Below are 48,882 nucleotides of genomic sequence, written 5' to 3'. Positions count from 1 at the left end.
AATTATTCAAGTGTTGACGGTGCGTTGCTCAACAAGGAAAAAACATCAATTGTTTTGTATCCTAAGAGCAAATCGGGGGAATTTGCAGTTCCCGACACGGTTACAAGTATTGCTAATTATGCGTTTGACAATTCTCCAAACATTACAAAAGTAACAATCGGAGAAAATGTTAAATCTATTGGTACAGGTGCATTCAGAAACTGTAAATCACTTGAAACGGTTGTTTTTGAGGACAGTGATACCGTACAAAAAGCAATCGGTGCTTATGCATTCAACAATTGTCCTGCATTAACAGAGGTTAACTTTGGTAATGCGGTAAAATCAATCGGAGATGAAGCTTTTACGGCATGTAAATCACTTGAAAGTTTAGAATTTCCTGACAGTCTTGAAAGTATCGGTGAAGGTGCTTTTTCGCGCCTGAGTAACGGAACATCTGGTTCGTATATAGAAAGTATTCTCAAGAGAGTTAAATTTGGATCAGGATTAGAGACAATTGGCGATTATGCATTTTATGGGCACGGAATGCTTAAAACCATTGAATTTACGGGTGACAATCTGAAATCAATTGGAAGTAAGGCTTTCTATAATTGCTTTGCAATTACTGAACTCAATATAACGGGTAACGGTCTTGTTATTGATTCCTATGCGTTTTATTGTATTTATGCCCTCAAATCGGTAACACTTGGTACAGGTGTCAAAACAATTAACAGCTATGCTTTTCAGCAGTCCGCCTTTGAAACTGTAAATATCGGAAACGATGTTGAAACTATTGGACGTTATGCTTTCTATAATAATAACAAACTTAAACAATTAGTACTCGGTAAAGGTTTAAAGAGTATTAATGTATCAGCTTTCACAGGTTACAGCAACCTCACCGTATATTGCTACGAAGACACATACGGTCATGAGTATGCTAAGGGTATGAGCAATGTTGACATCAAGTTTATTCATGACAATTATTATGTTGTTGACCTCAAGGCGTCGGCTGTTTCAAGCAACAGCGTTACAATGTCATGGAAAAAGCCGAACGGTTATGACGCTATTGATCACTACATAATCTATAAAAACGGTGCAAAGTATGATGAAACGACAGATCAGACCTACACCGACATCAACCTTAAGAGCGGTGAAGAGTATGTTTACGGTGTTGTTGCCGTTGACAAAGAGGGCGTCATCTCAGAGGAAAAAACTGTCAGCGTAACCCCTGCCTGCACTTCCGTAAAGAGCATTACCCTCCCGAACAATAAAACCGATATCGGCGGTCTTAACAAAATTAAGCTTACCGCAACAATGGAAAGCAACCTTTCAAAAACAGGCGGTAAGGGCGAATTTCAGTTCAGCCGTGACGGCAAGGAGTGGAAGTCTGCTTGCAATGCAAATGTTCAGTCAAACGGTGTTGACTATGTAGGCTATTGGTCGCTTAGAAATGTTGTAACGGGCGAATATTCTCTCCGTTTCGTGTTCACAGACAAGGACGGCGGTCAAAGCTACAAAGACATCAAGGTGAATGTTGACAGAACTCACCCCGCACCTATTGACGAGGTTACCATAACTCCTATGGAAACCTACATCTCGCTTTCGTGGCAGATTTCCGTTGAGTATGACACTCAGATTTACAGAATCTACAAGCGAGCAGAAAACGAAACAGATTTTGAACTTTTAAGCGAAATCAGAAATCGTGACACAACAAGCTATAATGATAAAAAAGTTAAAGAAAATGTAACTTATTATTACTATATCGTAGGTACGGACGCTTACGGTCAGGAAAGTCTTAGATATGACATCGTTTCGGCAGGATTGATTAATGATACAATCCCTCCGCAGTTTATCAAGATGACTCCTGCATCAAACAACTATATCTACGGCAAACAGCCGTTCTCGGTAGTCGGCAACGATAATGTGGGCGTTGCAAAAACAGCGCTTTACTACTCAACCGATCCCGAAGCTCCTCTTGAAAGCTGGACTCTTATTGACGAGCATAACGGCAGTTCTTACTCGCAGAACATCGACACGACAGTAATGCCGAACGGCGTTGTGTATGTTGTTGCAAAAATTTATGACGCTGTCGGAAACTTCACCTATTCTCCAAAACAGAGATATATGTGCGACAATCAAGGTCCCGAACAGGTCAAGAATGTCAAGTGTATTGCAGTTGACGGCACAACGGCAACACTTTCTTGGAGCGATGTTTCGGACGATGATATTTCATACTTCGTTGTTGAATGCAAACAATCTGATGGAGTATGGAAGAGCATTTCAAGAACAAGCACAAACCTCGGTGTAAACCTCAGCGGTCTTACTCCCGAACACGATTATGTTTACCGTGTAATCGGCTATGACAAGCGTTCAAACCGAGGCACTCCTTCGGAAGAAATTACAGTTACAACTTTGAAGGATACAATTTGTCCAAAGGTAACAAAAATTACTCCCGATCCGGGTTATTTCAAATCCGAAATCAACCTCAGATTCACAGCAGAAGATGATTACAGAGTAAAATCAATCGAAATCCAGACTTCAACAGACAAGGAAAGCTGGAAAACGGTTTCCGAAATAAAGGCAACAGGCGAGTCTGCAAAATGCACATTCGACTGCAAACTTGACCTCAAAAACTATGAGGAAGGTTCTGTTTTTGTAAGGGCAAAGGTTTATGACAGCTACTGCAATGTGACCGAGGATAAAGACCTTACCTGCTACGAATATGTTGTTGACAGAACAGCTCCGATTCAGCCCACAGGTGTTACGGCATCATCGGGTGAAACAGAGGGAGGTTCGTCATTCGTAAACATTTCGTGGAATGCAATTACAGACGACAACAGCTTTGCTTATTACAGAGTGTACAAGAGCAACAGCGCTGACGGTGAATTTACCCTTTTGAAAAACAATGTAAAGACTGTCAATACATATGATGAAAATGTAGATTTCAGTGCTACCTACTACTATAAGGTTGAGGCTGTTGACCTTGCGGGCAATGTCGGCAAACAGTCGGAGGTTGTATCATGCAAAGTCAAGGACGATACCGAAAAGCCTGTTATCTATGATCTCTCACCTGTTGACGGCGCAAGAATAGGTAATAACAACAACTCCGTCACGGTTGCCGCATCGGATAATGCAAAACTCAGCAACCTGAAAATTGAGTATAAAACAAACGGACTTTTCAGTTCATATCAGACAATCAAAGAAATTGCAGGTAACTCAAAGAATAACTGTACCGCAACGGTTGCTCTCCCTCTTGATGAGCTTAACAGCGGCACAGAGGTTACAATCAAGGTTACGGCAAGCGATTCATCGGGCAATCAGGCTGATGAAAAAATCGCAACCTACACAATTGACAAGGATGCTCCCGAAATTAAGGATGTAAAGCTTGTTGAAAAAGACGATAATATCTTCAACCTTACATGGTCTTGTGATGCAGATGATCTTTCTCACTTCTATATATATAGAAAGCGTGCAAATGACAAGTCATATGTGCTTTACGATTCCGTAATGGCTGAAAGCGGAAAGAATTCATACACCTACAACGATAATGAAATTGCCGTTTCCGACAAGAGCGTAATCTACAAGATTGAGACTTTTGACAAGGCTAAAAACTCATCAAGTGCCGAAAGCAAACTTGTTAAGGTGTCGGGCATAATTGCTCCCGTTCCCGTACTCGATTGTCAGTCAACAGTTGTAGTGGGCAGTGAGTATATGTTTGACGCAACAGGCTCAACAGATGATACCGAAATTGTAAGCTACAGCTTTGACTTTGGTGACGGCACAGCCGTTGTAAAGAACGAAAGGGGCAAAACACTCCATATTTTCGATAAGACAGGCAAGTACAAAGTTACTGTCAGCGTAACTGACAGTGACGGCAACACAGCCAAGCTGACAAAGGAAATTACAGTTACAAGCAGAGAGCTTGTCGGCACAGTCAATGTATTGCTTAAAGACGAAAAGGGCAATGTTCTTCCAAACACAGACGCTTATATCGATCTCGGTGAGGAAGAACAGCAGCACGCATTTACCGATTCAAACGGTCTTGCCGTGTTTGAAGCTCCGATTGGTACTCACATTGTATCTTCATACAAAAAAGATTACCTCCCCGTTAAGCAGAATATTTCTGTTACAGGCAAGGAAACTTGTGTAACACTCGTTCTTGTCAACGAACCGATTGTTACGGGTGAATTTGAAATTCACAAAATGACATTTGATGAAATTGTTGCGGCAGGCATCGACATCAATGCCGCCGAAAACAGAAATGTTGTAAAAATCAATGTAACTCTCGTTTATGAGCGTGAACCGATTCATTCGGTAATCTATTGGAACGGTAAAACCGCAAAATCGGATCCGATTTATGTGAAAACATCATCAGGCACAAGAAAACTTACTCCTTGTGTAATCAGCGGTTCAGGCGGAAGTTCAGGTTCGGGTTCAGGTTCGGGTTCATCAAGTCTTGAAGATCCGACAATCGTTTATATTGATGTTCCTGTTGAGTTCTCATATCTCAAAGAATTCTTCAGCGTATCACTTCACATTATCAATCATGCGTCAAGTGATTTCAGCTTGCTTGACAACACGGTTACACTTAATGTTCCTGACGGCCTCAGCGTTGTAAAGACAAATTCGTCAGAACCAAAGGCTTCTGTCTATATTGATGAAATCAAGGGACAGACTCAGAAAACAATCAAGTGGATTCTCAGAGGTGACAAGGCTGGTACATATGATGTCTCAGCCGACTTCCTCGGAATGCTCTCATATTTCAACGAACCGATTTCCGCAAAATTCGTAGCCGATAATCCGATTGAGGTTCACGATGCGTCAACAATTGATGTTGACATTGAGGCAGCAAATCATAACTACGGCGGTAAAGTGTTCTACAATATCATTGTTGAAAACAAGGGTGACTTTGCTCTTGAGGGCTTTAAGTGGGAAAAACTCAACGAGTCCTACTGCGATGAATATGTTGATGCAAACGGCACTTCATATGAAATGGACAAGCAGAGAACAACACTTAATCCGAATGAAAAGTTTGTTTACCATTGCTATGCAAAGCTTGGCGGTTCGTACAAGTACATTGACAACATAATTGACGATGTTTCGTCAATGGGTGCAAACGCAAAGGTTTCGCTTCACGATGTAGATTACTTCCTCGAAAAGTATTTTGAAAAGTTTCCCGAGGAGGGCGGAGCGTATGTATTCTATGTTCAGGACAAGGACGGCAACCCGATATCGGGTGCAACCGTCGAACTTAACTCCGACCTTATATATAAAACCGACGGCGAAGGAAGAGTTATCATCAAGGAAGAGGACAGAAAAGACCTCGACTCGGCTTACTTAAAAGTTACTGCTGACGGCTACTACTCATATACGGATATGTACTTTGAGGGAGTTCAGTTCGGCAGTCACACAAATGTTAAGCTTTACCGTGTTGGTGAATTTGCCGTAGTCAATGTCAATGTTGACGGCAAAGACGCTCTGAATTCAAAGGCAACAATCAGAACAAATGCTAAGAATAAAGACGGCAGTGTCGCAAATATAACATTCTCATCAAAAATCTACGGCGAGGTTTCCAAAATTGATATTGTTCAGAATGACAAAGCATTAACTGCAAACAGCAGAAAAGTAAATTCATCTGAATATATCTATACAAATACTTATACAGCCTCGGACTTCACAGATGGCGACTCTGTATATATGTATGTAACATTAAAATCAGGCAAAGTTGAAAAGACCAAACTCAATATCAATTCCTTAAGAGTGTTTACTGACGATATCTCGGTAAAACTTCCCGAAAAGGGTTCACTGTTCTTCAGCGATTCTTCTTTTGATTGGCTCAACGGTGTATCGTTCGATTTTGAGTTCACAGATAAACTCGGACTTTCTTATGAATATAACAGATCTGAGAGTACAGTTACCGTTGGTGTCAACTTTGACATTGAAAAGGAACTTGAAAACGGAAATATCAAAAAGAAAGATCCGACCAAAAAGAATGACTCAAGCGATAATACGGACTATGAGAGCCTTAAAGGACACACAGCATTCACCGAAGTAGTCGAAAAATGCAGAAGTGAGTACAAAGACCTTCTCGCAAGTAAGGCTAAGGGAATTAAGTTCGATAAGAACCCGTCCTTTGATTTCTCACTTATGGGTGCTCTTGAATTTAATGTAAGAGATGACGGCGGATTAGAGCTTGCAAAGAGTAAGCTGTTTATCGGTGTGTCTGTTGCATGTGAATATGAAAGTCAATTCTTTATAGCTTGGATTCCTGTCAATATGAAAGTAGGATTTAGCCTTGGTGTAGGTGCAGAGGCATCTTTTGCATATAACAACGAGGACAACACCTATGGCTTTGACTACTTGGATTTAAAAATCGACCTCGGAGTTGATTTGGAGGCAGGCATTGGTGTCAACTGCCTTTCAGCCGGAATTTACGGTAGTGCGGAATTAGGCTTTAGCATTGACATCTGGAAAACATTTGAAATGAGAACCGTTGAATTGAGCGGTGAAGTTGGTTTGTATGTCAAGCTGTTGTTCTATTCCGAAAAATTCCCTATTGTGTCGGGTAGCACGACTATTTACGACCGAGATGCAAATAAAAAAGCCAAAGCATATTCCGAGCTTGTTGCAGCGGCATATGATGCCGACAAATACAACATAAATGATAAATTGCTGTCCTACAATTCGGGTTGGAATGACGAGATAGAGTCCGGCAACGGCAATACGGCATTGCTTGACAATGCATACTCCGCATCAAAGCCACAGATTGCAGCCTGCGGTGACAAGGCGGTAATGGTTTACCAGAGTGTTGACGAAAATGCAACAAATTCGGCAAATGCACTCGCACTTTACTACAGCGTTTACGATTCAACAACTGGCAAGTGGTCAAAAGCATCAAAGCTTGATGACAACAAAAATGCCGATATGTCGTACTCACTTGCAGTAAGTGGAGATCAGATTTATCTTGTTTATGCCCAGAGTAACACAGAGCTTTCGGAAGATTCTTCAATTACCGATACAGTAAAGAACATTGATGTATATTCTGCAAAGTTCAGTTTTTGGTCTAACAAGTTTGAAAACTTTACACGCATTTCAAACAACAGTACATACGATGCAAACCCTGTTCTTAAAGACATCAACGGTGTTCCCACAGCAATTTGGATGAACAGTTCTTCAAACAATCCGTTCTTTAATGACAGCTCCAACTCAATTATGATGAGCAGTCTTGCTAACGGAACGTGGTCACAGCCACAGGCTGTTGCACAGAATGTTGACACGGTAATCAACTGTGATATTATCGAAAGCTCAAAGTCAAAATATGTTGTTTACACCTGTGACAAAGACGGTGACCTTTCGACAACAGACGATAAGACAATCTGTGTCTGCAACACAGCCACAGGCGAAACAAACGTAATTGCAGAAAATGTTGAAACTGCAATCTCAACAGGCGAAGTTCTTAACAAATCCGTTGTAGTTTGGTACGAAAACGGAACTCTCATGCAGTATGATGTTCAGTCTCAGGCAAAAACGGAGATTTGCAACATATTAGGTTCGGCTGCAAACGGTGTTGAAATAGTAAACGATGAAAACGGCAACTGTGCAATCGTTTACACAGAGAGCAAGAACAAAATCAATGCCCTCTATCTTGACACGGCAAGCGGTACATGGTCAAATCCCGTAACACTTGTTTCATCCGACAACTACATTGAAAATGTTGAGCCGGAGTACATTAACGGCAAGCTTACATTCACATATTATGATTCGAAGGTAATTGATGACGATATGAACACAGAGTCAAAGCTTGTTACAACAATTGCCGACTCTGTTTCAAAACCTGTAATTACAGATGCAAGCGTTGACTACAGCGAAATCAACGCAGGCAAGGAAGCCAAAGCAGATGTATCTGTAACAAACAACAGCTTTGAACCGACAGGCAACCTCACCTTTACGGTAAAGAACTATGACGGTACTGTACTCGGTACATATACAACAACAGATAAATCACTCTCTGCAGGTGCAAGCGAGAAGTTCAGCGTTCCGTTCACAGCACCCGAACAGATTGTAAACCGTTGTATAACAATTACCGTAACAGACAGCAAGGCAAAGTACACTTCATCATATGATATCCCCCTCGGTTATACCGATATGGCGGTCAGTGCAGAACAGTATATTGACGGCGACGAAAACTTCATCAAGGCTGTTGTGTACAACAGATTCAGCTATGACTCTCCTGCAACTCTTGAGGTTTATAACAGAAACACAAACGAGGTTTACTTCACACAGAACATTCCTTTTGTTTCAAAGAATACCCCCGTTACGATAACTGTTCCGCTTGATAAGTCATATGTTGATGACACAGGCTTTGTTTCAGTCAGGGTAATCTCAAAGGCAAACGATTACAACGACTTCAACAATACTTATATGTTCGAGTATTACAACACGGATATACCCGATAATATGATTCTTATGGGTGATACAACCCTTGACAGAAGAATAGATGTCAGCGATGCAACATTCGTTCAAAAGCATATCGTAAAGCTTGAAAATCTTACAAACAATGCCCTCATTGCGGCAGATGTTGACAGGGATAACACAATCTCAATCAAGGACGCAACCCTGATTCAATGCTATGTTGCAAAGTTTGAAAATTGCGGTTACTGCGGTACATATGTTGATCCGAGTCAGTTGCCGACAGTCCCCGCAACCGAACCAACAACGGAAACTCCTGCAACAGAGCCTGTTACGGAACCGTCAACAGAGGTCACAACAGCTCCCGTAACAGAACCGACAGTACCTACAACACAGCCCACAATGGTTGCTCCCACAACCGAACCGACAACAGTCGGCAAGTCATATGTTTATGCAAAGGGCTATACCCATGCATACTTCTGGAACAGTGATGCAACCGATATGGCAGGTAAATGGCCTGGAAAAGCAATGGAAAGTGTCGGTGACGGTGTCTACCGTATAGCCGTGCCGACAGGTGCAACAAATGTTGTGTTCAGTAATAAGGGCGAAAACCAAACTGCTGATCTCACGGTGAATGTCGGCAAGATTTATTCAAACGGTAACTGGACAAATTACAGCGTTGAACCGACAACAGCTCACACAACTGTTTATGTCTACGCAAAAGGCTACACCTATGCATACTTCTGGAACAGTACCGCAACCGATATGGCAGGTAAATGGCCTGGAAAAGCAATGGAAAGTGTCGGTGACGGTGTCTACCGTATAGCCGTGCCGACAGGTGCAACAAATGTGATTTTCAGCAACAATGGTGCAAATCAAACTGCTGATCTCACGGTGAGTGTCGGCAAGATTTACTCAAACGGTAACTGGTCAGCCTACAATCCGTAACCTTTACAAAACGACTTTTGCTGATGAATTGACATTTATGGCTCAATGTCAATAGTTGGGTGGCAACCCGTAAAAACAGAATAAAGAGTAATAACAAGCGAGAGTAATAACAAGCGACAGAAATTAAACTGTCGCTTGTTTTGTTGCAGTAATACTCGCTGTGTGTATTTAATATCTGTGATTCAGATATTTTTATCAACTTAAAATATATACCGAACAATAACATTTTTGACCTTTCAAATTACCTAAATGTGTTTGTCAATAGGCATAAATTCCTCGACGCCTCCAATTAAAATGTCTTGCATTTCCAAGAGCCTTTTCGTAAAATATCCGCAGAGCGTATTTTGTACCCTGTTTCGGATTTAAACCAATTCTATTTTAACGGATTTTGGTAGAATATGCTCTAATTTCCCACAGTGAAAAAATTGTCAAATTCGGTAATTTTGCCTATAACAAAATTATGCAAAAAGTGGTATAATAGTACTGTAAGAACTCAGTGTTTATCTGAAATTTAAGATGATGCGATTATACGGATGGTGAAAGTATGTACAGTATTGGCGAGATTGTTCTTTACGGCTCAAACGGAGTTTGTGAGATTACCGAAATTACAACGAAAAAAATCGGAAAGGATTCTATTGAATACTATGTTTTAAAACCTGTTTGCTCGGATTCTTCAACGCTTTTTGTTCCGACTCAGAATGAAATGCTTGTGTCAAGAATGCGTGTTGTCCTTTCTTCGGATGAAATTAAAGATATTTTGTCACAGAAAACCGATAATGAAATATGGATTGACAATAAAGCAGAAAGATGTGAAAAGATCAAGGAGATTATTTCGGGCGGCGATTGTATGAAGCTTGTTGAGCTTATCAGGAGAATGCACTTCCACAGTAAGCTCCAGCTCAAAAAGGGCAGACGACTTCACATTACTGACGAGCGTTTTCTCAAAGAAGCTGAAAAAATGGTTTGTGACGAGGTTTCGGTTGTTCTTCACATTGACCGTAACGATGTTCTTCCGCTTGTGCTTGCAGGCTGATTTTTTAAAAAATATATAAAGGATACAGAGGATTAACCGGAGCATTCTTTGAATTGCTTTCAATGTTGTTCCTCTGTTTTTTTATTTTTGGTAATTCTAGGTTGTTTGCCTATTTACAAAATGTTGCATTTTGTAGTAAAATATAGGAATAATGATTTATGGGAGCTATTTAATGAGAAATTTCAAAAAAACTTTATCATTTTTACTTTCAACGGTAATAATAGTTTCATCAGTTGTAGGTGTCGGTACAACCGTTTTTGCCGCAACCGATGAACGCACATACAAAAACTTTAAATACAGAATCCTTGACGATAACACAGCCGAAATTTGCGGTTATACGGGCAAGAATGCAGTCGTTACTGTTCCCGACAGCATTGATTCAAAGCCTGTAACCTCAATCGGCAGGACGGCTTTTTATTCAGGCAAAATCAAGGAAGTGACAATTCCAAACACAGTAAAAAATATCAAATGGTGGGCTTTTTACGGTTGTGAAAGCCTTGAAAAAATCAACCTGAATTTTGGTTTGAAAACTGTAGGCTACGGTGCGTTTATGAATTGTAAAAGTCTTAAATCCGTGAGCATTCCAATGTCCGTAACGCAGATTTGCGATGATTCGTTTGCGGTAAGCTGTTCAACCAAAAAGGGTGTTTTTGACACCTACAGTAAGCAGACAATAAGCACTCAGCAGTATTCAACCGATTCATTATTCACTCTTGAAGGCTATTCGGGGACTGTCGCAGAAAAATATTGCAATGATAATTCGCTAAACTTTGTTTCGTCGGGCAATGTGATTTACGGCGATGTTAATAACAACGGAACTGTTGAGGCAGCTGATGCAAAGCTTGCCAAAAGCCTTATCGACACTGTTCCGACCGAGGAAGAACTGACGGCTGCCGATGTTGACGATGACGGCAAAATCACAGAAAATGATGTTAATCTTATTTTGCAGGCTGTCGGCAACGAATTTTACGCACAGCTTTTTCCGTGTGCAAAGGCTATGTATTCTGCTCCCGACTACCTTTCGGGCAGAACTATGTATTGTGACGGCGACAGCGTTGCCTACGGTTCGGGTACGAACACAATGGGAAATTCAACATATTCTTTCTGCAATTATGTTGCCGAAAAATATAATATGACAATGACCAACAAGGCCACTCCCGGCACAACTCTTGCAATAAGAAAGAATTTTATCGGCACAGACCACAGAAGTATCCTTGAGCGTGTCCGTGAAATGAAAGGCAGTTACGATGTTATTCTGCTTGACGGCGGTTTTAATGACCTGTTCAAAAATGTTGAAATGGGTGCAATGACCGATATAAATAATAAATCGGGAAAATACAATGAATACACCACAGCAGGTGCGTTGGAAAGTATTTGCTATTTTCTCGACAAGAATTATAAAGACTCAATTAAGCTGTTCGTACTCTGTCACAATTGCTCAACAAGAACAAAACAGTCACAGTATTGGTCTTTAATGAAAAATATACTTGATAAGTGGGAAATTCCCTATGTTGACCTTTCGGAAGAAACAGAGCTTACCGGTGATAATGAGGAAATTACAACACAGTATTTTAGATATAATGCAACAACCAAAAAAGGTGACGGGATTCACCCTCTTGCATATGCCAATATGAAGATATACGGTCCCATCGTTGCCGAAAAGCTTAACGAAACAGTACAGAGCAAGTCTGAACTTGTTTTGCCGAAAAGTGATATTTCTATGGGACTTTTTGAAAGTTACACCCTTAACAGCGAAATTACGGAGTTGAGGGGAGATATAGATGTCAGTTATTCAAGCAGTAACCCGTCAGTTGCCTCTGTTGATGAAAACGGCAATATTGTTGCCACGGGCATAGGCGATACGGTTATCACGATTTCGACATCTGACGGTAAAACAAAAAATGTGAATGTGAATGTAAAGTTTCTTGCAATGGCGGTTAGCTTTGGCAAAAATAAAATTTCACTTTCAGAGGGTAATTCAAGCTTGCTGAATCTTTCTGTAGCAGACGGTGAGGCGACCTGTTCAACAACCTATTCGTCAACAGATCCGACTGTTGCGTCTGTTGATGAAAACAGCGGAAAAATTACAGCCAACAAAACGGGCAAAACAACAGTATCGTGTACCACGGCAAACGGTGTAACGGTAAGGTGCCTTGTATATGTCATAAGCAGTGCGCAGACTAAAATGCAGAAAGCGTAAGGCGTTTATGAAAATATTTAACAGAAAATTAAAAATAACTTCATTTGCTTTGCTTACATTATGTATGGTTTTTGTAATGACGGCTTGTGCCGAAAACAGCAGTCAGTCCGAAAAATCACAGCCTGCAGAGCAGACGACTGTTCAGCCGACAACAATGTCAGCCGAAGAAATTAATGACCGAAAGCTTGATAAATTCATATCTGATATGACGCTTGAAGAAAAGGTGGGTCAGATGTTTTTTGTACGCTGCCCCGATGAAGATGCTGTGCAACAGGTCAGCGAGTACAATATTGGCGGTTACATCCTGTTTGGCAGAGATTTTGACGGTAAAACCAAAGATGAAGTTGTTGACGATATTCACAGCTATCAGAACGAGGCGGATATTCCGCTTTTAATCGGCGTTGATGAGGAGGGCGGAACGGTTGTGCGTGTCAGCAGTAACCCAAACCTCCGTGAAACTCCGTTTCTTTCTCCAAAAGATACTTATGCAGACGGCGGTTGGGATGCTGTCAAGCATGATGCAGAAGAAAAAGCGGATTTGCTTCTTTCACTCGGAATCAATGTGAATCTGGCTCCCGTGTGCGATATGACCTCGGATGAATACGGCTTTATGTATGACCGTTCTTTCAGCTCGGATGTTGATATGGAAAACAGATATGTGCGAACCGTTGTTGAAACAAGCAAATCAAAAAAGCTCGGCACGGTTCTGAAGCATTTTCCTGGTTACGGCAATAACAGCGACACACACACGGGAATTGCATACGATGACCGTGACTATTCGGAATTTGAAAATACGGATTTTAAACCGTTTTATCAGGGAATTGAGTCCGGTGCCGACTGTATTCTTGTTTCACACAACATAGTTAATTGCATGGACAGCGAATATCCTGCGTCACTTTCACAAAAGGTACATGATATTCTCAGAAATGAATTCAAATTTGACGGTGTAATTATGACCGATGACCTTATCATGGACGCAATCACGGATTTTACGGGAGATGAAGCGGCGGCAGTCACAGCGGCAAAATGCGGTAACGATTTGCTCTGTTGTTCATCTGTCGATACCCAATATCCCGCAGTTCTTGAGGCTGTTCAAAACGGTGAAATTTCCGAAGCTCAGGTTGACGCATCCGTAAAGCGAATCCTGAAATGGAAACAAAATCTCGGCATTTTTAGTATTGACACCTATCAGAAAAAAGTCAAATCAACCGAACCAACGGATACCGTTGGAAGTGAGGAGTGAAAAGTTAATAGCTGTTAGGTGCGGTCGGGAAGATAGTTTGAATCGTTTTGCCCGAGTATGCGACTGCAAAAATTCTTACGGTAAAACATAAAACACCCCGAAGATTAAGTTCTTCGGGGTGTTCTGTTTGTAAAGGTTGGCTGAAATATATCTCAACAGATGTGATATGCTGATTGTGCTGTTGACTCTTTCCGTCAGGAAGAAGGCGACTTTCTTGGAGTTGCTTATATCCTTTTTCCTATCTGTTGAAGCAAGTGTAGTTGCCTACTATATTTGCAAGTGGTTGGATAGATAGTAACTTCAACAGCCAACCTATGAAGAAACCCTCGAAGTCGGTAGCTTCGAGGGTTTCGTTTTGCCCAATGGACTATTTACATCATTTTGCCTATGATTATTGCAACACACATTTCTGTGCATTTCAAGTATATGCCGAAAAATTATTATTATTCCTGATTAGAATTATTTAACACTTTTACAAGCAAAGATTCAAAGCTTTTTTCAAAGTTTTCGTCATCTTGTTTTGTACGCTTTTTCGGTCCTTTAATGTGATGCTTGCCGTTTGACATTCTCGCCTTTTTGGCAAGGTGTCTGTCCATAAGCAGACCGCCTATGTTATCATCCGAGAAAATTTTCCCCGACTGATGAATACAGTACGCACCCTTTCCAAGCACAAGTGCCGCAACTCCGTAATCCTGAGTTACCGCAATGTCGCCCTTTTTACAAAGGTTGACAAGCGCCAAATCAACTGCGTCTGCACCTGCACCGATAATTTTTATCTCGCTGTAATCTGACTTTAGGACATGGTTTGTGTCACACAAAAGCACAACGGGAACATTGTGCTTTTGTGCAATCCTTTCAACCGATTTTACAACAGGGCAGGCATCCGCATCAACAAGAACAGTTATACCGTTCATTATTTTTCCTCAATCTTAATTGAGTTGATAACAGGCTGATTTTTCTTTTCAACAGTACCGTTTGAATCTGTAACAGGGGTGTCCTTGCAGATTTTATCAACAATATCCATACCCTTTGTTACCTTGCCGAATGCGGCGTACTGACCGTCAAGATATGTGCTGTCAGCCTGAACAATAAAGAACTGTGAGCTTGCACTGTCGGGTTCATTTGAACGAGCCATTGAGATAACGCCTCTTGTATGTGAAAGGTTGTTTTCAACACCGTTCTGAGCAAATTCGCCCTTGATTGTTTTTTCACTGCCGCCTGTGCCGTCACCCTTTGGGTCACCGCCCTGAATCATAAAGCCGGTAATGATTCTGTGGAAAGTAAGACCGTCATAAAAACCGTCTTTTGCAAGGTCAACAAAGTTCTTGACTGTAATCGGAGCAAGCTCCTCATAAAGCTCAACTTCAATTTTACCGTAGTCTTTAACATCAATAGTCGCTGTGTAGCTTGATTTGTAGTCGGTTGTGTCTGTGCTTGCGGATGTTGTTTCTTCGTTTGAAACTGCAGAAGTTGCTTTTTCAGAAGAACTGCTCTCTGTGTTACCGCCGCAACCGCTCATTAAAAAGCATGTGCAGAGAATAACTGCGGCAACCATAATTGCCGAAATCTTTTTAATTTTTGTCATTTTCAAATTCCTTTCATAAATAAACTTAATTTATTTTATCATTATTATGTCTGCAAATCAACCTGAATTGACACAAAAATATAAATGTGTTAAAATTTTTTGTATGTGAAATACCGACAAAAGGGGAATGTGGCTTGAAAAATAATGAAATAACCGATATTACTTCAAAACGCAGATTGTTTGAGCTTAATCTCGGTGATGTCCGAAAGTACCGTGACCTTGTTATGCTGTTCGTAAAGCGTGATTTTAAAAATTCCTACAAGCAAACCGTACTCGGACCGTTGTGGATAATAATAAAGCCGTTCCTTTCAACATTTGTTTTTACCGTAATTTTCGGTATGATTGCCAATATCTCAACTGACGGAATGCCTCAATTTCTGTTTTTTATGGCAGGCAACATTTTGTGGTCATTTTTTTCAAGCTGTCTTAACGGCAGTTCATCAACCTTTATCGGCAACGCAAGGCTGTTTGGCAAGGTGTATTTTCCAAGGCTCGTGATGCCGTGCGCAAACATAATTTACAACACAATCGGTTTTTTGATTAACTTTGTAATGTTCTTTATACTTGTTCTTATATATATGTTTACGGGTTCAAATGTTCACCCGAATTTATGCGCATTGCTTATGCCTTTGATTCTGCTTTCTTCGGCACTTTTAGGCACAGGCTGCGGACTGATTGTTTCGTCTGTAACAACAAAATACCGTGACCTCGGTGTGCTTGTTTCATTCGGAGTAACATTGTGGATGTATATTACTCCTGTTGTTTATCCTGTTTCTCAGGTGTCGGATTCATTCCGTCCGCTTGCACTCTTAAATCCTGTTGCTCCGCTAATTGAAACATTCCGTTACGGGTTCTTAGGCAGCGGAACATTTCCGTGGCAATATCTCATATTGAGCTTTGCTGTTACGGCAGTCGTTCTTCTGTTCGGAATAATCGTCTTTAATAGGGTAGAAAAGAATTTTATAGATACGGTATGATGTCATGACTGAAATGAATGAAAATTGCGTAATAAAAATTGAAAATCTTTCAAAAGAATACCGACTCGGTGCAATCGGTTCGGGAACTCTCCGTCATGATTTGCAGAGTTGGTATGCAAAAAAAAGAGGTAAAGAAGATCCGAATCAGAGAATCGGTGCCAAACAATACACAAAAGGCGACACATTTTTAGCACTTGACGGTGTGAACCTTGAGGTAAACCGTGGAGAACGCATAGGAATTATAGGCGCTAACGGTGCAGGCAAGTCAACTCTGTTAAAGGTTTTATGTAGAATTACCTCTCCGACAGACGGCAGAGTGCGTTTCAGGGGACGAATTGCCAGTATGCTTGAGGTCGGAACAGGCTTTCACGCTGAGCTTACCGGCAGGGAAAACATCTACCTTAACGGTGCAATCCTCGGAATGACAAAGAAAGAGGTCGCTTCAAAAATAGACAGTATTATTGAATTTTCAGAGTGCGAAAAGTTCATTGACACGCCCGTAAAGCGTTATTCATCGGGTATGTTCGTAAAGCTTGCGTTTGCTGTTGCGGCACACCTTGATGCAGAAATCATGATTATGGACGAGGTGCTTGCTGTCGGAGATATGCACTTTCAGAAAAAGTGTATCGGGAAAATGCGTGACCTTGCAACCGAGGAGGACAGAACTGTCCTCTATGTTTCACACAATATGAATACTATTCGTGACCTTTGCGACAGGTGCATAGTTCTTGACCACGGCAAAATTGTTTTTGACGGCGATGTTGAAGACGCTGTAAAAATCTATCTCGGAAGTGCAAACGAAAATTTCCGTGCTATTGAATATGTCGGAAACGAACACAAGCATCATGCCGACAGAAACGACCTATGTCTGCAATTTGCCGGATATAACGGCAAAGAGAATAATATTTTCTATGATGACGAGCAGATTCTGCTTGAACTCACATGGAAAAACAAGGCTGATATTGAAAATCTTTGCCTGCGTGTTGAAGTGAGCGATTACCGAAGATACCCCGTTACCGCATTTGTGGTTGAAAATTTCTATTTGGGAAAAAAGGGCGAAACCCACACGGCAAAATTGAAAATAGATATATCAAAAATTGTCCGTGGCGGATACTATACACGCTATGTTTTCTACAGCCGAAAGAACGATGCCGCCCCCTTTGAAACCTTAGAGGTTGCAGACGGTCTGACTTTCAGAAGGAGAAAACCCGATAAATACCAAAACACCTGGCAAAAAGCCTGGGGCAGTATTGAGATGAATGATATTGAAGTTGTATAAAAACAAATTGAAATTTGCGGTTGGGCAAACAGTCAATATCAAAAGAAATATGTGTTCCGAATGTTGTGAACATCTAATTGAAATGTAATGGAAGGAACAATATGAGCGAAAGATCTGATTATTTTTAAACGCATATCTTGATGAATAACAAAAGGTCAGCACATAATCGTGTTGACCTTTATTCTTTGTCAAAATTAAATTACGGCTCGACAAACGGCATATTAAAATACTCGGCAACTGATTTTGCAAGATTTCTGCCGATTGCATTAATGTTGTCCCTAATCCATTGAGCTTCTTCGGGGTTATCGTGATATGCAACCTCAATCAATGCCGACGGTGATTTTGTCCGTCTGACTTCCGCAAGTGAGGTGGTGGGGATTATGTCAACATCGTTCGGTTCGGGATAAATATCCTTGTAATTCTTTTGCAGAATTTCAGCAAAACGCTTGCCGTTACTGCCTGTCGGATAGTAATAAATATCTGCACCCGTGTATCTGCCTGCCGAACCCTCGGGAGCGGCATTGCTGTGAATTGCAAGGTGCAAATCGTGATTGCCCTTGTTTGAATCTGCAATTGCCTGACTCAGCGTCATATCGGGATCGTTTCGCCTGAAATCTATTCCGCTTGCCCTCAAATAAGGCTCCATGGCGTCTGCAATAAGATTCATATAATATTCTTCATTTCCTCCGTCAATATAAGGGTTGTACTCCTGCAATGACGGTGAAAGATAAACTGACGGCATAAAATCTCTCCTAAATTTATTCTCTTATCATTTTATTCGCAAAACCCGTGCCGTTGACAAATAATTTTCTTTTCAAAATTCAATTTGTATTGTATAATGATTACATATGATTTTGGTGAAAATGTTGGCAAGTGTATGATATCACAATTATTATGTGTGAGCAGATTGTAACCGTAGACAGAATGTCAAGCGTAGGGGCGGATATTGTTCTTTTAAAGAACTATTATTTGGTGCAAAAACTTGCTTAATTACTTTATGAAATTATGAAACGGAGAAATTATTATGACTGATGAAATGAGAGCAAAAGTTGAGAAAGTTATGAAAAATCTTGAACGCAACAAGATGAAACCTTATTTTTGCGAAAACAGGGAAGAGGCTCAGGCACTTGTAAAAACACTCATTAAAAAGGGCGAAACAATTTCATGCGGAGGTTCAAAAACTCTCGACGAAACGGGAATTTATCAGATAATTAATTCACCCGATTACAATTTTCTTGACCGTTCCGCACCCGGAATGACTCGTCCCGAGGTTGAAGAGGTTTACCGTCAGACTTTCAGGGCAGACACATTTTTTATGAGTACAAACGCTCTTACCGAAAACGGAGAGCTTTATAATGTTGACGGCAACTCAAACCGTGTTGCCGCACTTCTTTACGGTCCGAAAAGCGTTATCGTTGTATGCGGTATCAACAAAATTGTAAAGAATATTGACGAGGCAATCAAGAGAGTTAAAACAATTGCCGCTCCGCAGAATACAATCAGACTCGGCATTGAAACCCCCTGCGGAAAAACAGGCGAATGTGTTTCATTGAAAAAAGAAAATCCCGAGCTCTGTGACGGTTGTCACGGTGACACAAGAATCTGTTGTAACTATGTGGTATCTGCTCAGCAAAGACATATTGACAGAATCAAGGTTATTATCATCGGCGAAGAATACGGCTATTAATTCCCATAAAGAAAAAAGCCGCATCAAAAGACACGGCTTGGGAGAACTTCAGAATGTAATCATCTGCAATTATTCTGACTTTTGTTCTGGCTGTTCTGCTGATTTTTATTCTGATTGTTGTTCTGATTCTTATTCTGGCTGTTCTGCTCGTTCTTGTTCTGATTGTTGTTCCGATTCTGATTGAAATTCATTTCAACACCTCCTTTACAAAACTATTATTAACCCGAAAAGGCTTGTTTATTCATGAATGATTTTTTATTGCGAATGAAATCACTTCTGGGTGATGAATTTGACGAATTTTTAAAATTTTACAACAGCGACGATTTCATAAAGGGACTTCGTGTCAATACCTTAAAATGTTTGCCCGAAAAGCTTTGTTCACTTCTTGATTTTGAACTGAAAAAAACTCCGTTTTGCGATGAGGGCTTCTATATTCCGTCCGATGTTAAGTCAATCGGCAACAATCCTCTGCACCATGCAGGAGCGTTCTATGTTCAGGAACCGTCTGCAACTTCGGCAGTTACAATGCTTGATGTTCATGAGGGCGATTATGTCCTTGATTTGTGTGCCGCTCCGGGCGGAAAAAGTACGCAAATTGGCGCTAAACTTAACGGAACAGGACTTTTGTGGAGCAATGAAATTGTAAGGAACAGAGCAAATATTCTTTTATCGAACATTGAACGAATGGGAATTTCAAACGCAGTTGTATCAAACTGCCGTCCCGATGAACTTTGCAAAAGGCTTGAAAACCGTTTTGACAGGATTCTTGTTGACGCCCCCTGCAGTGGTGAGGGAATGTTCCGCAAGAATGATGCGGAGCGTGAATGGAGCATTGAGCATGTAAAGAGTTGTGCCGCCCGTCAGCTTTTGATTCTTAACAGTGCAAAGGATGCCCTGAAAAACGGCGGATATATGGTTTATTCAACCTGTACTTTTTCAAAGGAAGAAAACGAGGGCGTAATTTCTCGGTTCCTTACAGAAAATCCCGATTTTGAACTTGTTGATTCGGGCGTAACATTCGGCAGACCTACGCTTGATTATGCGAGAAGAATTTTCCCGATGGACGGCGGAGAAGGACATTTTGCCGCCAAGCTTCACAAAAAGGGCGAGCCGTATTCTAATTATAATATTCCTAAAAAGAATAATAAAATTGACTCGAAAATTTTTGATTTTTATGACAGTATTTTTATCGACAGACCGTTTGGTGAAAATATTGAGGTTATAAAGGATAAAATTATAGTTCTTCAACAGAATTATAATTTTGATGTAAAAGGCTTGCAGATTCTCCGTGCGGGAGTTATTCTCGGCGAAATTGTCAAGAACAGAATCGAACCGCATCACAGCGCATTTACGGCAGCTAAAAAGGAAAACTGTAAATCCGCAGTTGATTTTGATGTGAACAGTAAAGAAATTGCAGCGTATCTTCACGGTGAGGAAATTGCCGTGCCACAGGATGTCAAGGGCTACACGGCTGTCTGCGTAGACGGAATCACAACAGGCTTTGGCAAAGCGTCAAATTCAAGACTGAAAAATAAATATCCGAAAGGGCTTCGCATATTAAGATGAAAAAATTATCAGATATAGGTACAATCAAAGATATACTTTCAAGACACGGCTTTACTTTTTCAAAGTCACTCGGTCAGAATTTTCTTATAAACCCGTCAGTTTGTCCGAGAATGGCAGAGCTTTCGGGCGCCAGAGAGGGAGTTGGCGTAATTGAAGTCGGTCCCGGAATAGGGGTTCTCACAACAGAGCTTTGCTCGCTCGCCGACAAGGTTGTAGCGGTTGAGCTTGACAAGCGACTTCTTCCCGTTCTTGAAGAAACACTCTCCGAACACGACAATGTTAAAGTTGTAAACGATGATATTCTTAAAATTGACTTGCACAAGCTGATTGAAGAAGAATTTCAGGGCATGGATGTTGTTGTGTGCGCAAATCTTCCGTACTACATCACATCTCCCGTAATTATGAAATTGCTTGAGGACAGACTGCCGATTTGTGCAATCACGGTTATGGTTCAAAAAGAGGCGGCTCAGCGAATTTGTGCTGAGGTGGGTTCTCGTGCAAGCGGTGCGGTAACGGTATCGGTCAACTATTACGCAGAACCCGAAATGCTGTTTTCGGTTAGTGCCGGCTCGTTTATGCCTGCTCCAAAGGTTGATTCGGCTGTTTTAAGACTTAACATTCTAAAAGAACCGCCCGTGAAGGTTGATGACGAAAAGAAGTTTTTTAAGGTTGTAAAAGCCGCCTTTTCACAGCGAAGAAAAACACTTTCAAATTCTCTTGCATCCGGACTTTCTTTGCCAAAGGCAGAGGTCAACGCAATTCTTGAAAATTCCTCCGTTCCTCTGAATGCAAGGGCGGAACAGCTTAAACTTGAAGATTTTGCAAACATTGCAAACAATCTTGGTGATTGATTATGAAAAGAAAAATGAACGGTCTTTATAAAACTGCTTTTATATTAATGCTTGTTGCCGCAGTGCTTTTCATTGTTGCAACAATTGTTGCATATGCTCTTGAACGCCCGTATTTCTCCGCAGCCTTTTCATGCAGCGGTGCTTTTCTTGCATTTTTGGGCATAATATTTGCAACCTGCAGTAAACCCAAAAAACGCAAAAGATACCTTGTCACAGATGAAATTGTTGCCGAAAATGATGATATCAACAAAATTTCGGAAAATTCTGTTGACAATGAGGAATAAATTTGATAGAATGGTTGCAGATAAAGGGGAGTAGTTCGCAGATAATCTGTGATATTAATCGTCAGTACATACCGTTTTCGGTATCGGTTATATCTTAAAGGACAAGACTTTTATTGTAGGGTGAGTTGCACCTTGCAATAAAGGTCTTTTTTATTTGCCTTTTTCAGTCTGTCTGTATTCTGCAATCCGAACGGAGGAGAAAATTATGAAAAATTGGTATCAGTTGACCGAGAGCGAAACTCTTGACAAGCTCGGTGTCACAAGCGAAGGACTTTCGTCACAACAGGCTGACAGCCTTCTTGAAAAACACGGAAAAAATGTGCTTGAAGAAAGCAAAAAGAAATCTGTTTTTCAGGTGTTTTTAAGTCAGTTTGCCGACCTTATGGTAATAATCCTTATCATTGCGGCAATCGTCTCAATGTTTTCGGGAAGTGTTGAAAGCACAATCGTAATTTTTGCGGTAATCACACTTAACGCTATTCTCGGCACGGTTCAGCATGTCAAGGCAGAAAAGTCGCTTGAAAGCCTTAAATCGCTTTCGTCACCCTCGGCAAAGGTAATCCGTGACGGAAGAAAAATTGAAATTGATTCAGAAAACATCGTTCCCGGCGACATTGTTGTACTTGAGGCAGGCGACCTTGTTGTTGCAGACGGAAGAATAATAAATAACTATTCTTTACAGGTTAATGAGAGCTCGCTTACGGGTGAATCTACAAATATTGACAAAAGTGTGGAGACAATTGAAAAGGAAGTTCCGCTTGCCGACCGCACTGATATGGTCTTTTCGGGCAGCCTTGTAACATACGGCAGAGCAATTGTCGTTGTTACGGAAACAGGTATGAACACAGAAATCGGTAAAATTGCTACACTTATGAATCAGGCAAAGAGCAAGAAAACTCCCCTCCAGCTCAGCCTTGATAAATTTTCGAGCAGACTTGCCGTTATTATTATGGCAATCTGTGTAGTAGTTTTCGGTTTGAGTATGTTCAACGGAATGTCGGTTCTTAACTCTCTTATGTTTGCCGTTGCACTTGCAGTAGCCGCAATCCCTGAGGCACTCGGCTCAATCGTTACAATTGTTCAGGCAATGGGTACGCAAAAAATGGCAAAAGAAAATGCCGTTATCAAGGATTTGAAAGCTGTTGAAAGCCTCGGTTGTGTGTCTGTAATCTGCTCCGATAAGACGGGTACGCTCACACAGAACAAAATGACTGTTCAGAAAATCTATGTGAACGGCGAAAGTATTCTTGAGGATCAGCTCGACCTTAATATTGAAAGCCACCGTCATCTCCTTTACGATATGGTTCTTAATAACGATTCGAGTATCGTTGACGGAAAGGGAATAGGCGACCCGACCGAGTACGCTTTGCTTGAAACATTTCAGCATATCGGACTTGACGAAAATGTGCTTAGGGATGTTCTTACAAGGGTTGAGGAGGTTCCGTTTGATTCCGACAGAAAGATGATGAGCACAAAGTACAAAATGCACGGTGTAAATCATATTCTCACAAAGGGTGCGCTTGATTCAATTCTTGACCGTTGTGTAAGTATCGCAACAAAAGACGGTATTCGTCCGATTACAGATGAAGATAAGGCTGAGATTTCAAGAGTTAACCGTGAATATTCCGAACAGGGACTCCGTGTTCTCACCTTTGCGTATAAGGAATCTGATGAGGCTCTCACGGTTGACACAGAGAATGATTATACATTCATCGGACTTGTTTCAATGATAGATCCTCCGAGAGAGGAATCAAAACAGGCTGTTGCCGATGCAATCCGTGCAGGAATCAAGCCTGTTATGATTACGGGCGACCACAAAATCACAGCAAGTGCAATTGCAAAGCAGATTGGTATTTTCAATGACGGCGACATCGCAGTTACAGGTCTTGAGCTTGACGCAATGAGCGATAAGGAGCTTGACGAAAAAATTGAGAAAATTTCTGTTTATGCAAGAGTTTCTCCCGAAAACAAAATCAGAATCGTTGAGGCTTGGCAAAGAAAAGGCAACATTGTTTCCATGACAGGTGACGGTGTAAACGACGCACCCGCTCTCAAAAAAGCGGATATCGGTGTTGCAATGGGTATCACAGGTACCGAAGTTTCAAAAGACGCCGCATCTATGATTCTTCAGGATGATAACTTTGCTACAATTATCAAGGCGGTTGCAAACGGCCGAAATGTTTACCGCAACATTAAAAATGCAATTCTTTTCTTGCTTTCGGGTAATATGGCAGGCATTTTTGCCGTGTTGTTCTGTTCAATCATGGCTCTGCCCGTACCGTTTGAGGCGGTTCACCTTCTGTTTATCAACCTTCTTACAGACTCACTTCCCGCAATTGCAATCGGTATGGAGAAGCCCGAAAAAGATTTGCTCAGACAAAAACCCCGTGATCCGAAACAGGGAATCCTTACAAAAAGCTTTTCTGCTCTTATGCTCGGACAGGGTGCTTTGATTGCCGTTGTAACGCTCATTTCATTCTACATCGGACTTCAGACAAGTCCAGCCGTTGCAAGCACAATGGCGTTTGCAACACTCACGCTTGCAAGACTGTTCCACGGCTTTAATTGCAGAAGTACACATTCAATCTTTAAACTCGGACTTTTTTCAAATACGGCAAGCATAGGTGCTTTCTTTATCGGAACATTACTGCTCACATTTGTATTGTTTGTTCCGTTTGTGCAGCCGCTTTTCAGTGTTACCGCACTCACAGGCGCACAGGCAGGCTTTATAGCCCTCCTTGCATTCATCCCGACATTTATAATTCAGTTTGTAAAAGTTATTGTTGAAAATGTGAGAAAGTAAATTTAATAACATTGAACACGGCAGATTGATTTTGTCGTGTTCTTTTACTTTTATCGAATAAAATTCATTGACAAAGAAATAATAATGTAGTACAATGTACTATACAAGGAGGTCAGTATTATGGCATTCTCAATCAGATTAACAGAACAGGAAAAGAAAATAGTAGACAGCTATGCTCGGTTGCACTCAATATCACTCGGAGAGGCTTTTAAACAGGCTTTGTTTGAAAAAATCGAAGAAGAATATGACCTTGCCGTTTTTGATGACGCTTATGATGAATACAAAAAGAGCGGTGAAGAAAGCAGACCAATCTCTGATTTTTGGAAGGAACTTGACATATGAGTTATGTTGTAAGAACCACTCCGAGATTTGAAAAAGAATTTAAAAAACTCGACAGATATACCATGAAGATGATTAAAGCGTGGATTGAAAAGAATTTGTCGGGTTGTGAAAACCCCAGAGTAAAGGGAAAAGCTCTCACGGCAAATCGCAAAGGTCAATGGCGGTATCGTATCGGAGATTACAGACTGCTCTGCCTTATAGAAGACGAAGAACTTGTTATTCTTGCTTTGTCTATAGGTCACAGGCGAGAGGTTTATGACAACACTTAAAATTTAAAACACTTAAATAATCAAACTCGGTCATAATCTTTGAATAATTATGACCGAGAATTATTTATTTTGAATTATTTTGATTGAAATTACAAAAATTCCTTGACAAAGTTTGACAGATTTCTTATAATTAAACCATAACATAATGTTTCACAGGGTATTACAGGATATACAAAAAATAAGGTTAAGAAGGGTGACAGAAATTATGAACATTTGGCACGACATTTCTCCGAAGAGAATTACAAAAGACAAGTTTTATGCAGTAATCGAAATTTCAAAGGGCGGCAAAAACAAGTATGAGCTTGACAAAGAAACAGGTATGCTCAAGCTTGACCGTGTGCTTTTTACATCAACTCACTATCCTGCCAACTACGGCTTTATTCCGAGAACCTTTGCAGATGACGGCGATCCGCTTGATGTTCTTGTTTTGTGCAGTGAAACAATTCAGCCGATGACGCTCGTTGAATGCAAGCCTATCGGCGTTCTCAATATGGTTGATAACGATAGCTGTGACGAAAAAATTATTGCAGTTCCCGTTAACGATCCCAACTACAATTGCTACAGCGACATCAGCGAACTTCCAAAACACTATTTTGAAGAAATTCAGCACTTTTTCCAGGTTTACAAAACACTTGAGGCTGACAAGGTTACTTCGGTAACCGAAACTGACGGTGTTGACAAGGCAAAGGAAATCATTGAAAAGGCTATCACAAGCTATATTCGTGATTTTCAGATGGCGTAAATTTATAAAGACTGCAAAACTAAAAGCTTTACCAAAAAACGGTAAAGCTTTTTCTTTTGAATGTGTAATTTAATTCTGAAAAGGAATATTAACAAAATTCATTCCTGTATAATAAAAATACGGCGGATTAAAGTTTAAAATCCTTTGCCGAAAAATCTGTCTTAAAAACCGTGACATTCGGCATACGCAACAACGGGTCATACTTGAACGATCTGCATTTTCCGTCTTTGACCTGCTTTGACTTTTTGCAGAACATAATATCATTTTCAATTCCGTTGTATTCGCAATATGAACAGTTGACAGGAATATTCTTGCCAAACAAACTTTTTTTCATAATCAACACCTCTGAATGAATATAGTATATCATTAACTCAGCCGTGTTTCAAGCATAATATTTTGTCGGAAGATATTGACAAAGCAATTAATCGGTTAAAAATAATCTTATTATAAAATATGGAAGGAACACTTATGAAATTTTTTTCAAAAACAATGAAGCTCAACAACATTGATACGATTCCGTATCTTACATATAATTCTTTATCAGAAATTAGTTTCATCAATCACGCATTCACAACCCGACTCGGCGGTGTGTCAACGGGTGAATTTACATCAATGAATATGGCATTCAACAGAGGTGACAATCCCGACAGCGTAACCGAAAATTACAAAAGATTCTGCAAAAGTGCAGGCTTTGACTATGAAAGTCTTGTAGCCTCGGCACAGGATCACCACACTGTTGTAAGAGCCGTAACATCTGCCGAAAAGGGCATAGGTATCTACAAGCCCCGTGATATGGAGAGCGTTGACGCCTTGATTACAAATGAAAAGGGAGTAACCCTCGTAACCTACTATGCCGACTGCACACCGCTGTTTTTTGTCGATACAAAGAATAAGGCAATCGGGCTTGCTCATGCCGGATGGAGAGGAACTGTCGGCAGAATAGGGGAAAAGGTTGTTGAGAAAATGACTGAGCTTTACGGTACAAATCCTTCCGATATCAAAGCTGCAATCGGTCCCGCAATTTCAGTTTGTTGCTATGAGGTTGACTACCCATGTGCAGAACATTTTCTGAATCTTGCAGACCTTGACAGCTCAAAGTTCGTTTTTGAAAAAGGAAACGGAAAATATATGGTCGATCTCCTTGAAACCAACCGTCAGATTCTTACTGCTTCAGGTGTAAAGAATGAAAACATAACAGTTTCGGATGTCTGCACCAATTGCAACAGCGACCTTTTATGGAGTCACCGTGCCACCAAAGGTCACAGAGGCACAATGAGTGCGTTTATGTGTATTAAAGAAGATTAAAATTTTTGTTTTTGCAAAGCAAAAGGCGGTTATTGACCGCCTTTATCTATCTAGATTTATCTTTCCGTTTTTTTCAAACCATACATCGTTTACCTCAAATTCCTTGCCGTTAAGGTAATTAAGAATGCCTGCATCGGTTTCAAAATTGAATTTCAGCTTATAGCTGTAAAGCGCCTGATACTTAATGCTATCGGGTGCTTTTTTGCCTTTGCCGTATTTTGTATCGCCTACAAGCGGATGTCCGATTGATGCCATATGCGCTCTTATCTGATGAGTTCTGCCCGTCAGCAGTTCAACCTCGGCAAGGCTGAATTTGCCGTTGAAGTCAAGAATTTCATATTTTGTCTTGATTTCTTTTGAACCCTCAACCTCATTTTTGAAAACAGTAACCTTGTTTTTACTTTCATTCTTGGTCATATAGCCGTGAAGTGTGTCGCAGTCCCTTTTTGGTTTTCCGTATAAAAGGCAGAGATAATATTTTTCAAGCTCTCTTGTTTTCATTTTTGCATTTAAAATTCTCAGACTGTCGGCATTTTTAGCCGCAATAACAATTCCGCCCGTGTTTCTGTCAATTCTGTTGACAAGTGCAGGCGCAAAGGCTTTTTCTTCATCGGGATTGTATTCACCTTTGTCATACAGGTAGTGCTGAACTCTTGCAACAAGTGAATCAAAGTGATAATTCTTGTCGGGGTGTACGATTATGCCCGGCTTTTTATCTATAAGTATAAGGTTTTCATCCTCATAAACAATGTCAAAGGTTTTCGGTGCTTTCATGAACTCATAGTTTTTTTGCTCCGATGCCTCAAAAAATTCGTCCTTAATATAAAAGGTAAGCACATCGCCCTCTTTGAGCATAGTCTGAATATCACACTTTTTACCGTTTACCTTAATACACTTTTTCCTTATATATTTGTACATTAGCGACTTTGGCAGAGTTTTGAATCTTTTTTGTAAAAATTTATCGAGTCGCTGATTTGCGTCATTCTTTTTAATTTCAAGTGTTCTCATAGTCTGTAAAATTCTCCGTAATTGTTTTCTCAGTTTATCTTATATCAATTTTAAAAATAATTCAACCGCTTTTGCACATAATTTGATTTTGTGTATATTCTGATATAGGGTGATACAGTGAATTGTTACACACAGAGAATAAAATCTGCAGTATGCTTTGGACTGGGACTGCTGTGTGCATCACTTCTGCCGAGTGAATGGGTACTCGTCATTGCGGCAGGCGCACTCGTAGTTGTCAGTATTTGTTGTGTTCGGAGGTAATTATGAAAGTTGTACTTATTGAGAAACCAAAATTCATATCGGCAATTTTGAGAAAAATTTACGGAATCAAAAAGGAAACAAAGCCGGAATAATAGTCATATGTTTGGACACTGTTCCAAAATCTTGCTATTGGTAATAGTTTACAATAAATTCGAGCCAAAGATGTGCATAGTTACAAAAAACTTTGCACATCTTATTTTTTAAAATAAAATTATGATTAATCTTACGGGTAATATTTTTCCGCACTCCCTAATATAATTGAACTATAAAACATAAAGGAGAGAAAAATATGGAGTTTAATCAGGAAAACCGCTCGTTTTGCACGCCGTCGGCTGTGCTTGACACGGTTGCCGAACAGCTTGCAGATGTTGACCTTACTCTGCCCGATTATTGTCCGGATATAGAAAAAATTCTGAAATGTACCCTCACACCCAAAATTCAGAGCAGAACCCTTTCGGGAGGTCAGCTCCAGATTGACGGATTCTGCACAGTAAATGTGATGTATGTGGAAAGCATAAAGAAAAGTGTACGCTGTTGCGAACAAAGCGTGAATTTTTCACAGAACTTTTCAGTAAAAGACGCTCCCGACAATCCGGTTATCATCACAAAAACCAAGCCGGAATACATAAACTGTAGGGCATTAAGTCCCCGCAGACTTGTTATGCACGGAGCGTTTTCATTGTATGCAAAGGTATTTTCAAAAACTCAGACGAGCATTTTCACGCCTTCCGATAATATCGAAACCGACCGAAAGACCGTTACCTGTGCCGATCTTAAATCGTTCTGCCAGGAGCAGTTTTCTGTTTGCGAAGAAATTTCGGTAGGAGAAAAACCTCAGATTGAATCCGTTCTCCGCAGTGATGTAAGCGTCGGAGTGATTGACGCTAAGGCTGTAACGGGAAAGCTTATGCTCAACGGTGAACTTAATCTCAAGCTTTTGTACCTTTCAAACGCAGAGAGCGGAGAAGTTGAAAAGCTTGACTATCTGTTGCCGTTCAACAAAATTTTAGATTGTGACGGAATTGACGAAAACACAATCAACTGTGTTTCCTGCGATGTTATGTCGTATGACATCAGACTGAAAAATGATATGCTTTCCGAAAAGCCGTCGGTGATACTTGAAGTTAAGCTCTGCGTTACGGAGGAGGGCTATATAACCCGTGAGGAGGAAATTGTATGTGACGCCTACTCAACAGAATTTTCCTCGTTGCCGGAGTTTGAACAATTAAAAATTACGGGCGAGGTTGTTCCGATTAATGAACCTCATATGGAAAAAATGTCCGTTAAGATTGATGACGGAAAAATCTCACGAATTCTCGATATTTTCACAGAACAAATAACTGCCGAGGCTTCTCACGATGACAGAGGTATGGTTATAAGCGGAAAAATCAACATATGCATATTGGCGCTTAACGGGGAAGATATGCCTGTATTTATTGAGCGTTCAGCTGATTATGAGCATATTATTCCGCAGACAGACTGCACCTGTGCCAAAATTTTCGGTACAAGGACAGCAAGTATAAGCTACAGACTTGCCGAGGATGATGTCATAGAAATTCGTTGTGAGCTGAAAATCTGCGGTGCTGTTTTTTCGGAAAACAGAGTGAACACCGTAAAAAATGTAAATGTTTTTGAGGATAAACCTATACCTCCCGAAAATTGTGCGCTGACATTATACTTTGCCGACAAGGGAGAAAAGCTCTGGGATATTGCTAAATCCCACAACACAAAGCTTGATTTGCTGCTTTCGGAAAATTCGGCTGAAAATCAGGTGCTCGACGCACCTAAAATGCTGTTGATTCCGAGAATATAGGGAGGTATAAAAAATGGAAGAGAGAAATGTTTATCAGGATATTTCCCGAAGAACCGACGGCGATGTTTATATCGGAGTAGTCGGTCCCGTCAGAACGGGAAAATCTACATTTATAAAAAGGTTTATGGATTCGCTTGTCCTGCCCAATATCCGTGACGAGGCAGTTTACAGGCGTACCGTTGACGAACTTCCCCAATCTGCGGCAGGAAGAACTATAATGACCACAGAACCCAAATTTATTCCCGAGGAATCCGTTGAAATCAATCTCGGCGGCAACACAACCCTCAATGTGAGAATGATTGACTGCGTAGGCTATATTGTAAACAGCGCAATCGGTTACAGCGAAGAGGACGAACCGAGAATGGTAAAAACTCCGTGGTCAAACGAGGCGATTCCTTTTGATGACGCCGCAGAAATAGGCACTAAAAAGGTAATTACCGACCATTCAACAATCGGTCTTGTTATCACTACTGACGGAACAATCAGCGATATTCCGAGAGAAGATTATATTGAAAGTGAAAAAAGAGTAATTAATGAGCTGAAAGCAATCAATAAACCGTTCATTATACTTCTCAATTCAGTTGATCCTACGGCAGATGAAACAATTCGCCTGTCAAACGAAATGACCGCCGAATACAAGGTTCCCGTAATTCCCGTTAGTTGTATGGAGCTTGACGAAACCGAAATAAAAAGGATACTCGCACAGCTTTTGTTTGAATTTCCAATCCGTGAAATCAAGGTTGACATTCCGAAATGGGTTGTAAAGCTCGATAAAGACCATTGGCTGAAATCGGTTGTATTTGATTCAATAAAGAAAAATGCCGCAAAAATTGAGAAAATCAGGCAAATTCAGCAGATAATCTCTGATATTGAGCAATGCGAGTACATCACATCGGCAAAGGTTACGAGTCTTGACCTCGGAAAAGGATATGCGGAGATGGCCGTATCTATCGAAAGCGAACTTTTCTACAAGGTTATCTCGGAAGAAACAGGGCTTGATATAACCGAGGAGTACGAACTTCTGAACTGCATAAAAACTCTTTCGCAAAAACAAAAAGAATTCGACAAGATTGCACAGGCTTATGAACAGGTTCAGGAAACAGGCTACGGAATTGTTATGCCGACAATTGACGAACTTACCCTTGACGAACCGCAGATTATTAAGCAGAGCGGAAAATACGGTATCAAGCTGAGAGCAAGCGCACCGTCAATTCATATGATGAAGATTTTTACGCAGACGGAGGTAACTCCGATTGTCGGTTCGGAACAGCAGTCCGAAGAGCTTGTGTCTTATCTTCTCAGAGAATTTGACGAAAATCCGGAAAAAATCTGGGAGAGTAACATATTCGGAAAATCAGTTCACGAACTCGTTAACGAGGGACTTCACAACAAGCTGTACAGAATGCCTGCCGATGCCAGAAGGCGGATAGGGGAGACAGTTGAAAAAATTATCAATGACGGCTGTAACGGATTAATATGTATAATTCTGTAACGACAAATAATGATAAAATTGCAAAGCTTTAATTCACAAATAAACAGGCTCACAAATAAATAAATTGGTAATATCGCCAAAAAATTATTCGCCCCATATTTGTTATTGAAAATGTTTCGGGAATAAAGTATAATATTCCTATATGCAAATGACAAATATGGGGGTTGTTTTATGAATCTTTCCGATGTAGCTTTATTGGCTAAAGAGGAGCTTTCCCTTGCCGAAAAAGGTATTGCCTCTGCAAAAGTTGTTCTTACAGGTTTTGTTGTTGTATTCGCAATGCTGATTCTCTTGATTTTCATAATCAAGATTTACGGCGCAATCATTCAGAAAGCTCAAGATGCCGGCAAAAAGAGCAAAGAGAAAAAGGCTGAAACCGTAGCAGAAACTCCTGCTCCCGTTGTTGCCGCTCCTGTTGCTCCTGCTCAGACAGACGGTGTTTCCGATGAGGTTGTTGCCGTAATTTCCGCAGCAGTTGCCACAATGTACGGCTCTTCTGAAAAAGCAAGAATCAAGAGTATTAAAAAGTTATCAGACGGCGGTCGTTCCGTATGGGCAAAAGCCGGTGTACTTGATAATACCCGCCCGTTTTAAGGCAAAGTTTTAAGGGAAAGGATGTTATCTAATGGAAATTTTACAAGGCTTTGTAGATGCCGTTGTCGGTATCTTTGAAGACTCGGGTCTGTTAACTCTTAACTGGCAGAACTATGTAATGATTGGTATTTCAATCGTTTTGCTTTACCTTGCAATCAAAAAGCAGTATGAGCCGCTTTTGCTCCTTCCTATCGCATTCGGTATGCTGCTTGTTAATCTTTATCCGAGCATTATGGCTCCGCCTACAACACAGCTTTTGACAGAGGCTCAATGTACCGCACAGAATGTTGCGGTGTCGGGACACGCCAAAACGGTGATTGACGGAGTAACTTATATTGAGAATCCGACATACGGCGGACTTCTTTATTACCTCTATCAGGGTGTTAAGCTCGGCATTTATCCGCCTCTTATCTTCCTCGGTATCGGTTGTATGACTGACTTCGGTCCGCTCATCTCTAACCCGAAGAGCCTTATTCTCGGTGCTGCCGCACAGATTGGTATCTTTTTAACATTTACAGGTGCTATTTTCCTCGGCTTTACAGAGGCAGAGGCAGGTGCTATCGGTATCATCGGCGGTGCCGACGGTCCTACGGCTATTTATGTAACAACAAAGCTTGCTCCGCATCTTCTCGGTTCAATCGCAATTGCCGCATATTCATATATGGCTCTTGTGCCGATTATTCAGCCGCCTATTATGAAGGCACTCACAACCAAAAAAGAGCGTTCGGTAGTTATGGAACAGCTTCGTCCCGTTTCAAAGCTTGAGAAGATTATGTTCCCGGTAATTGTTGTTATTATCATCGCAATCTTCCTTCCCGACGCAGCTCCGCTCGTTGGTATGCTTATGCTCGGTAACCTCTTTAAGGAGTCCGGCGTTGTTGAAAGACTCAGCAAAACAGCTCAGAACGAGCTTATGAATATTATCACAATCTTCCTCGGTACAACTGTAGGTGCAACTGCATCCGGTCAGAACTTCCTTACTCTTGACACAATCAAGATTATCGTTCTCGGTCTTCTTGCGTTCTGTATGGGTACTGCATTCGGTGTACTCTTCGGTAAGATTATGTACAAGGCAACAGGCGGTAAGGTTAATCCGCTCATCGGTTCAGCAGGTGTATCCGCCGTTCCGATGGCTGCCCGTGTATCTCAGAAGGTTGGTCAGGCTGAAAATCCCGGCAACTTCCTCCTCATGCACGCTATGGGCCCGAATGTTGCAGGTGTAATCGGTTCAGCAGTTGCAGCCGGCGTACTTCTTAATGTTGTAGGCTGATAACCGTAACTTAATAAACTATGATAAAGGAAGTCTTTACGGCTTCCTTTATTTTTGCTGTTAAAGAATCCGACAATGAAAAATTTGTATAATATTAAAGAAATTATTTCAATCAATATTCTATGATAGAATTATTGCTGAGAATACATAAGATATAATAAAATATAAATGTGTAAATCAGTGCCGTAAAAACACCTTTTTTGCTTTACGGTATGTTTTCTTAATACTTAATATGAATTAAAGGGGCTATATAAATGGCAAAGAATGTAACCATTCAGCGTATTGTCGGCGTCCTTTTGCACAGAATAAAGTTTATTATTCTTGCTACTGTTGTAATGGGACTGTTGTTCTTTATGTATTCACGCTTTGTAATTGCACCGATGTACAGCACATCTACCATGATTTATGTGCAGAACTACAGTTCGTCACAGCGAGCAAATGCCAATGCTAACACCAAGAGTACGACACCTTCAAAGGCTGCCGATGATACAACTAAAAAGACAACCAATGAGGAAAACCAGAAGATATATCCTGCTGATATTTCCGCCTCTGCAAATCTTGCTGAAATTTGCGTTACGCTCTTTAAAAATTCCGATGAGATGACAGCACTCTATGACGGCTGCACGGTTAATGTTGATGTAGCCGACGGTACTTTCTTTATCACAATTACAGTGGACGGTACAGACGCACAGAAGTGTGCCAATGTTGCTAATCAGCTTGCCGAAAAGGCGGCTGAGGTTTATAATTCAAAATTCAGCTACGGTCAGATCGGAACACTTCGTCAGGCGAAGGTTCCTTCGGCTCCGTATGCACCGAGTAACACAAAGAATATGCTTATAGGCGCCGCAATCGGATTAATTGCTTCCTGCCTTATTTCTATTCTTATTGAACTTATCGACACAACAATCAAGTCTGAGGACGATATTCAGGATATCTACGGTATTCCTATATTTGCCGAAATTCCCGACTTTGAGAACCAGGGTTAAGGAGGAACTATGGCTTCTGATTTTAAATTATTTAAAAAGAAAGACGATAAAAAAAATAACGGACAGAATTTTTCTCTTTCCGATAAGAGCAAGTTTGCAATCGTTGAGTCGTATAAGGCCGCAAGAACTAATATTATGTTCTCGCTTTCCGCAAAAGAAAAAAAATGCTTTGCCGTAACCAGTTACTCAAAGGGTGAGGGCAAGAGCACCGTTTCCGCAAATCTTGCAATTTCCTTTTCAAAAATGGAAAAAAGAGTTCTCCTTATCGACTGCGACCTTCGCCGTCCTAATGTTCACAACATTTTTAAGCTTGACAATAAGAAGGGACTTACCAATGTAATCGGTAAAATGATTGAAATTGACGAGGCTGTTAAGCATGATGTTCTTCCGAATCTTGACATTCTTCCGGCAGGTACGGTTGCGCCAAACCCCTCTGAGCTTATGTGCAGTACCAGATTTCAGGAACTTTATGAGCAGTTTGTCAGAGATTATGATTATGTAATTTTTGATACGCCTCCTATTGGTGTGGTTGCCGACGCTCTGCTTCTCAAGGATATGATTGCCGGCTTTGTTGTAGTTGTTCGTGAACGCTCAACAACTCACGGTGACCTTCAGCACCTTCTTGACAGCGTAAAGCTTGCCGATTCAACCGTACTCGGTCTGATTGAGGTAGGTTGTACTTATGATTCAAAGAGAAGAAAGAAAGGTTATTACTACTACCAGTATTATTAATCCCAATTTTGTGCTTTGGCACAAAACTACACATTCTCGATAAAAACAACACAAAATCACAGACTTGCAAACTTTCACCAAAAATGACTGTTGCAGGTCTGTTCTTTTTTGTGAAAATAAAAATGCAAGATTGCAAAAAACATCTTGCATTTCTTGGGCAAATAGAGTAAAATATATTAGAAATTTAAATTGCATTTGCAATAATATTTTAAGGAGTTATTCAAAATGGGTTATCTTGACTTGAGTAAGCAGGAACTTGAAAAAGAGTATGGCAATCTCGTAAAGAGATTTGAGGAGATTAAAGGTATGGGACTTAACCTCAATATGGCAAGAGGTAAGCCCAGCAAAGAACAGCTTGATTTTTCCTTACCTATGCTCGATACAATCAACAGCAAATCCGATTTTATCGGTGAGGATAAGATGGATTGCCGCAACTACGGACTTCTCAACGGTATTACAGAGTGCAGAAAGCTTTTTGCGGATATTCTCGGTGTAGATGCAGAGAATGTTATTGTAGGCGGTTCTTCAAGCCTTAATATGATGTTTGATACAATTTCATGCTTTATGACAGCTCCCGCTGTTGAGGGCTGCAAACCATGGTATGAAGTAAAGAACAGAAAATTCCTCTGTCCGGTACCGGGTTATGACCGTCATTTCGGCATTACTCAGTATTACGGCTTTGAGCTTATTCCGATTCCGATGGACGACAACGGTCCCGATATGGATATGGTTGAAAGACTCGTTTCTGAGGATGACTCAATCAAGGGTATTTGGTGCGTTCCGAAATATTCAAACCCTGCCGGCATCACATACAGCGATGAGGTTGTTAAGCGCTTTGCCGCTTTAAAGCCTGCCGCTAAGGATTTCAGAATTATGTGGGATAATGCCTACTGCATCCATGAAATCAGCGACACACCTGATGTTTTGCTCAACATTATGGATGAATGCAAAAAGACAGGTAATGAAGACCTCCCGATTCTTTTCTGCTCAACATCAAAGATTACTTTCCCCGGTGCAGGCGTAGCCGCAATGGCTGCATCTGAGAACAACCTCAAGGTTCTCCGTGAAAAATATAACTACGAAATCATCAGCTATGATAAGCTTAATATGCTCCGTCATGTAAGATTCTTCAAGGACTATGACGGCGTGCTTAAACATATGGAAAAGCACAAGTCTGTCCTTAAACCAAAATTCGAGATTGTTCTTGATACTCTCGACAAAGAACTTGCGCCTGCTGATATCGCATCATGGAAAAAGCCGCACGGCGGTTATTTTGTAAGCGTTGATGTTTTTGAAGGCACGGCAAAGAGAACAGTCGCTCTCTGTAAGGAGGCAGGAGTTGTTCTTACAGGTGCAGGTGCAACATATCCGCTCGGAATTGATCCAAAGGATTCCAACATCAGAATTGCACCGACCTTCCCTCCGAACCACGAGCTTGAAGTTGCTATGGATGTTTTTTGTATCTGTGCAAGGCTTGCGGCTTGCGAAAAGATTCTGAACAAGTAATCATCATTTGAAAATTTGGTTTGTCAGTTGGATTTTGGAAGAATTTTGTATGCAGTTTATGACATTAGAATGTATTTTTTGACAAATTCAATTCTTTTTTTATTAAATATTTCCGTATCCATTGACATTTTACTAAAAAAATTCTATAATAACTCTGTTACGGTCTGTGATTGAATGTTCGTGACAGAGTTATTTTGACTTTTGAGCAAAATAAAATCACAGCCAATTATTTAACGGAGGTTTCAAAGGCATGAAAAGAGTTCCAAAGCCTGTATTCTTTGTCGTAGCTTTGCTGATACTTGCCTTTTCGTTTACTGCGATTTTTGGTATTTCCTACTACACCGGCGATAACAAAACAACAGTATTAAAGGGCATCAGCGATATACGATGGGGAATTGACATCCGTGGCGGTGTTGAAGCAACATTCAAACCGGCAGGAGATGTTGACGCAACTGACGAGCAGCTTGAGTCTGCAAAGTCAATCATTGAATTAAGAATGGTATCTCAGGGTATCACAGATTATGAGCTTTATGCGGATGCAAAAAGCGACAGAATCATTGTTCGTTTCCCATGGAAGGAAGATTCCGACCAGAACGCAATTGAGGCAATCGAAGAGATTTCTTCAACAGCACAGCTTACATTCCGTCCCGGAGACGGTCATGAAACAACAGATGTTGATTCAAACGGCGGGTATGTTTACAAAACTCCTTCGGGCGACACAGCTAAGACAATCCTTATGGACGGTTCTTATGTTGAAAGTGCAACAGCAGGTATGACAACAGACAAGACCACAGGTAAAAATTCCTATGTAGTTCAGCTTAAGCTGAAGAGCAGCGGTGACAAGAACGGTAAGGAGCGTTTTGCTGACATCACTAAAGAATATCTAAACCAGCAGGTTTCAATCTGGATGGATGATATTATGCTTTCAGCTCCTAAGGTTGAGGCTGAAATTACAGACGGCAACGCTGTTATTTCAGGTGACTTTACAGCTAAAGAGGCTCAGGACCTTGCATCAAAAATTAATGCTGGTGCTCTTCCGTTCCAGCTTGAAACATCAAACTACGGCACAATCAGCGCAACCCTCGGTGAGAACTCACTTGTTGCAATGGCATATGCGGGTGTTATCGCATTTATCATTATTGCAATCATTATGATTCTCTTCTACCGCTTGCCCGGTTTTGTTGCAGTTATCTCACTTCTCGGTCAGATGGGTCTTGCCATTGCGGCTGTATCAGGTTACTTCCCTGTATTCTCTTCATTCACAATGACGCTCCCAGGTATTGCGGGTCTTATCCTTTCAATCGGTATGGGCGTTGACTGTAATGTTATTACTGCCGAGCGTATCAAAGAAGAACTTAAAGCGGGCAGAACTCTTGACGGTGCTCTTGAAAGGGGTACAAAGAATTCACTTTCTGCTATCGTAGACGGTAATATGACCGTTATTATCGTATCAATTATCCTTATGCTTGTATTTGGTCCTGCAAATATTCTCTCAATCATCTTCGGTGAGTCTACAACAGGTACTATCTACTCATTCGGTTACACACTTCTTGTCGGCGTAATCGCTAACTTTATCATGGGTGTATTCTGTACAAGAATTATGCTCAGAAGTGTTGCAGGCTTTAAGTTCCTGCGTAAAAAATGGTTGTTTGGAGGTGCTAAGAATGACTGATAAAACTCAGACAAAGGCAGTTTCAAATGCCCCCCTTACAGATGAGGAATTTGCCGAAAAGTATAACAGAGGCCACAAGATTATTGACTTTGTAGGTCACAAAAAGATTTTCTTCGGAATTTCTCTTGCAATTATTATTATCGGTATCGTATGTAACTTTATTTTCGGTACACAGCTTGACATTCAGTTCTCTGGCGGTGCCACACTTAAATTCAGCTACAGCGGTGAAATCAATCAGTCTGAACTTACTGATTTTATTCAGGTTGAAACAACAGAGGACAGAATCACTACTACATATGCCCAGGATCTTATGGGTGACAGCGGCACAACTGTAACTGTTCAGTTCTCGGGTAATGATTCAATCAAAACCGATATTCAGAAGAACCTTGAATCAGACCTTCAGAAGAAGTATCCGGACAATAACTTCAAATGTCTTGAATCAAATTCAGTTGATGCTTCAATGGGTTTCAGCTTCCTTCTCAAGTGTCTTACTGCTGTTGCAATTGCAGCCGTGCTTATGGTTCTTTATGTAACAATCAGATTTAAGAAAATCGGCGGTCTTTCGGCAGGTGTTATGGCTCTCGTAGCCCTCTTCCACGATGTTGCAATGATTTACTTTATGTATGTAATCTTCCAGATGCCGATTGACGCAAGCTTCATCGCAGTTGTTCTTATGATTCTCGGTTATTCGCTTAACGATACAATTGTTATCTATGACCGTGTTCGTGAGGAAAAGAAGCTTGTCGGAAGCAAAACAGATGTTGGCAAGATATTCAACCTCAGCTGCACAAAGTGTATTAAGAGAACAATTATGACTTCTGTAACAACACTTTCGGCTATTCTTGTTGTTTATGCTGTTGCCTGTGCGTTCAATATCACATCTGTTCAGGGCTTTGCTCTTCCGATGATTATCGGTATCATATCAGGTTGTTATTCTTCAATCTGTATCGCAGGTCCGCTTTGGGTTATGTGGCAGCGTCATAAAAAGGCAAAGAAGCTTGCCGCTAAAGCTGCATAAAACAGCTTTCGGATAAATTTATCCGATTCTGCAAATAATTATAAAGGGGTTGCATAAAGATGTTTTATGCAATCCCTTTTGTGTATTAAGACTTTTTAAGCGTTATTTGGAGTGATATATGAAAAAACTTGTTTCAATTTTTCTTTCTGCCGTGATAATTTGCGGATTGTTATTAATTTCCGCTTGTGACAGAACTGAAGATGTCAGGAAATCTGACGGTAAAATCAGCGTTGTAACAACGATTTTTCCTTACTATGATTTTGTAAGACAGCTTGCAGGCGATAAAGTTGATATTCGCCTGTTGCTTTCGCCCGGAAGCGATCCGCACAGTTATGAACCCAAACCGTCAGATATTACAGCAATTGAAAATTGCGATATTTTTATCTGCAACGGCGGTGAAAGCGACGAATGGGTTGACGGAGTTCTTTCGTCAATTGAAAACAAAGATGTAAAAGTGATGAGGATGATGGAGTATGTTCCTCTCAGACATGAACAATCTATGGATCATGACCATGAACACGACAGTCATGAAGATATGGACGATGATGACGAAGGTCACGATCACGAGGAAGGGGAGGAGTATGACGAGCATGTCTGGACTTCAATCAGAAATGCGGAGCGTATGTCTGCCTCAATCGCAGATGAGTTGATGTCAGTTGACAGTAAAAATTCTAAATATTACAATGACAGAAAAACAAATTACATTTCACAGCTTGACAGCCTTGATAAGAAATTTACCGAAGTTGCAAATAACAAAAAGCGTGATACGCTTGTTTTTGGCGACAGATTTCCGTTTCTGTATTTTGTAAGCGACTACAACCTTGGATATGAATGTGCATTCCCGGGTTGCAGTCACGAAACCGAGCCGAGTACAGCCGTTGTTTCTCATCTGATTGATTTTACAAGAGAACACGATATACCCGTTGTATTCTATCTTGAGCTTTCAAGCGGTAAAATTGCTCGGATTATCTCTGAAGATTCTTCTGCAAAGACGATGCAGTTTTCTTCATGTCACAATGTCACAAAGGATGATTTTGAAAACGGTGCAACTTATATTTCTGTTATGGAACAAAATCTTGAAGCATTAAAGGAGGCGTTATACTGATGTCGCTTATTAAAATTGAAAATGCCTCGCTCGGTTATGAAGGCAAAACCGTTGTCAATGATATTTCGGTTGATATAAAAGAAAAGGATTATATCTGCATAGTTGGTGAAAACGGTTCGGGCAAAACTACTCTCATGAAAGCACTTCTCGGACTTTTAAAGCCATTAAGCGGTTCGATTACCTATAGTGACGGACTAAAACAGAATGAAATCGGCTACCTTCCGCAGTCAAGCGATATTCAGCGTGACTTTCCTGCGTCGGTGCAAGAGGTGGTGCTTTCAGGCTGTCTTAATAAAAAACACACCTTTTTCTATTCAAAGGAGCAGAAAAAAGCAGCCGCCGAGAATATGAAGCTCACGGGTATTTATGATTTACGCAAAAAATGTTTCAGAGAGCTTTCGGGCGGTCAGCGACAGCGTGTCATGCTCGCCCGAGCATTGTGTGCAACTCACAAACTGATTATTCTTGACGAGCCTGTAACGGGACTTGATCCGATGGCAATGGCTGATATGTACGCTCTCATCAAAAAGTTGAATGAAAGCGGAATCACGATTATTATGGTTTCTCACGATGTGAATTCAGCCGTGAGCAATGCCTCAAAAATTCTGCACCTTTCAAAGAATTGGTATTTCTACGGTACGGCACATCAGTATCTGCATTCGGATGCCGGCAAACGCTTTATTCTCAGCGATTGCCCGTGCGATGAATGTCAGCACAGAGTTCACGGAGGTGCTAAAAATGTTTGATATGATTTTTGAAATGTTTTCATACAATTTTATAGTCAGAGCATTCATTGTCGGCACGCTTGTTTCTTTGTGTGCGGCACTGCTCGGTGTAACGCTCGTTCTCAAACGATATTCAATGATCGGTGACGGATTATCTCATGTGGGCTTCGGTGCGCTTGCAGTTGCGGCGGCACTAAATCTTGCACCGCTTGAAGTTGCTGTTCCTGTAATCATTATTGCGGCATTCCTGCTGTTAAGACTTTCCGAGAACAGTAAAATCAACGGTGATGCGGCAATCGCAATAATTTCAAGTACGGCACTTGCAATAGGTGTTGTATTTGTCAGTGTATCGGGCGTAAATACCGACCTCAACTCATACCTTTTCGGCAGTATTCTTGCCACTACAACAGCCGACGCAATTATGTGCGGAATCCTTGCACTTGTCGTAATCGTAATATTCATCTTGTTCTACAACAAGATTTTTGCCGTAACCTTTGACGAAACATTTTCAAGAGCAACCGGTCTTAAAACAGGCGTTTATAACACGGTAATTGCACTCCTTACGGCTCTCACCATTGTAATCGGTATGAGAATTATGGGTACTCTGCTAATTTCCGCACTTATAATTTTCCCTGCGCTTTCTTCTATGAGAGTTTGCAAAAAATTCAAGTCGGTAATTCTCTGCTCGGGTGTGCTTTCACTCTGTTGTTTCTTTGTCGGTATGTGCGTGTCATATTCATGCGACACCCCGACAGGTGCAAGCGTTGTAATAGTCAATGCCGCCGTTTTCCTCATATTCCGACTGGTCGAATTTATCAATTCCAAAATTAAAAAGAATAATTCTGTGTAAGAATTACAAAATATTTTCAACTAACGGAAACTCGCTTTCTTTAATGGAGGCGAGTTCTTTTTTTGCCTGAACGCTTTCGGCAAAGTACATATCACGGTTCTGTTTTTGTGCAAATGCGGTCATTCTCGAAATGCTTAATCCGATATTGTCAACATAATCGTGAATGAGCATGGTGTCAATCAATTTTGCGTTGTCATACCATTCTTTCTCGGTTTCTTCACATATTTTGAGTGCGTCTTCAAATTCAAGTCTGCTCATCAGTCTGTCGGCACATTCAATTTTTGCAATGAATGCATCAGTTTTGCCCGAAATAAATCCTGTTTCAACAGATGCAAAGCATAGTGCCGCCAGAACAAGTGAAAGTGCAATGTAAATTCTTTTCATATTGTTATTCCTTCTTTATAATGTTGTAATTTCCGAGTGCGTCAAGAGTCATCAAAAAAACATTGCTCTGCTTAATATTTTTCTTTTGCAGAATATTTTTAACATAACCCTTTTCTTTTTCACATAAATTAAGCGAATTTTCAAGAATTTTTCCGTTGCTGACAACTACGGTTTCAATTTTATTGTCTTTAATTTTTAACCCAAAATCCTCGGCAGACGGCTTTCTCTTCTCAGGCTTTTCAAGAACGCTCACCTCACCGTTTGTTTCAACAATGCAGTATTGAACATCCTCGATTGAAAAAATACCCTGTTGTCTTAATCTGACACTCAAATCTTCTGTAGTAAGCCGCAGCTTTTTCATAGCCGATTGCAGAATCCTTCCGTCCTTAATTACTATAACGGGTTTTCCGCACACAAGACTTCTGAAACCGCTCCACTTCATCATAATAATGCTTGCGGTAATTTCAAGTGCAACGAGAATTGCAACGGGAATAACTCCGCTCAACAGCGGTTGAGATGTGTTCTGCATAGGAATTGATGCGATATCCGACACTATCATTGTGATTACAAGCTCACTCGGCTGCATGTCGCTCATCTGTCGCTTTCCCATTAACCTGACTGCCAGAATGACAAAGGCATAGAGCAAAATTGTTCTGATTATTGAAATTAACATAACATCACCGTTACTAATATTTGCATAATTTGAGCCGATATACCGCAAAATAAAAAGCAGATATATTAAGACGGTGATTAAATGTATAATTCATTAAAAGAAAATATTTCAACTCTGAAGAAAATGTTCAAAAATTCGGCAGACTTTACGGTTCGTGAAATGAATCTAAAGGGACAATGCAGTATAAAATCCGCAATAATCACAATTGAGGGAATGTGCGAAAAGGACACGCTTGCATTGTCGGTAATCAATCCTCTGCTCGATTATTATTTTGACTGCCAATCTCCCGATAAGGTTTTTGACCTTATCAAAAATACCGTGCTGACATCAAGTGAAATTGTCGAGTTCACGACAATTGACGAGGCAATCAGCTTTTCAACATCAGGTTTTGCCCTGCTTGTTGTTGACGGTTGCAGTCGTATGCTTGCAATCGGAGCACAGGGCTTTTCATTCAGAAGTGTTTCGGAACCCGAAAGTGAGGTAGTGCAGAGAGGATGCAGAGAAGGTTTTACAGAACCGCTGAGAATCAATATGACTTTAATAAGACGAAGAATCAAAAGTCCCGACCTTGTTTTTGAAACCATAACAAGCGGATACAGTTCAAATACGCAGATGATGATTTGTTATCTTCAAAACAGCGTGTCAAAGCAAATTCTTAAAGCAATCAGAGAACGGCTTGAAAACTGCAACCTGAAAATGATTCTTGCGTCGGGATATTTAAGCAGTTATCTTGAAGACAACAATTCAAAATCACTTTTTTCGGGTGTCGGGATTTCCGAAAGGCCGGATACGGTCTGCGGAAAGCTGTCAGAGGGCAGAGTGGCAATTCTGATTGACGGAACACCGTCGGTGATAATCATTCCGCACCTTTTTGCAGAAGAATTTCAAAGCGTTGATGATTATTCAAACCGCCCGTATTATGCGGCATTTATACGGATTTTAAAGTATATTTCGTTCCTTATAGCCGTATTTTTGCCGGGAATATACACGGCTTTTGCACAGTTTCATCCCGAATATTTTCCGACCGGATTGCTCGTAAAAACATCCGATTCTTTGTCACAAACACCCTTACCCGTAACACTTGAAGTTATTCTCATAACCTTTATCTATGAAGTCATGAGAGAGGCCGGACTGCGTATTCCAAAGCCGCTCGGACACGCTGTCAGCATTGTCGGAGCGCTTGTAATCGGTGAAAGTGCCGTCAGCGCAGGCATAATCAGCTCGTCAACTCTTATGGTTGTTGCAACTGCGGCAATTTGCAGTTATGTCACATTCGCACTCTATCCGCCTATTATGGTGTTGAGATTTTTCTGCGTTATCGCAGGCGGAATGTTCGGCTTGTGGGGAATAGTTCTGCTCACCTGCGGAGTGCTTGTCAATATGTGTTCCAAAACATCAATCGGCGTGCCGTATATGTCATCGCTTGCACCGTTCTCGTGGCGGAGTATGCGTGATGTTTTTGTCAGAGCAGATTGGAAAAGGCTTTCAAAGCACACAATCAAGGTTCAGAAATTTCCCGAAACGGAGGAGATGTAATGCAATCGAATGTAACTTTTCCGTTAAAAAGACTTATGCTTTCGCTGTTTGTATGTTCTGTACTTCCGATATTGTTAATGGGGCGGAGCTTTTTGCAGAGCGACAATATTTTTTCAAGTCTTGCGTCAATCGGATTCGGAATATTTTTCACGCTGTTGTGCTTTGTTCCTTTTTATTCGATAAAGCACAGAACAAGACTTGATTTCTCAGCCTTTGCAAAAAACACATCGCAAACGGGCTTTTTCTTTGTTTCTTCATATTATTGTATGTATTTCACCGTGATAACCGTTTCTTTTCTGATTAGATTCTGCGATATGTTTGTTTCGGGAGTTAATCCCGATGTCGACACAAAGGTGATTGCCTTTCTGATACTTTGCATTTGTGTTTACGGTGCGTCAAAGGGGATAAATCCGCTTTCAAGAGTCAGCATTTTTGTGCTTGCATTTCTCATAATTGCTTTTGCCGTGATATTTTTCGGAAATATAAAATCTTTTGAATTTGCACCGAACAGCACCTTTGTTACACCCGATTTTTCAAATATTCGGAGCAATGTTGCAGACTGTTTAATCTTTGCGTTTCTGCCTGTTATTTTTGGATTCAATTCCACAAGCACCAAAAATCTGTCAATAAAACAACCTGTAATTACAACTCTTATTATATTCGTCACATTAATGCTGACTTTGTTTTTTACCGATTTTGTTATCGGTGCATATTCTGCACAGCAACCGTTTTCTGTTCAGCTATTGTCAAGAACCGCATATTTTGGTGATATGAAAGGCTTTGACAGCTTTTACCTTGCCGCAGTAACTGCCTGTATTTTCGTTTTTGTAACGGCTGTCCTCATCAGCGTTTCAAACTGCATTGTAAATACATCTTCAAAAAGAACGCTTGTTTTTGTTTCGATAATAGCTTTTATAATGTTTGTTTTGTTTGTTTGTGCAGATAGTTATAATGCTGTAAAAGAATTATTATTGAACAATATTTTTCTGACTGTACTCAATTTTATTTCCGCACTTCTGATTCCTATAATCTATCTTTTTGTATATCGGAGAAAGCTTTATGAATAAAAAATTATTTTTACTGCCGATTATGGCAATTGTTCTGATTTTAGGCGGTTGTTCAAATTCAAACCGGATTGATACTTCTTCGCTTGTTCAGACGATTACTGCAGAAAACAAATCGGGCAAAGCCGTGTATAATTTCTATCTGCTTGAGAACAGCGAGGATGTGCAAGGTGTTTCGGTTGAGGCTGACAGCCTTGAAAAAGCCGTAATATCGGCAAAGAAAGCCTATATCCCTGCGCTGACGCTTTCAAAGCTTGAATTGTATCTTATCGACTCAAATCTCGGAGAAAAAACTCTCAAAACCGATATTGACTATATTTCAAAAGAAACCGCAATTTCACCTTTGACCTATACTGCCCTTTCGGATACAAAAACTTTGCAACTTTTTTCAAAAGATAAAAACGCACTGAAAAAAGTTAAAGAACACATTGTTCTGTTGAAGAATAATAACAACAACCTTTCCGTAACATCTTTATCCATATTCAATAATTTTAAGGGTAAAAACAACGGCTATTTGAGTATTTGTTATATTAGTTCCGATAAAGAATTAAAAGCAGACATTGTTAAAACAGTAACAGAAAAATGAGAAAATTTTGTTAAAAATTGAAAAATAATTCACAAAAAGACTTTATCAAAACTGCGTTATGGTGTATAATAGCAATAAGTATATAGCCTGAGAGCATACATCTGCCCGTTAGGCGGCAGAGCGGTTGCTCTGATTTGTGAAAGGTAATAAATATTTAGGATAGGACGATGATTTATGTCTGTTGAATTTTCTGTTCCACTGTCGCAAATTGCAGAAGCATTGAACCTCACTGAAGTTTATGTCGCTGAAAATTACAAGGAAACTAACATATCGACTGTTGAAATCAACAGACCGGGACTCGAGCTTACGGGTTATCTTGAATTCTTTGACAACAAGCGAATTCAGGTTCTCGGTAATACAGAGTTCTCATATCTCGGCAGATACGGTCCGGAGGCTCAGAAAATGGTTATTGACTCCATTTTCAGCTTTGGTCCTCCGGCTGTAATAATCTGCCGTGATATTGAACCGTCAAACGCAATTCTCGAAAGTGCAAAGCTGCACAAGGTGTCTATTTTCAGCACCCCGCAGAGTACATCGGATCTTACAGCGTCACTTGTACAATATCTTAACAAAGAGCTTGCTCCGAGAATTACCCGTCACGGCGTTCTTGTTGAAGTGTACGGCGAAGGCTGTCTGCTTACGGGCGACAGCGGTGTCGGTAAGAGTGAAACCGCAATTGAGCTTATCAAGCGTGGTCACCGTCTTGTTGCCGATGATGCCGTAGAAATCAGAAGAACTGCCCAGACTACACTCTATGGCCAGTCGCCCGAAAATATCCGTCACTTCATTGAGCTTCGAGGTATCGGAATTATCAATGCCAGAAAACTTTTCGGTATGGGTGCTATCAAGCTGCAGGAAAAGATTGATATGGTAATCAACCTTGAGCAATGGGACAGCGCAAAGGTTTATGACAGAATGGGACTTGACAACGAATATATGAAAATTCTCGGTGTCGAAGTGCCGACTCTTACAATTCCCGTAAAGCCCGGTCGTAACCTTGCTGTAATCATAGAGGTTGCCGCCATGAATAACAGACAGAAGAAAATGGGTTACAATGCCGCAAGAGAACTTCTCAAAAATCTCGGAATGGCTGTTGAGGATCTTCCGCCGTCACCAAAGGTTATTGTTGATACATGGGAATAATTCCGCTTTGTAACGGAATACAGGGAACAGAAATTTCATATTCTAAACTAACAACGGAGGGTAATTGAATGGACACTACCGATATTATATATAACTGTGCTCAAAAGCTTGATTGTGACGCAAGACGATTTGAACCGATGAGCAGACACACTTCATTTAAAATCGGCGGAAAAGCAGATGTTTACATAAAGGTGACAAATCTTTCTCAGCTGATGAAAATTTTAAAGGAATGCGATGTCTGCAAGGAGAAGTATATTCTTCTCGGCAATGGAAGTAATGTTCTGGTTCCGGATGAGGGAATCCATGGCACGGTTCTCCGTCTTGACGGTGATTTCAGGAATATTTCATTAATTGACGATACAACAATCTATTGCGGCGCCGGTGCGGCTTTGGGAAGTCTGTGTAAGTTTGCCCAAAAATGCGGACTTTCGGGACTTGAATTTGCATGGGGAATTCCGGGAACAGTCGGCGGTGCTTTGTTTATGAACGCAGGTGCATACGGCGGTGAAATGAAAGATGTTGTATACAGCGTTTCTCACATCACACAGAACGGTGATATCGGCAGAACAGAGGCGGAGAATCTTGAGTTTGGTTACAGAACAAGCGTTTACCGCAAAAACGGTTGCATAATCACAGGTGCGGTATTCAAACTTAAAAAAGATGATCCCGAAGAAATTCAGAACAGAATGAACGATTATATGAACCGCCGTTCAACAAAACAGCCGCTTGAATATCCGAGCGCAGGCAGTGTGTTCAAAAGACCGGAGGGCGCATTTGCAGGTGCGCTCATTGAGCAATGCGGACTCAAGGGCAAAACAGTCGGGGGCGCTCAGGTCAGCGAAAAGCACGCAGGATTTATCATCAACAAATCAAATGCTACGGCTGACGATGTAAAACAGCTTGTGTCGGAAATTCAGAAAACTGTTGAAAATGAAACAGGCTACAAGCTTGAATGTGAACTTATT

Annotated in this window: 42 protein-coding genes (1 of these 42 cut by a window edge); 34 read left to right on the top strand and 8 right to left on the bottom strand. The window is 40.7% G+C overall.

The features are described 5' to 3' along the window. The first annotated feature begins 24 nt into the window (after positions 1–24). The 4 genes from WMO31_RS09260 to WMO31_RS09245 all read left to right on the top strand — a co-directional run bounded on the left by WMO31_RS09260 (position 25) and on the right by WMO31_RS09245 (position 13,809). Positions 25–9,333 (top strand): leucine-rich repeat protein, encoded by a 9,309-nt coding sequence (locus WMO31_RS09260; protein ID WP_367999579.1) that lies wholly within the window; start codon positions 25–27, stop codon positions 9,331–9,333. Between the two features lie 544 nt (positions 9,334–9,877). After that, positions 9,878–10,366 (top strand): CarD family transcriptional regulator, encoded by a 489-nt coding sequence (locus WMO31_RS09255; protein WP_101069956.1) that lies wholly within the window; start codon positions 9,878–9,880, stop codon positions 10,364–10,366. Positions 10,367–10,538: 172 nt separating this feature from the next. Beyond that, positions 10,539–12,566 (top strand): leucine-rich repeat protein, encoded by a 2,028-nt coding sequence (locus WMO31_RS09250; RefSeq protein ID WP_367999578.1) that lies wholly within the window; start codon positions 10,539–10,541, stop codon positions 12,564–12,566. Positions 12,567–12,573: 7 nt separating this feature from the next. Further along, positions 12,574–13,809, top strand: coding sequence for a glycoside hydrolase family 3 protein (locus tag WMO31_RS09245; RefSeq protein WP_367999577.1), 1,236 nt, complete (start codon positions 12,574–12,576; stop codon positions 13,807–13,809). 443 nt (positions 13,810–14,252) lie between these two features. On the opposite strand, the gene WMO31_RS09240 is transcribed toward WMO31_RS09245, so the two are convergent. Together WMO31_RS09240 and WMO31_RS09235 are read right to left on the bottom strand one after the other, a co-directional pair. Next, positions 14,253–14,714 carry a YaiI/YqxD family protein gene (locus tag WMO31_RS09240; protein ID WP_181971294.1) on the bottom strand — a complete coding sequence of 154 codons (462 nt, stop codon included), beginning with the start codon at positions 14,712–14,714 and terminating at the stop codon, positions 14,253–14,255. Between the two features lie 8 nt (positions 14,715–14,722). Then, entirely contained in the window at positions 14,723–15,394 is a 672-nt protein-coding gene (locus tag WMO31_RS09235; RefSeq protein WP_367999576.1) for a peptidylprolyl isomerase, read from the bottom strand. Positions 15,395–15,528: 134 nt separating this feature from the next. On the opposite strand from WMO31_RS09235, the gene WMO31_RS09230 reads away from it, so the two are divergent. Then, on the top strand, positions 15,529–16,371 hold the full coding sequence (locus WMO31_RS09230; protein ID WP_242956451.1) for an ABC transporter permease: 843 nt from the start codon (positions 15,529–15,531) through the stop codon (positions 16,369–16,371). Between the two features lie 4 nt (positions 16,372–16,375). Beyond that, complete coding sequence (locus WMO31_RS09225) at positions 16,376–17,650, top strand: ABC transporter ATP-binding protein (protein WP_367999575.1); 1,275 nt, start codon at positions 16,376–16,378, stop codon at positions 17,648–17,650. A 199-nt stretch (positions 17,651–17,849) separates the two neighbouring features. Here WMO31_RS09225 and WMO31_RS09220 read toward each other — a convergent pair whose 3' ends face one another. Beyond that, on the bottom strand, positions 17,850–18,392 hold the full coding sequence (locus tag WMO31_RS09220) for an N-acetylmuramoyl-L-alanine amidase family protein (RefSeq protein ID WP_015524087.1): 543 nt from the start codon (positions 18,390–18,392) through the stop codon (positions 17,850–17,852). A 282-nt stretch (positions 18,393–18,674) separates the two neighbouring features. On the opposite strand from WMO31_RS09220, the gene WMO31_RS09215 reads away from it, so the two are divergent. After that, complete coding sequence (locus WMO31_RS09215; RefSeq protein ID WP_367999574.1) at positions 18,675–19,337, top strand: lactate utilization protein; 663 nt, start codon at positions 18,675–18,677, stop codon at positions 19,335–19,337. A gap of 59 nt (positions 19,338–19,396) precedes the next feature. On the opposite strand, the gene WMO31_RS09210 is transcribed toward WMO31_RS09215, so the two are convergent. Further along, entirely contained in the window at positions 19,397–19,528 is a 132-nt protein-coding gene (locus WMO31_RS09210; RefSeq protein WP_015524085.1) for a hypothetical protein, read from the bottom strand. Positions 19,529–19,580: 52 nt separating this feature from the next. Here WMO31_RS09210 and WMO31_RS09205 point away from each other — a divergent pair, with 52 nt between their 5' ends. From WMO31_RS09205 to WMO31_RS09175, 7 genes are all read left to right on the top strand, one after another. Then, positions 19,581–20,903: an RsmB/NOP family class I SAM-dependent RNA methyltransferase gene (locus WMO31_RS09205; protein ID WP_367999573.1), complete on the top strand. Its 1,323-nt coding sequence runs from the start codon at positions 19,581–19,583 to the stop codon at positions 20,901–20,903. Further along, a complete protein-coding gene (gene rsmA, locus WMO31_RS09200; RefSeq protein WP_367999572.1) occupies positions 20,900–21,754 on the top strand; it encodes a 16S rRNA (adenine(1518)-N(6)/adenine(1519)-N(6))-dimethyltransferase RsmA in 855 nt (284 codons plus the stop codon). Before WMO31_RS09205 ends, rsmA begins: the two co-directional genes overlap by 4 nt. Before the next feature lie 2 nt (positions 21,755–21,756). Beyond that, complete coding sequence (locus tag WMO31_RS09195) at positions 21,757–22,038, top strand: hypothetical protein (RefSeq protein ID WP_367999571.1); 282 nt, start codon at positions 21,757–21,759, stop codon at positions 22,036–22,038. Between the two features lie 205 nt (positions 22,039–22,243). Next, positions 22,244–24,841, top strand: a complete 2,598-nt coding sequence (locus WMO31_RS09190) for a cation-translocating P-type ATPase (protein WP_367999570.1) — start codon at positions 22,244–22,246, stop codon at positions 24,839–24,841. 120 nt (positions 24,842–24,961) lie between these two features. Next, positions 24,962–25,183 carry a type II toxin-antitoxin system RelB family antitoxin gene (gene relB, locus WMO31_RS09185; protein ID WP_015524080.1) on the top strand — a complete coding sequence of 74 codons (222 nt, stop codon included), beginning with the start codon at positions 24,962–24,964 and terminating at the stop codon, positions 25,181–25,183. Further along, positions 25,180–25,452, top strand: a complete 273-nt coding sequence (locus tag WMO31_RS09180) for a type II toxin-antitoxin system RelE family toxin (RefSeq protein ID WP_101029525.1) — start codon at positions 25,180–25,182, stop codon at positions 25,450–25,452. The genes relB and WMO31_RS09180 overlap by 4 nt, the downstream gene beginning before the upstream one ends. A gap of 205 nt (positions 25,453–25,657) precedes the next feature. Beyond that, a complete protein-coding gene (locus WMO31_RS09175) occupies positions 25,658–26,194 on the top strand; it encodes an inorganic diphosphatase (protein WP_015524078.1) in 537 nt (178 codons plus the stop codon). Positions 26,195–26,321: 127 nt separating this feature from the next. On the opposite strand, the gene WMO31_RS09170 is transcribed toward WMO31_RS09175, so the two are convergent. Continuing rightward, complete coding sequence (locus WMO31_RS09170; RefSeq protein ID WP_015524077.1) at positions 26,322–26,528, bottom strand: hypothetical protein; 207 nt, start codon at positions 26,526–26,528, stop codon at positions 26,322–26,324. A 134-nt stretch (positions 26,529–26,662) separates the two neighbouring features. Between WMO31_RS09170 and pgeF the strand changes: the two genes are divergently transcribed. Then, positions 26,663–27,499, top strand: a complete 837-nt coding sequence (pgeF, locus tag WMO31_RS09165) for a peptidoglycan editing factor PgeF (RefSeq protein ID WP_367999569.1) — start codon at positions 26,663–26,665, stop codon at positions 27,497–27,499. A 42-nt stretch (positions 27,500–27,541) separates the two neighbouring features. Here the strand turns inward: pgeF and WMO31_RS09160 are convergent, their stop codons facing one another. Continuing rightward, positions 27,542–28,507 (bottom strand): RluA family pseudouridine synthase, encoded by a 966-nt coding sequence (locus WMO31_RS09160; protein WP_367999568.1) that lies wholly within the window; start codon positions 28,505–28,507, stop codon positions 27,542–27,544. A gap of 117 nt (positions 28,508–28,624) precedes the next feature. Here WMO31_RS09160 and WMO31_RS09155 point away from each other — a divergent pair, with 117 nt between their 5' ends. The 14 genes from WMO31_RS09155 to WMO31_RS09090 all read left to right on the top strand — a co-directional run bounded on the left by WMO31_RS09155 (position 28,625) and on the right by WMO31_RS09090 (position 42,531). Then, positions 28,625–28,768: a hypothetical protein gene (locus WMO31_RS09155; protein WP_173018961.1), complete on the top strand. Its 144-nt coding sequence runs from the start codon at positions 28,625–28,627 to the stop codon at positions 28,766–28,768. Between the two features lie 2 nt (positions 28,769–28,770). Continuing rightward, a complete protein-coding gene (gene spoVM / locus WMO31_RS09150; RefSeq protein ID WP_021884148.1) occupies positions 28,771–28,860 on the top strand; it encodes a stage V sporulation protein SpoVM in 90 nt (29 codons plus the stop codon). 197 nt (positions 28,861–29,057) lie between these two features. After that, a complete protein-coding gene (locus WMO31_RS09145; RefSeq protein WP_293639554.1) occupies positions 29,058–30,581 on the top strand; it encodes a DUF3794 domain-containing protein in 1,524 nt (507 codons plus the stop codon). A gap of 13 nt (positions 30,582–30,594) precedes the next feature. Beyond that, positions 30,595–32,073: a stage IV sporulation protein A gene (gene spoIVA / locus WMO31_RS09140; RefSeq protein ID WP_021884150.1), complete on the top strand. Its 1,479-nt coding sequence runs from the start codon at positions 30,595–30,597 to the stop codon at positions 32,071–32,073. 171 nt (positions 32,074–32,244) lie between these two features. Then, positions 32,245–32,667, top strand: a complete 423-nt coding sequence (locus tag WMO31_RS09135; RefSeq protein WP_367999567.1) for an OadG family transporter subunit — start codon at positions 32,245–32,247, stop codon at positions 32,665–32,667. A gap of 31 nt (positions 32,668–32,698) precedes the next feature. Further along, a complete protein-coding gene (locus WMO31_RS09130; RefSeq protein WP_015524068.1) occupies positions 32,699–33,937 on the top strand; it encodes a sodium ion-translocating decarboxylase subunit beta in 1,239 nt (412 codons plus the stop codon). A gap of 254 nt (positions 33,938–34,191) precedes the next feature. Beyond that, positions 34,192–34,923 (top strand): YveK family protein, encoded by a 732-nt coding sequence (locus WMO31_RS09125; protein WP_367999566.1) that lies wholly within the window; start codon positions 34,192–34,194, stop codon positions 34,921–34,923. Between the two features lie 9 nt (positions 34,924–34,932). Continuing rightward, the gene (locus WMO31_RS09120; RefSeq protein WP_015524066.1) at positions 34,933–35,655 is read left to right on the top strand and encodes a CpsD/CapB family tyrosine-protein kinase; all 723 of its coding nucleotides are present in this window, start codon (positions 34,933–34,935) and stop codon (positions 35,653–35,655) included. Between the two features lie 225 nt (positions 35,656–35,880). Further along, positions 35,881–37,161 (top strand): aspartate aminotransferase type Ic, encoded by a 1,281-nt coding sequence (locus tag WMO31_RS09115; protein WP_303992493.1) that lies wholly within the window; start codon positions 35,881–35,883, stop codon positions 37,159–37,161. Between the two features lie 250 nt (positions 37,162–37,411). After that, positions 37,412–38,833, top strand: a complete 1,422-nt coding sequence (gene secD, locus WMO31_RS09110; RefSeq protein ID WP_015524064.1) for a protein translocase subunit SecD — start codon at positions 37,412–37,414, stop codon at positions 38,831–38,833. After that, on the top strand, positions 38,826–39,851 hold the full coding sequence (secF, locus tag WMO31_RS09105; RefSeq protein WP_015524063.1) for a protein translocase subunit SecF: 1,026 nt from the start codon (positions 38,826–38,828) through the stop codon (positions 39,849–39,851). Before secD ends, secF begins: the two co-directional genes overlap by 8 nt. 118 nt (positions 39,852–39,969) lie before the next feature. Continuing rightward, positions 39,970–40,956 carry a metal ABC transporter substrate-binding protein gene (locus WMO31_RS09100; protein ID WP_367999565.1) on the top strand — a complete coding sequence of 329 codons (987 nt, stop codon included), beginning with the start codon at positions 39,970–39,972 and terminating at the stop codon, positions 40,954–40,956. Next, positions 40,956–41,702 (top strand): metal ABC transporter ATP-binding protein, encoded by a 747-nt coding sequence (locus WMO31_RS09095; RefSeq protein ID WP_367999564.1) that lies wholly within the window; start codon positions 40,956–40,958, stop codon positions 41,700–41,702. The genes WMO31_RS09100 and WMO31_RS09095 overlap by 1 nt, the downstream gene beginning before the upstream one ends. Then, entirely contained in the window at positions 41,695–42,531 is an 837-nt protein-coding gene (locus tag WMO31_RS09090; protein ID WP_021884159.1) for a metal ABC transporter permease, read from the top strand. The genes WMO31_RS09095 and WMO31_RS09090 overlap by 8 nt, the downstream gene beginning before the upstream one ends. Positions 42,532–42,534: 3 nt before the next feature. Here WMO31_RS09090 and WMO31_RS09085 read toward each other — a convergent pair whose 3' ends face one another. Together WMO31_RS09085 and WMO31_RS09080 are read right to left on the bottom strand one after the other, a co-directional pair. Further along, positions 42,535–42,915 carry a DUF4363 family protein gene (locus tag WMO31_RS09085; RefSeq protein WP_117949062.1) on the bottom strand — a complete coding sequence of 127 codons (381 nt, stop codon included), beginning with the start codon at positions 42,913–42,915 and terminating at the stop codon, positions 42,535–42,537. 4 nt (positions 42,916–42,919) lie between these two features. Then, positions 42,920–43,588, bottom strand: coding sequence for a DUF421 domain-containing protein (locus tag WMO31_RS09080; protein ID WP_015524058.1), 669 nt, complete (start codon positions 43,586–43,588; stop codon positions 42,920–42,922). Positions 43,589–43,669: 81 nt separating this feature from the next. On the opposite strand from WMO31_RS09080, the gene WMO31_RS09075 reads away from it, so the two are divergent. From WMO31_RS09075 to murB, 5 genes are all read left to right on the top strand, one after another. Further along, entirely contained in the window at positions 43,670–45,124 is a 1,455-nt protein-coding gene (locus WMO31_RS09075; protein ID WP_303675721.1) for a spore germination protein, read from the top strand. After that, positions 45,124–46,191, top strand: a complete 1,068-nt coding sequence (locus WMO31_RS09070) for a GerAB/ArcD/ProY family transporter (protein WP_303675720.1) — start codon at positions 45,124–45,126, stop codon at positions 46,189–46,191. Before WMO31_RS09075 ends, WMO31_RS09070 begins: the two co-directional genes overlap by 1 nt. Further along, complete coding sequence (locus WMO31_RS09065) at positions 46,184–46,774, top strand: hypothetical protein (RefSeq protein ID WP_117847431.1); 591 nt, start codon at positions 46,184–46,186, stop codon at positions 46,772–46,774. Before WMO31_RS09070 ends, WMO31_RS09065 begins: the two co-directional genes overlap by 8 nt. A 174-nt stretch (positions 46,775–46,948) precedes the next feature. Next, on the top strand, positions 46,949–47,917 hold the full coding sequence (hprK, locus tag WMO31_RS09060; protein ID WP_021884165.1) for an HPr(Ser) kinase/phosphatase: 969 nt from the start codon (positions 46,949–46,951) through the stop codon (positions 47,915–47,917). Positions 47,918–47,985: 68 nt separating this feature from the next. Next, a protein-coding gene (murB, locus tag WMO31_RS09055) for a UDP-N-acetylmuramate dehydrogenase (RefSeq protein WP_303675719.1) crosses the window boundary here: on the top strand, positions 47,986–48,882 show its 5' portion. The gene runs 9 nt beyond the window's last position; only the first 897 of its 906 coding nucleotides appear in the window; its start codon is at positions 47,986–47,988; its stop codon lies off the right edge, out of view.

The organism is Ruminococcoides intestinale (assembly GCF_040095935.1).
GTDB classification, from domain to species: Bacteria; Bacillota; Clostridia; order Oscillospirales; family Acutalibacteraceae; genus Ruminococcoides; species Ruminococcoides intestinale.
The sequence above is the reverse complement of the archived record's forward strand: the minus strand, read 5'-3'. Positions and strand labels throughout refer to the sequence as shown.

Bases quoted from the DNA above. Each gene is read 5' to 3' on its own strand.
- WMO31_RS09180 (WP_101029525.1), top strand. From the start codon at position 25,180: ATGAGTTATGTTGTAAGAACCACTCCGAGATTTGAAAAAGAATTTAAA.
- pgeF (WP_367999569.1), top strand. From the start codon at position 26,663: ATGAAATTTTTTTCAAAAACAATGAAGCTCAACAACATTGATACGATT.
- WMO31_RS09205 (WP_367999573.1), top strand. From the start codon at position 19,581: ATGAATGATTTTTTATTGCGAATGAAATCACTTCTGGGTGATGAATTT.
- relB (WP_015524080.1), top strand. From the start codon at position 24,962: ATGGCATTCTCAATCAGATTAACAGAACAGGAAAAGAAAATAGTAGAC.
- WMO31_RS09075 (WP_303675721.1), top strand. From the start codon at position 43,670: ATGTATAATTCATTAAAAGAAAATATTTCAACTCTGAAGAAAATGTTC.
- WMO31_RS09195 (WP_367999571.1), top strand. From the start codon at position 21,757: ATGAAAAGAAAAATGAACGGTCTTTATAAAACTGCTTTTATATTAATG.
- hprK (WP_021884165.1), top strand. From the start codon at position 46,949: ATGTCTGTTGAATTTTCTGTTCCACTGTCGCAAATTGCAGAAGCATTG.
- WMO31_RS09070 (WP_303675720.1), top strand. From the start codon at position 45,124: ATGCAATCGAATGTAACTTTTCCGTTAAAAAGACTTATGCTTTCGCTG.
- WMO31_RS09125 (WP_367999566.1), top strand. From the start codon at position 34,192: ATGGCAAAGAATGTAACCATTCAGCGTATTGTCGGCGTCCTTTTGCAC.
- WMO31_RS09220 (WP_015524087.1), bottom strand. From the start codon at position 18,392: ATGCCGTCAGTTTATCTTTCACCGTCATTGCAGGAGTACAACCCTTAT.
- spoIVA (WP_021884150.1), top strand. From the start codon at position 30,595: ATGGAAGAGAGAAATGTTTATCAGGATATTTCCCGAAGAACCGACGGC.
- WMO31_RS09080 (WP_015524058.1), bottom strand. From the start codon at position 43,588: ATGTTAATTTCAATAATCAGAACAATTTTGCTCTATGCCTTTGTCATT.
- secF (WP_015524063.1), top strand. From the start codon at position 38,826: ATGACTGATAAAACTCAGACAAAGGCAGTTTCAAATGCCCCCCTTACA.
- WMO31_RS09085 (WP_117949062.1), bottom strand. From the start codon at position 42,915: ATGAAAAGAATTTACATTGCACTTTCACTTGTTCTGGCGGCACTATGC.
- WMO31_RS09190 (WP_367999570.1), top strand. From the start codon at position 22,244: ATGAAAAATTGGTATCAGTTGACCGAGAGCGAAACTCTTGACAAGCTC.
- WMO31_RS09250 (WP_367999578.1), top strand. From the start codon at position 10,539: ATGAGAAATTTCAAAAAAACTTTATCATTTTTACTTTCAACGGTAATA.
- spoVM (WP_021884148.1), top strand. From the start codon at position 28,771: ATGAAAGTTGTACTTATTGAGAAACCAAAATTCATATCGGCAATTTTG.
- WMO31_RS09225 (WP_367999575.1), top strand. From the start codon at position 16,376: ATGACTGAAATGAATGAAAATTGCGTAATAAAAATTGAAAATCTTTCA.
- WMO31_RS09135 (WP_367999567.1), top strand. From the start codon at position 32,245: ATGAATCTTTCCGATGTAGCTTTATTGGCTAAAGAGGAGCTTTCCCTT.
- WMO31_RS09175 (WP_015524078.1), top strand. From the start codon at position 25,658: ATGAACATTTGGCACGACATTTCTCCGAAGAGAATTACAAAAGACAAG.
- WMO31_RS09145 (WP_293639554.1), top strand. From the start codon at position 29,058: ATGGAGTTTAATCAGGAAAACCGCTCGTTTTGCACGCCGTCGGCTGTG.
- WMO31_RS09090 (WP_021884159.1), top strand. From the start codon at position 41,695: ATGTTTGATATGATTTTTGAAATGTTTTCATACAATTTTATAGTCAGA.
- WMO31_RS09115 (WP_303992493.1), top strand. From the start codon at position 35,881: ATGGGTTATCTTGACTTGAGTAAGCAGGAACTTGAAAAAGAGTATGGC.
- rsmA (WP_367999572.1), top strand. From the start codon at position 20,900: ATGAAAAAATTATCAGATATAGGTACAATCAAAGATATACTTTCAAGA.
- WMO31_RS09160 (WP_367999568.1), bottom strand. From the start codon at position 28,507: ATGAGAACACTTGAAATTAAAAAGAATGACGCAAATCAGCGACTCGAT.
- WMO31_RS09245 (WP_367999577.1), top strand. From the start codon at position 12,574: ATGAAAATATTTAACAGAAAATTAAAAATAACTTCATTTGCTTTGCTT.
- WMO31_RS09210 (WP_015524085.1), bottom strand. From the start codon at position 19,528: ATGAATTTCAATCAGAATCGGAACAACAATCAGAACAAGAACGAGCAG.
- WMO31_RS09255 (WP_101069956.1), top strand. From the start codon at position 9,878: ATGTACAGTATTGGCGAGATTGTTCTTTACGGCTCAAACGGAGTTTGT.
- secD (WP_015524064.1), top strand. From the start codon at position 37,412: ATGAAAAGAGTTCCAAAGCCTGTATTCTTTGTCGTAGCTTTGCTGATA.
- WMO31_RS09235 (WP_367999576.1), bottom strand. From the start codon at position 15,394: ATGACAAAAATTAAAAAGATTTCGGCAATTATGGTTGCCGCAGTTATT.
- WMO31_RS09215 (WP_367999574.1), top strand. From the start codon at position 18,675: ATGACTGATGAAATGAGAGCAAAAGTTGAGAAAGTTATGAAAAATCTT.
- WMO31_RS09100 (WP_367999565.1), top strand. From the start codon at position 39,970: ATGAAAAAACTTGTTTCAATTTTTCTTTCTGCCGTGATAATTTGCGGA.
- WMO31_RS09130 (WP_015524068.1), top strand. From the start codon at position 32,699: ATGGAAATTTTACAAGGCTTTGTAGATGCCGTTGTCGGTATCTTTGAA.
- WMO31_RS09095 (WP_367999564.1), top strand. From the start codon at position 40,956: ATGTCGCTTATTAAAATTGAAAATGCCTCGCTCGGTTATGAAGGCAAA.
- WMO31_RS09170 (WP_015524077.1), bottom strand. From the start codon at position 26,528: ATGAAAAAAAGTTTGTTTGGCAAGAATATTCCTGTCAACTGTTCATAT.
- WMO31_RS09120 (WP_015524066.1), top strand. From the start codon at position 34,933: ATGGCTTCTGATTTTAAATTATTTAAAAAGAAAGACGATAAAAAAAAT.
- WMO31_RS09065 (WP_117847431.1), top strand. From the start codon at position 46,184: ATGAATAAAAAATTATTTTTACTGCCGATTATGGCAATTGTTCTGATT.